The sequence below is a fragment of the Streptomyces bauhiniae genome, assembly GCF_004784475.1.
Lineage (GTDB): Bacteria > Actinomycetota > Actinomycetes > Streptomycetales > Streptomycetaceae > Streptomyces > Streptomyces seoulensis.
Map to the genome: position 1 here is coordinate 1 of NZ_SRRT01000007.1, position 56,784 is coordinate 56,784.

At 71.8% G+C, this 56,784-nt stretch carries 50 protein-coding genes and 3 pseudogenes (1 of these 53 only partly in view); 20 read left to right on the forward strand and 33 right to left on the reverse strand.

Features of this window, described 5'->3' with window-relative positions:
- Positions 1–282 (forward strand): hypothetical protein (locus E5083_RS31525; protein ID WP_208754127.1); only part of this gene is annotated, 282 nt, incomplete at its 5' end.
- Between the two features lie 142 nt (positions 283–424).
- Here E5083_RS31525 and E5083_RS22650 read toward each other — a convergent pair.
- Positions 425–1,432 carry a stage II sporulation protein M gene (locus E5083_RS22650; protein WP_135787551.1) on the reverse strand — a complete coding sequence of 336 codons (1,008 nt, stop codon included), beginning with the start codon at positions 1,430–1,432 and terminating at the stop codon, positions 425–427.
- Between the two features lie 140 nt (positions 1,433–1,572).
- On the opposite strand from E5083_RS22650, the gene E5083_RS22655 reads away from it, so the two are divergent.
- Positions 1,573–2,451, forward strand: a complete 879-nt coding sequence (locus E5083_RS22655) for an RDD family protein (protein WP_135787552.1) — start codon at positions 1,573–1,575, stop codon at positions 2,449–2,451.
- Positions 2,452–2,464: 13 nt separating this feature from the next.
- On the opposite strand, the gene E5083_RS22660 is transcribed toward E5083_RS22655, so the two are convergent.
- The 8 genes from E5083_RS22660 to E5083_RS22700 all read right to left on the reverse strand — a co-directional run bounded on the left by E5083_RS22660 (position 2,465) and on the right by E5083_RS22700 (position 10,894).
- Positions 2,465–3,079 carry a hypothetical protein gene (locus E5083_RS22660; RefSeq protein ID WP_135787553.1) on the reverse strand — a complete coding sequence of 205 codons (615 nt, stop codon included), beginning with the start codon at positions 3,077–3,079 and terminating at the stop codon, positions 2,465–2,467.
- Between the two features lie 120 nt (positions 3,080–3,199).
- Complete coding sequence (ahcY, locus tag E5083_RS22665; protein WP_135787554.1) at positions 3,200–4,657, reverse strand: adenosylhomocysteinase; 1,458 nt, start codon at positions 4,655–4,657, stop codon at positions 3,200–3,202.
- A 535-nt stretch (positions 4,658–5,192) separates the two neighbouring features.
- Positions 5,193–6,173: a cation diffusion facilitator family transporter gene (locus E5083_RS22675; protein WP_135787555.1), complete on the reverse strand. Its 981-nt coding sequence runs from the start codon at positions 6,171–6,173 to the stop codon at positions 5,193–5,195.
- A 151-nt stretch (positions 6,174–6,324) separates the two neighbouring features.
- Positions 6,325–7,473: a mannose-6-phosphate isomerase, class I gene (manA, locus tag E5083_RS22680; RefSeq protein WP_135787556.1), complete on the reverse strand. Its 1,149-nt coding sequence runs from the start codon at positions 7,471–7,473 to the stop codon at positions 6,325–6,327.
- Positions 7,474–7,524: 51 nt separating this feature from the next.
- The gene (locus E5083_RS22685) at positions 7,525–8,652 is read right to left on the reverse strand and encodes an SIS domain-containing protein (protein ID WP_135787557.1); all 1,128 of its coding nucleotides are present in this window, start codon (positions 8,650–8,652) and stop codon (positions 7,525–7,527) included.
- A 52-nt stretch (positions 8,653–8,704) separates the two neighbouring features.
- Complete coding sequence (locus E5083_RS22690; RefSeq protein WP_020940431.1) at positions 8,705–8,875, reverse strand: Trm112 family protein; 171 nt, start codon at positions 8,873–8,875, stop codon at positions 8,705–8,707.
- Between the two features lie 162 nt (positions 8,876–9,037).
- Entirely contained in the window at positions 9,038–10,399 is a 1,362-nt protein-coding gene (locus E5083_RS22695; protein ID WP_135787558.1) for a phosphomannomutase/phosphoglucomutase, read from the reverse strand.
- A gap of 72 nt (positions 10,400–10,471) precedes the next feature.
- Entirely contained in the window at positions 10,472–10,894 is a 423-nt protein-coding gene (locus E5083_RS22700; RefSeq protein ID WP_030814457.1) for a DUF3499 domain-containing protein, read from the reverse strand.
- A gap of 310 nt (positions 10,895–11,204) precedes the next feature.
- Here E5083_RS22700 and E5083_RS22705 point away from each other — a divergent pair, with 310 nt between their 5' ends.
- On the forward strand, positions 11,205–11,657 hold the full coding sequence (locus E5083_RS22705) for a metallopeptidase family protein (RefSeq protein WP_078858587.1): 453 nt from the start codon (positions 11,205–11,207) through the stop codon (positions 11,655–11,657).
- 40 nt (positions 11,658–11,697) lie between these two features.
- Here E5083_RS22705 and E5083_RS22710 read toward each other — a convergent pair whose 3' ends face one another.
- The 3 genes from E5083_RS22710 to E5083_RS22720 all read right to left on the reverse strand — a co-directional run bounded on the left by E5083_RS22710 (position 11,698) and on the right by E5083_RS22720 (position 17,289).
- Positions 11,698–13,185, reverse strand: coding sequence for a DUF5719 family protein (locus tag E5083_RS22710; RefSeq protein ID WP_135787559.1), 1,488 nt, complete (start codon positions 13,183–13,185; stop codon positions 11,698–11,700).
- A complete protein-coding gene (locus E5083_RS22715; RefSeq protein ID WP_135787560.1) occupies positions 13,182–16,823 on the reverse strand; it encodes a glycosyltransferase family 2 protein in 3,642 nt (1,213 codons plus the stop codon). The genes E5083_RS22710 and E5083_RS22715 overlap by 4 nt, the downstream gene beginning before the upstream one ends.
- A 202-nt stretch (positions 16,824–17,025) precedes the next feature.
- Positions 17,026–17,289 (reverse strand): WhiB family transcriptional regulator, encoded by a 264-nt coding sequence (locus tag E5083_RS22720; RefSeq protein WP_030377564.1) that lies wholly within the window; start codon positions 17,287–17,289, stop codon positions 17,026–17,028.
- Between the two features lie 596 nt (positions 17,290–17,885).
- Between E5083_RS22720 and E5083_RS22730 the strand changes: the two genes are divergently transcribed.
- The 4 genes from E5083_RS22730 to E5083_RS22745 all read left to right on the forward strand — a co-directional run bounded on the left by E5083_RS22730 (position 17,886) and on the right by E5083_RS22745 (position 21,789).
- On the forward strand, positions 17,886–18,392 hold the full coding sequence (locus E5083_RS22730) for a cysteine dioxygenase (RefSeq protein ID WP_135787562.1): 507 nt from the start codon (positions 17,886–17,888) through the stop codon (positions 18,390–18,392).
- A gap of 45 nt (positions 18,393–18,437) precedes the next feature.
- Complete coding sequence (cofD, locus tag E5083_RS22735; protein WP_135787563.1) at positions 18,438–19,397, forward strand: 2-phospho-L-lactate transferase; 960 nt, start codon at positions 18,438–18,440, stop codon at positions 19,395–19,397.
- Positions 19,394–20,695, forward strand: coding sequence for a coenzyme F420-0:L-glutamate ligase (locus E5083_RS22740; protein ID WP_135787564.1), 1,302 nt, complete (start codon positions 19,394–19,396; stop codon positions 20,693–20,695). Before cofD ends, E5083_RS22740 begins: the two co-directional genes overlap by 4 nt.
- Before the next feature lie 83 nt (positions 20,696–20,778).
- Positions 20,779–21,789, forward strand: a complete 1,011-nt coding sequence (locus E5083_RS22745) for a DNA-3-methyladenine glycosylase family protein (RefSeq protein WP_135787565.1) — start codon at positions 20,779–20,781, stop codon at positions 21,787–21,789.
- Positions 21,790–21,796: 7 nt separating this feature from the next.
- On the opposite strand, the gene manB is transcribed toward E5083_RS22745, so the two are convergent.
- The gene (gene manB, locus E5083_RS22750; protein ID WP_135787566.1) at positions 21,797–22,879 is read right to left on the reverse strand and encodes a mannose-1-phosphate guanylyltransferase; all 1,083 of its coding nucleotides are present in this window, start codon (positions 22,877–22,879) and stop codon (positions 21,797–21,799) included.
- 260 nt (positions 22,880–23,139) lie between these two features.
- Here manB and E5083_RS22755 point away from each other — a divergent pair, with 260 nt between their 5' ends.
- From E5083_RS22755 to E5083_RS22770, 4 genes are all read left to right on the forward strand, one after another.
- On the forward strand, positions 23,140–23,895 hold the full coding sequence (locus E5083_RS22755; protein ID WP_135787567.1) for a TIGR03089 family protein: 756 nt from the start codon (positions 23,140–23,142) through the stop codon (positions 23,893–23,895).
- Between the two features lie 102 nt (positions 23,896–23,997).
- Entirely contained in the window at positions 23,998–25,158 is a 1,161-nt protein-coding gene (locus tag E5083_RS22760) for an LCP family protein (protein ID WP_135787568.1), read from the forward strand.
- 234 nt (positions 25,159–25,392) lie between these two features.
- On the forward strand, positions 25,393–27,138 hold the full coding sequence (locus tag E5083_RS22765) for an LCP family protein (protein WP_135787569.1): 1,746 nt from the start codon (positions 25,393–25,395) through the stop codon (positions 27,136–27,138).
- 80 nt (positions 27,139–27,218) lie between these two features.
- Positions 27,219–28,838: an LCP family protein gene (locus tag E5083_RS22770; RefSeq protein WP_135787570.1), complete on the forward strand. Its 1,620-nt coding sequence runs from the start codon at positions 27,219–27,221 to the stop codon at positions 28,836–28,838.
- Between the two features lie 57 nt (positions 28,839–28,895).
- Here E5083_RS22770 and E5083_RS22775 read toward each other — a convergent pair whose 3' ends face one another.
- On the reverse strand, positions 28,896–29,924 hold the full coding sequence (locus E5083_RS22775; RefSeq protein WP_135787571.1) for a glycosyltransferase family 2 protein: 1,029 nt from the start codon (positions 29,922–29,924) through the stop codon (positions 28,896–28,898).
- Positions 29,925–30,050: 126 nt separating this feature from the next.
- Between E5083_RS22775 and E5083_RS22780 the strand changes: the two genes are divergently transcribed.
- Complete coding sequence (locus tag E5083_RS22780; RefSeq protein WP_483025178.1) at positions 30,051–31,559, forward strand: LCP family protein; 1,509 nt, start codon at positions 30,051–30,053, stop codon at positions 31,557–31,559.
- Between the two features lie 230 nt (positions 31,560–31,789).
- On the opposite strand, the pseudogene E5083_RS22785 reads toward E5083_RS22780, so the two are convergent.
- The 4 genes and pseudogenes from E5083_RS22785 to E5083_RS22795 all read right to left on the reverse strand — a co-directional run bounded on the left by E5083_RS22785 (position 31,790) and on the right by E5083_RS22795 (position 34,513).
- Positions 31,790–32,388, reverse strand: a pseudogene (locus E5083_RS22785) (Scr1 family TA system antitoxin-like transcriptional regulator).
- 38 nt (positions 32,389–32,426) lie between these two features.
- Positions 32,427–32,951 (reverse strand): annotated as a pseudogene (locus E5083_RS22790) (DUF6879 family protein).
- Positions 32,935–33,099, reverse strand: coding sequence for a hypothetical protein (locus tag E5083_RS31275; protein ID WP_167513607.1), 165 nt, complete (start codon positions 33,097–33,099; stop codon positions 32,935–32,937). Before E5083_RS31275 ends, E5083_RS22790 begins: the two are co-directional and overlap by 17 nt.
- A gap of 139 nt (positions 33,100–33,238) precedes the next feature.
- The gene (locus tag E5083_RS22795; RefSeq protein WP_208754128.1) at positions 33,239–34,513 is read right to left on the reverse strand and encodes an LCP family protein; all 1,275 of its coding nucleotides are present in this window, start codon (positions 34,511–34,513) and stop codon (positions 33,239–33,241) included.
- A 119-nt stretch (positions 34,514–34,632) separates the two neighbouring features.
- Between E5083_RS22795 and E5083_RS22800 the strand changes: the two genes are divergently transcribed.
- Entirely contained in the window at positions 34,633–35,181 is a 549-nt protein-coding gene (locus E5083_RS22800; protein ID WP_135787573.1) for an acyl-CoA thioesterase, read from the forward strand.
- Between the two features lie 101 nt (positions 35,182–35,282).
- Here E5083_RS22800 and E5083_RS22805 read toward each other — a convergent pair whose 3' ends face one another.
- Complete coding sequence (locus E5083_RS22805; RefSeq protein ID WP_135787574.1) at positions 35,283–36,443, reverse strand: acyl-CoA dehydrogenase family protein; 1,161 nt, start codon at positions 36,441–36,443, stop codon at positions 35,283–35,285.
- A 189-nt stretch (positions 36,444–36,632) separates the two neighbouring features.
- Between E5083_RS22805 and E5083_RS22810 the strand changes: the two genes are divergently transcribed.
- Entirely contained in the window at positions 36,633–37,976 is a 1,344-nt protein-coding gene (locus E5083_RS22810; RefSeq protein ID WP_135787575.1) for a UDP-glucose dehydrogenase family protein, read from the forward strand.
- Between the two features lie 109 nt (positions 37,977–38,085).
- Here the strand turns inward: E5083_RS22810 and E5083_RS22815 are convergent, their stop codons facing one another.
- Positions 38,086–38,592 carry a CGNR zinc finger domain-containing protein gene (locus E5083_RS22815; RefSeq protein WP_135787576.1) on the reverse strand — a complete coding sequence of 169 codons (507 nt, stop codon included), beginning with the start codon at positions 38,590–38,592 and terminating at the stop codon, positions 38,086–38,088.
- 82 nt (positions 38,593–38,674) lie between these two features.
- On the opposite strand from E5083_RS22815, the gene E5083_RS22820 reads away from it, so the two are divergent.
- Complete coding sequence (locus E5083_RS22820; RefSeq protein WP_135787577.1) at positions 38,675–39,034, forward strand: VOC family protein; 360 nt, start codon at positions 38,675–38,677, stop codon at positions 39,032–39,034.
- 13 nt (positions 39,035–39,047) lie between these two features.
- On the opposite strand, the pseudogene E5083_RS22825 reads toward E5083_RS22820, so the two are convergent.
- Both E5083_RS22825 and E5083_RS22830 read right to left on the reverse strand, forming a co-directional pair.
- Positions 39,048–39,170 (reverse strand): annotated as a pseudogene (locus tag E5083_RS22825) (Txe/YoeB family addiction module toxin); the annotation flags it as partial.
- Positions 39,171–39,182: 12 nt separating this feature from the next.
- Complete coding sequence (locus tag E5083_RS22830; RefSeq protein ID WP_135787578.1) at positions 39,183–39,542, reverse strand: MerR family transcriptional regulator; 360 nt, start codon at positions 39,540–39,542, stop codon at positions 39,183–39,185.
- A gap of 53 nt (positions 39,543–39,595) precedes the next feature.
- On the opposite strand from E5083_RS22830, the gene E5083_RS22835 reads away from it, so the two are divergent.
- A complete protein-coding gene (locus E5083_RS22835; RefSeq protein ID WP_135787579.1) occupies positions 39,596–40,669 on the forward strand; it encodes an alkene reductase in 1,074 nt (357 codons plus the stop codon).
- On the opposite strand, the gene E5083_RS22840 is transcribed toward E5083_RS22835, so the two are convergent.
- The 3 genes from E5083_RS22840 to E5083_RS22850 are packed head-to-tail and all read right to left on the reverse strand — an operon-like array spanning position 40,666 to position 43,508.
- Positions 40,666–41,844, reverse strand: coding sequence for a dipeptidase (locus tag E5083_RS22840; RefSeq protein ID WP_135787580.1), 1,179 nt, complete (start codon positions 41,842–41,844; stop codon positions 40,666–40,668). The genes E5083_RS22835 and E5083_RS22840 overlap by 4 nt on opposite strands.
- A gap of 6 nt (positions 41,845–41,850) precedes the next feature.
- A complete protein-coding gene (gene purE, locus E5083_RS22845) occupies positions 41,851–42,372 on the reverse strand; it encodes a 5-(carboxyamino)imidazole ribonucleotide mutase (RefSeq protein WP_135787581.1) in 522 nt (173 codons plus the stop codon).
- Positions 42,369–43,508 (reverse strand): 5-(carboxyamino)imidazole ribonucleotide synthase, encoded by a 1,140-nt coding sequence (locus tag E5083_RS22850; protein WP_135787582.1) that lies wholly within the window; start codon positions 43,506–43,508, stop codon positions 42,369–42,371. Before E5083_RS22850 ends, purE begins: the two co-directional genes overlap by 4 nt.
- Positions 43,509–43,704: 196 nt before the next feature.
- On the opposite strand from E5083_RS22850, the gene E5083_RS22855 reads away from it, so the two are divergent.
- Positions 43,705–44,190 carry a GtrA family protein gene (locus tag E5083_RS22855; RefSeq protein WP_135787583.1) on the forward strand — a complete coding sequence of 162 codons (486 nt, stop codon included), beginning with the start codon at positions 43,705–43,707 and terminating at the stop codon, positions 44,188–44,190.
- Here E5083_RS22855 and E5083_RS22860 read toward each other — a convergent pair.
- Positions 44,187–45,452, reverse strand: a complete 1,266-nt coding sequence (locus E5083_RS22860; protein ID WP_135787584.1) for an ATP-binding protein — start codon at positions 45,450–45,452, stop codon at positions 44,187–44,189. The genes E5083_RS22855 and E5083_RS22860 overlap by 4 nt on opposite strands.
- Positions 45,453–45,593: 141 nt before the next feature.
- A complete protein-coding gene (locus E5083_RS22865; protein ID WP_135787585.1) occupies positions 45,594–46,271 on the reverse strand; it encodes a response regulator transcription factor in 678 nt (225 codons plus the stop codon).
- A 495-nt stretch (positions 46,272–46,766) separates the two neighbouring features.
- On the opposite strand from E5083_RS22865, the gene E5083_RS22870 reads away from it, so the two are divergent.
- On the forward strand, positions 46,767–48,272 hold the full coding sequence (locus tag E5083_RS22870) for a peptide MFS transporter (protein WP_135787586.1): 1,506 nt from the start codon (positions 46,767–46,769) through the stop codon (positions 48,270–48,272).
- A gap of 82 nt (positions 48,273–48,354) precedes the next feature.
- On the opposite strand, the gene E5083_RS22875 is transcribed toward E5083_RS22870, so the two are convergent.
- Both E5083_RS22875 and E5083_RS22880 read right to left on the reverse strand, forming a co-directional pair.
- The gene (locus E5083_RS22875; protein WP_135787587.1) at positions 48,355–48,915 is read right to left on the reverse strand and encodes an ATP-binding protein; all 561 of its coding nucleotides are present in this window, start codon (positions 48,913–48,915) and stop codon (positions 48,355–48,357) included.
- 290 nt (positions 48,916–49,205) lie between these two features.
- On the reverse strand, positions 49,206–49,583 hold the full coding sequence (locus tag E5083_RS22880) for an STAS domain-containing protein (RefSeq protein WP_031184324.1): 378 nt from the start codon (positions 49,581–49,583) through the stop codon (positions 49,206–49,208).
- Positions 49,584–49,828: 245 nt separating this feature from the next.
- Here E5083_RS22880 and E5083_RS22885 point away from each other — a divergent pair, with 245 nt between their 5' ends.
- Entirely contained in the window at positions 49,829–50,725 is an 897-nt protein-coding gene (locus E5083_RS22885) for an RNA polymerase sigma factor SigF (protein WP_135787588.1), read from the forward strand.
- Positions 50,726–50,829: 104 nt separating this feature from the next.
- On the opposite strand, the gene hutI is transcribed toward E5083_RS22885, so the two are convergent.
- Genes hutI through hutU form a run of 4 tightly spaced genes read right to left on the reverse strand, consistent with a single transcriptional unit; the run spans position 50,830 to position 56,271 of the window.
- Positions 50,830–52,005: an imidazolonepropionase gene (gene hutI, locus E5083_RS22890; RefSeq protein ID WP_135787589.1), complete on the reverse strand. Its 1,176-nt coding sequence runs from the start codon at positions 52,003–52,005 to the stop codon at positions 50,830–50,832.
- A gap of 47 nt (positions 52,006–52,052) precedes the next feature.
- The gene (locus E5083_RS22895; protein ID WP_135787590.1) at positions 52,053–53,390 is read right to left on the reverse strand and encodes a formimidoylglutamate deiminase; all 1,338 of its coding nucleotides are present in this window, start codon (positions 53,388–53,390) and stop codon (positions 52,053–52,055) included.
- On the reverse strand, positions 53,387–54,589 hold the full coding sequence (locus E5083_RS22900; RefSeq protein ID WP_135787945.1) for an allantoate amidohydrolase: 1,203 nt from the start codon (positions 54,587–54,589) through the stop codon (positions 53,387–53,389). Before E5083_RS22900 ends, E5083_RS22895 begins: the two co-directional genes overlap by 4 nt.
- Positions 54,590–54,606: 17 nt before the next feature.
- Entirely contained in the window at positions 54,607–56,271 is a 1,665-nt protein-coding gene (hutU, locus tag E5083_RS22905) for a urocanate hydratase (RefSeq protein WP_135787591.1), read from the reverse strand.
- 161 nt (positions 56,272–56,432) lie between these two features.
- Here hutU and E5083_RS22910 point away from each other — a divergent pair, with 161 nt between their 5' ends.
- Positions 56,433–56,784, forward strand: the 5' end (the start) of a protein-coding gene (locus E5083_RS22910) for a type III PLP-dependent enzyme domain-containing protein (protein ID WP_425276749.1). Its footprint extends 1,034 nt past the window's final position; 352 of the gene's 1,386 nt are visible here — the first part of the coding sequence; it begins with the start codon at positions 56,433–56,435; the stop codon falls past the right edge of the window.

The following is a 56,784-nucleotide window of genomic DNA, read 5'->3' on the forward strand; positions in this document are numbered from 1 at the left end:
TCAACATATCTGGCGTTGACTTTTAGCACGCTGTTGAGTTCTCAAGGAACGGTCGCTTCCTTTGTACTCACCCTCTCGGGCTTTCCTCCGGGCTTCCCTTCGGTGTTTCCGACTCTATCAGATCTTTCCGATCCGATTTCCTCGGTGCTTTCCAGGTTTTCGCTTTCGCGTTTCCCTTTCCGGCGGTTCCGACTCTATCAGAAGTTTTCGGCCGGTCTTCCCGGCTTCATTTCCGATTTATCGGGGGTTGCTTCTCGGAAGTCGCATTCAGCGATGTTCTGAAGAAGCCAGATAAAGCTTAATGGTTAGCCTTGAACTTGTCCAGCTCCAGGCAACTGTTCGACTCTACCTCCCCGCTCCACCCGTGTCAACAGGTTTTGTGGGGCGATGAGGAGACTAGCAGCTCGGCAGGGTCCCGCGCACATCAGGCGGCGGTGGGGACCGTGGAGCTGCGTTCGGCCTCCTGGAGGTCGCCGGTCTCCCCGTCGCGTACCGCCCGGCCGCCGAGGACGTAGACGTAGGCGAGGAAGGCCAGCTCGGCCAGGACGCCGATGGTGATGCGGGCCCAGGTGGGCAGGCCGGACGGGGTCACGAAGCCCTCGATGGCGCCGGAGACGAACAGCACCAGGGCGAGGCCGATGGCCATCCCCACGGCGGCGCGGCCCTCTTCGGCGAGGGCGGTACGGCGGGTGCGCGGACCGGGGTCGATCACGGTCCAGCCGAGGCGCATCCCTGTGCCGGCGGCCACGAAGACCGCGGTGAGTTCCAGCAGGCCGTGCGGGAGAACAAGGCCCAGGAAGGTGTCGAGGCGCCCTGCGGAGGACATCAGGCCGAAGCCGACGCCCAGGTTCAGCATGTTCTCGAACAGAATCCAGAGGACCGGGAGGCCCAGGAAGACGCCCAGGACCAGGCAGAGCGCGGCCGCCTGGGCGTTGTTCGTCCACACCTGTGCGGCGAAGGACGCGGCGGGGTGGCTGGAGTAATAGGTCTCGTAGCCGCCGCCGGGGCGGGTCAGTTCGCGGAGGTGGCTGGGGGCCGCGATCGACGCCTGTACTTCAGGGTGGGTGCCGATCCACCAGCCGAGGAGGATCGCCACGGCTGTGGAGATGAGGGCCGTCGGCACCCACCAGTGGCGGGCGCGGTAGACGGCGGCGGGGAATCCTCGGCCCAGGAAGCGGGTCACGTCGCGCCAGGAGGCGCGGCGGGTGCCGGTGACGGCGCTGCGGGCGCGGGCCACGAGCCGGCTGAGCCGGCCGGTGAGCTGAGGGTCCGGGACGCTGGAGCGGATGAGGGAGAGGTGCGTCGCGGTGCGCTGGTAGAGGGTGACGAGTTCGTCGGCCTCCGCGCCGGTGAGGCGGCGTCGGCGGCGGATCAGGGCGTCGAGGCGGTCCCACTCGGCCCGGTGTGCGGAGACGAAGACGTCCAGGTCCATCGGGTCTGCCTGCTCCTCGACTCGTCGTGGCCAGCCGCCACCGGACAACGGGACACTGTCAGCTTGTCCTACCGGGGTGCGGTGCGCCCTCAGCTTGGCAGACTTGCGGCACAGGGGTGGGCGAGGGAAGGACGGCGGGCGTGAGTGAGCTGGTGACCGGTGAGGCGGTGGCGCTGGAGCTGCGGCCCGCGAAGCTGCCGAGCAGGGCGTTGGCCGTGCTGATCGATCTGATCGTGGCCGTGCTCGTCTACATCGTCGTGGTGATCGGGCTCGTGGCCGCCACCTCCTCCCTGGACGATGCCGCGCAGGCCGCGATGTCGGTGGCGGCCTTTCTGCTGGTGCTGGTCGGCGGGCCGATCGCGGTGGAGACGCTGAGCCATGGGCGGTCGCTGGGGAAGCTGGCGTTCGGGCTGCGGGTGGTGCGTGACGACGGTGGGCCGGTGCGGTTCCGGCACGCGCTGGTGCGCGGTGGGGTCGGGATGATCGAGATCCTGATGACGTTCGGGGTGGTGGCGTGCATCGCCTCGCTGGTCTCGGAGCGGGGGCGGCGGCTCGGGGACGTGTTCGCGGGGACGCTGGTGGTGCGGGAGCGGATTCCGGTGGGCCGGGCCGGTGTGGTGCCGCCTCCGCCGCCGGAGGTGGCGGGGCGGTTCGCGGAGCTGGATCTGTCGGCGGTGCCGGACGGGCTCTGGCTGGCCGTGCGGCAGTACCTGACGCGGATGCACCAGCTTCAGCCGCAGGTCTCCTGGTCGATGGCGTCGCGGCTGGCCGCCGATGTGGCCGCGCGGACGGGGGCAGCCGTGCCGCCGGATCTCCAGGCGCACCCGGCCGTATTTCTGGCGGCCGTGGTGCATGAGCGGCAGTCCCGGCAGGCGCGGCAGCAGGCTCGGTACGAGAGCGGTGAGGAGCGGGCGGTGGCTCCCGTTTCTCCCCCGGCCGTCGCTCCGGTGAGCGAGAAGAACGTGGAGGCGCCGGAGTCCCCCCAGCGCCGGTCGACCGGGTTCGCGCCGCCCGCCTAGCCGGCCGGGGCGGTCAGGGGAACGTCGACGGTGGGGTCTGGAGGTCCTCCAGCTCGATGCCGGGGGCCGAGAGGACCACGTCTCCGGCGATGTGCACGGAGTGCCTTTCCCCCGTGTCCAGGGCTGTGACCTGGTATTCGTCCACGAGCAGGGGGCCGTTGTCAGTGGCGTGTGCTTCTCTGTCGATCAGTGCCCAGGACTGGTCCACGGTGCGGGGGGCGAGGACCGGGTCGGTGAGGGCGACGAGGCGTACGCGGGTCGCGGACGAGGAGGGGGTGAGGCGCAGGAGACGTGCGGTGGCGACGAGGAACGCCGGGGACGTGCCGGTGAAGGCGTGGGCGGGCACATTGCCCTCCGTCGCCTCCAGTCCGGCCGGGTCGGTGCGGACCCAGGTGACGCCGTCGAGGGCGGCGCCGCGCACCTGCCAGCCGCCGGCGTGGAGTTCGAGGCGGATCGGGCGGCCGAGGTCGTCCAGGGCGAGGCCGACCGAGCCCCGGTGCGCGCCGTCGGGCGCGGTGAGTTGGGAGACGTAGCGCCAGCCGGAGGGGCCGGGGGCGCACTGGAAGTGTTCTTCTGCGAGGGGGGTGTGATCGTGCGGATCGTGGAGCGAATATCGGCCGCGCGGCATGGCAGGTCCTGGGGTCTGGCGGGCTGACGGTCCGGTCCGGGGCCGCCGGCCCGGCGCAAAGGGGCAGGCCCCCGGCACGGGGGTGCGGGGGCCTGCCTGGATGGTGCGGGGATCAGCGGCTCAGTAGCGGTAGTGGTCCGACTTGAAGGGACCGTCGACCTCGACGCCGATGTACGCGGCCTGCTCCGGGCGGAGCCGGGTGAGCTTGACGCCCAGCGAGTCCAGGTGGAGGCGGGCGACCTTCTCGTCCAGGTGCTTGGGGAGCACGTAGACGCCGGTCGGGTACTCGTCGGGCTTGGTGAACAGCTCGATCTGGGCCAGGGTCTGGTCCGCGAAGGAGTTGGACATCACGAACGAGGGGTGGCCGGTGGCGTTGCCCAGGTTCAGCAGGCGTCCCTCGGACAGGACGATGATCTTCTTGCCGTCGGGGAAGGTCCAGGTGTGGACCTGCGGCTTGACCTCGTCCTTGACGATGCCGGGGATCTGCGCGAGGCCGGCCATGTCGATCTCGTTGTCGAAGTGGCCGATGTTGCCGACGATGGCCTGGTGCTTCATCTTGGCCATGTCGGTGGCCATGATGATGTCCTTGTTGCCGGTCGTGGTGACGAAGATGTCGGCCTTGTCGACGACCTCGTCGAGCGTGGTGACCTGGTAGCCGTCCATGGCCGCCTGGAGCGCGCAGATCGGGTCGATCTCGGTGATGATCACACGGGCGCCCTGGCCGCGGAGGGACTCGGCGCAGCCCTTGCCGACGTCGCCGTAGCCGCAGACGACGGCGGTCTTGCCGCCGATGAGGACGTCGGTGGCGCGGTTGATGCCGTCGATCAGGGAGTGGCGGCAGCCGTACTTGTTGTCGAACTTCGACTTGGTGACGGCGTCGTTCACGTTGATCGCCGGAAAGAGCAGGACGCCGTCGCGCTGCATCTCGTACAGGCGGTGGACGCCGGTGGTGGTCTCCTCGGTGACACCGCGGATCTCCGAGGCGAGCTGGGTCCACTTCTGGGAGCCGTCGCTGATGGTGCGGTTGAGCAGCTCGAGGATGACGCGGTGCTCGTCGTTCTCGGCGGTGTCGGGCGAGGGGACCTTGCCGTCCTTCTCGTACTCGACGCCCTTGTGGACGAGGAGGGTGGCGTCGCCGCCGTCGTCCAGGATCATGTTCGGGCCGCCGGTGGGGCTGTTCGGCCAGGTCAGCGCCTGCTCGGTGCACCACCAGTACTCGTCCAGGGTCTCGCCCTTCCAGGCGAAGACGGGGACGCCCTGCGGGTTGTCCGGGGTGCCGTTCGGGCCGACGGCGATGGCGGCGGCCGCGTGGTCCTGGGTGGAGAAGATGTTGCAGGAGGCCCAGCGGACCTCGGCGCCGAGGGCGACGAGGGTCTCGATGAGCACGGCGGTCTGCACGGTCATGTGCAGGGAGCCGGTGACGCGGGCGCCGGCCAGGGGCTGCGCCTCGGCGTACTCCTTGCGGATCGACATCAGGCCGGGCATCTCGTGCTCGGCGAGGGTGATCTCCTTGCGGCCGAACTCGGCCAGGGAGAGGTCGGCGACCTTGAAGTCCTGTCGGTTGTCGACAGTGGTCATGGCGGGCTGCTCCTCGAAGTCGGGGCGAGGTGGGTACGGCTGGTCTGCACGGCGACGGACACAGGGGTGCCCCGAGAAGAGGACACAGGCATGCCCGCGTACGCGCAGCGCAGTCCGTCGGAGGCCCTCTCTCCCTCGGCCGGTCCGCTCCGGGACCGCCCGACCGCCATCAGCAGCGACGTCTGGCTCCGTCCCAAGCTACACCGGAGGGCGGGGCGCGCCCCAGTCCGCGTTCGGACACCGCGTGCCGTCCAGGTGACGGATGTGGCGCGAACGGGTGGGTGCGGGGCTAGGGTCTTTCGTTTGGATCAGGCCGGATCAGGGAGCGGGGTCCGGTGCCGTGGATCGCAAGGCGGAGGAGGGAGTCATGGCGGAGCCATGGCGAGTGACGACAACGCGGCGAGGCGCGGTGCCGGGGCACGCGAGCCCGGCCTGATCCAAACGAGAGGCCCTAGGTGTCCGGGTGTGCCGAGGCCCCCGGCGCGGCCGGTGGGGACCGGGGTGCGGCGGGGGCCTCGGTGCGGGGACCAGGGGGTCAGTGGTCGGTGGCCCGGGGGTTCGGGCCGCCCGGCGTGGCGAGCGGGTCGGGGCCCTTGGCGGCCTCGGCGGCGCTGTAGATGTCCGGCTCGAGGTAGATGACGCGGGCGATCGGGACGGCCTCGCGGATGCGGGCCTCGGCGCGGTTGATCGCGTTGGCGACCTCGGCGGCCGTGTCGTCGTGCTGGACGGCGATCTTGGCGGCCACCAGGAGTTCCTCGGGGCCGAGGTGGAGGGTGCGCATGTGGATGACGCCGGTGACGGTGTCGCCGTCGACGATGGCGGCCTCGATCTTCTTGACGTCCTCCAGGCCGGCGGACTCGCCGAGCAGCAGGGACTTGGTCTCGGAGGCGAGGACGAGGGCGATCAGGACGAGCAGGACACCGATGCAGACGGTGCCGATGCCGTCCCAGACGCCGTTGCCGGTGAGCAGGGCGATGCCGACGCCGCCGAGGGCGAGGACCAGGCCGATGAGGGCGCCGAAGTCCTCCAGCAGGACGACGGGCAGCTCGGGCGCCTTGGCGCGGCGGATGAACTGGGCCCAGGAGAGCTTGCCGCGCAGCTCGTTGGACTCCTTGATGGCCGTACGGAACGAGAAGCCCTCGGCGATGATCGCGAAGACGAGGACGCCGACCGGCCAGTACCAGTGCTCCACCGGGTGGGGGTGGCTGATCTTCTCGTAGCCCTCGTAGATGGCGAACATGCCGCCGAGGGAGAAGAGGACGATGGAGACGAGGAAGGCGTAGATGTACCGCTCGCGGCCGTAGCCGAAGGGGTGCTGGGGGGTCGCCTCGCGCTTGGCCTTCTTGCCGCCGATGAGCAGCAGGAACTGGTTGCCGGAGTCGGCGACCGAGTGGACGCCCTCGGCGAGCATCGACGAGGAGCCGCTGAACGCGAACGCCACGAACTTCGATGCCGCGATCGCCAGATTGGCGCCGAGTGCCGCCACGATCGCCTTGTTACCGCCTGACGCGCTCATGAGTCCGCGTTTTCCCTTCGCCCTTGTCGCCTGCTCGGCACCCCCGCACGGCTCTTGTGCCCCCACGGGTCGCTTCTTTGCACGTGCTTTGCCGGTGGGCCATTGTTGCAGTCCCACCGGCATCCGGCGCCTCAGGTATCCACAGGGGCGGTCATACGATCACAGTGGCGCGGAACAGCGTGCCCTCGCCGGACGCCTCCACCTTCTCGCCCGCCGGGACGAAGACGGACCGGCCGGGCAGCAGGCCGTGCTCGCCGACGCGGACCGAACCGGCAGTGCACAGCAGGATCTGCGGGGTCGGAAGGGTCAGGTCGCGGGTGGTCTCACCGGGGAGGACCCAGCGGGAGAGCCGGAATTCGTCGATGGGGGTCTCGTAGACCTCCTCGCCGTCCGGGGACGCCTCGGGGCGCAGGACGCCGGGGTCGCTCGCCTCGAAGCGGACCACGCGCAGCAGCTCGGGGACGTCGATGTGCTTGGGGGTCAGGCCGCAGCGCAGGACGTTGTCGGAGTTGGCCATGATCTCGACGCCGAGGCCGTCCAGGTAGGCGTGCGGGATGCCGGCGCCGAGGAACAGGGCCTCGCCGGGCTGGAGCCGGACGTGGTTGAGCAGCATGGCCGCGATCACGCCGGGGTCGCCGGGGTAGTCGCGGGCCATGTCGGCGTACGGGGTGTACGGGCCGCCGAGGCGGGCGCAGGCGGTGGTCGCCTCGGTGACGGTGCCGGCCATCTCCGCGCGGTCCGCGGTGAGGATCGCGGTGAGGACCTCGCGCAGGGCGGCGTCCTCGGGCTGGGCGCGCAGCAGGTCGACGTACGGCTTGAGGGAGTCGACGCCGAGGCCGTCGAGCAGGGCGGCCGCCTCGGCGGGGGCTCGGAAGCCGCACAGGCCGTCGAACTCGGTGAGGGCGCAGATGAGTTCGGGCTTGTGGTTGGCGTCCTTGTAGTTGCGGTCGGGGGCGTCGACGGGGACACCCCGGCGCTCCTCCTCGGCGTAGCCCTGCTGCGCCTGGGCGAGGTTCGGGTGGACCTGGAGGGAGAGGGGGGCGCCTGCGGCAAGGATCTTGAGCAGGAAGGGCAGGCGGGGCCCGAACTTCGCGACCGCCTCGGCGCCCAGTTCGCGCTCCGGGCCGGCGTCGATGACCTCGATGAGCGTGCCGCGCGGGGTGCGCGAGGGGGCGCCGGGGTGGGCGCCCATCCACATCTCGGCCTGCGGTTCGCCGGTGGGCTCGGTGCCCAGCAGCCGCGGGATGGCGGTGGTGGAGCCCCAGGCGTAGGGGCGGACGGTGTTGTCGAGGCGGTCCATGTGTCTTCTCTGTCTCCGTACGGGCGCCGCGGGCGGGTGCCCGGTGTCAGCTCAGGCGCCGGCGGCGAGCGCCAGGTAAACGGCGGCGAAATCGGTGACGGCGATCAGGTCGGCGAGGGTCTCCAGTTCGCCGCCCTCCTCCGGTTCGAGTTCGCTGATCGGGGTGTCGTGGCCGAGGGCGAGGTCGCGGGCGGCGGGGGCCGCGGTGAGGCCGCCGAGGGGGCGGTCCCGGAGCAGCACCACGCGCGCGTGCAGCGCGGGCGCCTCCTCGACGCGGTCGCGGAAGAAGTCGTCCGGGTCGGCGCGGGCGGCCAGTGGGCCGGAGAGCAGGGCCTCGTGCGCGGCGAGCGCCTCGGGGAGTTCGGCCACCAGGGCGGGGCGGCCCCCGAGTTCGGCCAGGGCGGCGGCGAAGCGACGGCCCGCCGGGCCCGCGGAGGTGCCCTCCGTCCAGACGACGGGCAGCGCGTCGGCGAGTTCCGCGGCGAGCGTCTTGGCCGCGTTGCCGTACGTGGCGATCGCGGGGCCGCAGCGCTCGGCGACGTGGTCGAGGCGGTCGGCCACCTTCTCCAGCGCGTCGGGTCCGGCGGTCAGCAGGCCGACGCGGTCCAGGAGGGCCAGCAGCGGGGTGAGCAGGGCCCAGAAGACGCCGGAGGAGGACGCGGCCACCGGCTCGCCCTGGTCGTACGGGGCGGTCGCCATCGGGATGAACATGCCGTGCGCGCCCGCGACCGCCTCCGCGAGGGGGGTGCCGGCGGGGGCCACGGCCACCACGGAGCAGCCTCTGCGGTACGCCTGTTCCGCGAGGAGGCCGAGGCTCGGTTCGGTGCCGTCGGGGGTGGCGATCAGCAGCAGGTCCACGGAGCCCGCCCAGCCGGGCAGCTCCCAGCGCAGGGCGCCGGGGGCGGGAGCGACTCCGGTGGCCTCCAGCCGGATCACCGGGCTGCCGGGTCCTGCCAGGGTGCCGAGGAGGTCGGCGGTGTGGGTGGCGGCGGCGCCGGGGCCCGCGATCAGTACGGCGCGGGGGCGGCCGTCGGGCTGCAGCGCGCCGACTCCGGCCTCCACGGCGTGCCGGGCGGCGGTACGGACCCTCGCGCCGGCCTCGGCCGCGCCGCGCAGCAGTCCTCGGCGGTCGGCCTCGGCGAGGCCCTCCGGGGTGTCCAGGAGCGATTCGTCGAGCATGGGCGGGTGCCTCCGGTCGCCGGGGTCCTACTGCGATGTGTTGCGGCGGTGCTTACGCCGGGCGGCGGGCCTCGTCGACCAGGAGGACGGGGATGCCGTCGCGGACGGGGTATGCCAGGCCGCAGTCCTGACCGGTGCAGATCAGCTCCGCGTCCTGCTCCTTGAGGGGGGCGTGGCAGGCCGGGCAGGCCAGGATCTCCAGGAGACCGGCTTCGAGCGGCATGGGGTGTCCCTTCGGGCGGAAACGGGGTGCTACGGATGTGCTGGTCAGGGTACCGTGGCGCGCCGCTGGTTCGGCGGGGTGATTCCGGCTGCGGGTCGGGGGTGGGTGCGGTTCAAGCATTTCCCACCCGCCCACCCGTCTCGGTCGGCTGAATAGAGCCCGCTACGCGCGGATGATCCCCAATACCTCGTCCCTGATCTTCGTCATCGTCGCCTCGTCCTCCGCCTCCGCGTTCAGGCGGAGGAGGGGCTCCGTGTTGGAGGGGCGGACGTTGAACCACCAGGTGGGGGTGGAGACGGTGAGGCCGTCGAGGTCGTCCAGGGTCGTGTCGGGGGCCGGGGTGTAGGCGGCGCGGAGGGCGGCCAGGCGGGACTGCTGGTCGGTGACCGTGGAGTTGATCTCGCCGGAGCCCGCGTAGCGGTCGTACTGGGCGGTGAGGGTGGACAGCGGGGTGGGGTGGGTGCCCAGGGCGGCGAGGACGTGGAGGGCGGCCAGCATGCCGGTGTCCGCGTTCCAGAAGTCCTTGAAGTAGTAGTGGGCGGAGTGCTCGCCGCCGAAGATCGCGCCGGTGCGGGCCATCTCCGCCTTGATGAAGGAGTGCCCGACGCGGGTGCGGACCGGGGTGCCGCCGTGCTCGCGGACCACCTCGGCGACCGTGCGGGAGGTGATCAGGTTGTGGATGACCGTGCCCGTACCGCCGTTGCGCGCGAGTTCGCGGGCGGCGACCAGGGCGGTGACGGCGGACGGGGAGACCGGGTCGCCGTTCTCGTCCACGACGAAGCAGCGGTCGGCGTCGCCGTCGAAGGCGAGGCCGAGGTCCGCGCCCTCCTGCACGACCCGCTTGCGCAGGTCCACGATGTTGGCCGGGTCCAGCGGGTTGGCCTCGTGGTTGGGGAAGGTGCCGTCCAGCTCGAAGTACATCGGGACGACGGTCAGCGGCAGCCCCGCGAGGACCGTCGGGACGGTGTGCCCGCCCATGCCGTTGCCCGCGTCCACGACGACCTTCAGCGGGCGGATCGCGGTCAGGTCGACCAGCGAGCGCAGGTACGCGGCGTAGTCGTCGAGGGTGTCGCGCGCGGTGAGGGTGCCCGGTGCGGCGGCGGGGGCCGGGGCGCCCGTGTCCAGCCAGCGCTCGACCAGGGCGCGGATGTCGGCGAGCCCGGTGTCCTGGCCGACCGGGGCGGCGCCCGCACGGCACATCTTGATGCCGTTGTACTGCGCCGGGTTGTGCGAGGCGGTGAACATGGCGCCGGGCAGGTCCAGCGCGCCCGAGGCGTAGTAGAGCTGGTCCGTGGAGCAGAGGCCGATCTCGGTGACGTCCACGCCCTGGTTCAGTGCCCCGCGCGCGAAGGCGCGGGAGAGGGCCGGCGAGGAGGGGCGCATGTCGTGGCCGACGACGATCGCGGTCGCGTCCGTCACCTCGGCGAAGGCGGCGCCGAAGAGTTCGGCCATGGCCTCGTCCCACTGGTCGGGAACGACTCCGCGCACGTCGTACGCCTTCACGATCTGCGACAGATCTGCCACGGCCGGCCCTCCTGAAAGTCCATTGGGGGCCCAAAACTACCCGTTGGGGTGCGCGGCTGCGGGGAGGGGCGCTCAGTTGTCGGGCGAGCGGAGGACCCGCAGGTGGCCGCGCCGGGCGACTTCCATCGGGTCGGCGGTGCGTGCGCCGCCGCCCGCTCCGGCCGCGCGCTCCTGCGGACGGGCCGCCTCGCGGACCGCGTTGGCCAGCGCCTCCAGGTCGTCGCCGCTGGGGCGGGCCGGGGCGGAGCCGTCGAGCAGCCGGACGACTTCCCAGCCGCGCGGGGCGGTGAGGCGCTCGGAGTGCTCGGCGCACAGGTCGTAGCAGTGGGGCTCGGCGTAGGTGGCGAGGGGGCCGAGGACCGCGGTCGAGTCGGCGTAGACGTACGTCAGCGTCGCAACGGCGGGTCGGCCGCAGGCGGTGCGCGAACAGCGACGTACAAGGCTCACGATGTTGGACGGTACCGCACTCTTGAGCGGGCCGCGACGACTCTCCACCAGGTCACTCCCCCGTGTCGTGGCCTGCGGGCTCCCGCGAGCTCCTTCGGGGGACGTCGGCCGGGCGCCCCGCACGGGGGTGCATCAGGTGATGATCCGGGACAAAGTCCGGCCGTAGGCGACGGTTCTCGGCCACCCGGCTCGCCGGCCGTGGCCGGAACCGTCGTGCGTGGGGCGGGAGACGAGTGAGCGAACACCGGGAGAAAAGTGCGCGAAGAGTCCGGGGAGGCGGTGCGAAGGCGTGGTCACACGGACGGCTGTCGCCCGCAGCCGGACGCCGGGCGCGGGCGAGGACTACGCTTCTGCGGTGATGGACAACCGTGTACCGCCCCGTGCCGCAGGTCCCCGACCCCGTCGCCGTGATCGTCACGGGCGGGGCATGCGGGGCCCCATCGCACCGCCGCAGGTGCCGCTGGCCGCCAGCCGCGCAGAGGTGTTCGCGGACCTCGTGCGCGACTCCGTGGAACGGCTGGAGCGGCGCTGGCAGCAGCTAGCCGAGGTGGAGTTCCTGGTGATGGAGGTGCCCCGGCTGGAGGGCACCGGCGACGGGCCGTGGAGCGACGAGGGCGTGCCGCTGGGCGGGATCATCCCCGCGCGGGACGGCCGGCGGGCGCGGGTCGTGGTCTACCGGCGGCCGATCGAGATCCGCACCAAGGGGCGCGACGAGCGCGCCGAGCTGGTGCACGAGGTGGTCGTGGAGCAGGTCGCCGAGCTGCTGGGGCTGACCCCGGAGACGGTGGACCCCCGGTACGGCGAGGAGTAGCGGGCGGCCGTCCCCCAGGGGCGGCCGCCCGGCACGCGCTCTACCGCTGGAGCACCGACAGGTCCTGCTCCGCGCGGGGCACCGCCACCAGGCCCCGGTCGCTCGGGAGGGTCTGGATCGTGAAGCCGGGGACGCCGTCGGAGGAGCCCGTGAGGGTGCGGGCGGCGTAGACCGGGCCGCCGGAGACGGGTTCCACGGTCAGCGCGTAGGTGCCCTTGCCGCCCGTGGGGGCGCTGATGTCCTGGCTGGTGCCGCGCTTGACCGTGTACGTCTTCGTCGCGGGCGTCCCGCCGTCGCTGCCCGCCGAGGCGGTGACCTTGACGGTCGCGTCGGCCGTGGGCGCGGTCAGGGACAGGGTGGTGCCCTTGGCGCTGTTGTCGGCGGCGGTGGCGCGGCGGCCGACGGGGGCGGTGGCCGGGATGTACGCCGTCTCCTGCGCGCTTCCCTTGCCGCGCACCACGCGCAGCGCGGCGACCACGGGGGCCGCCTTGTCGGTGGGCGTGAGGATCAGCGAGCCCGGCTCGCCGCGGGTGACCGGGCCGAGGTCGACGGCGCTGGTCATGCCCGCCTTGACGTGCACGGTCTCGTTGCCGGCCGGGGTGATCGAGCCGTCCGGGGAGGCCAGGCGGACCTTGAGGTCGGCGTCGTCGTCGCCCGGCGTGAAGGCGACCAGGCGGACGTCGGTGGCGTCCTTGGGGATGCCGGGCAGGACCAGGCTGCCGGCCGGGTCGGCGGCCGCGGGCAGCCAGTCGCCGCCGCCCGCGTCGTCCTGGGCCTGCACGGTGGCGCCGACCCGGCCGCTGCGCACGCCGACGTGCACGGTCAGGTCGGTCTGCTCGTCGTCGGTGAGCGTGGACAGCAGCACCGGTTCGCTGGAGTGCGGGGGCACGGTGATGCCGTCGGTCACCGTGGTCTTCACGGCGCCGGACTTGCCGTACAGCTTGATGTCGACGACGGCCGCCCCGTCGTCGGGGTTGGTGAGGTGGACGTAGTCGGTGCGGCCCTTGGCGGTGCTGGCGCCGGGGAACCAGAAGTCGGTGTCGGCGGGGGTGCAGGTGACGCCCTGGAGGCCGCGTCCGGTGCCCGCGGCGATCCGGGTGGTCTCCTGGACGGTCCAGCCGGGCGCGTACTTGCCGTCGGCGGTGCCGATCAGGGCGGGCGTGTCGCTGCCGGAGGTTTCGCCCAGGGCCGGGGTGCCCGGCGGCTTGGGGGTGAGCACCGCCTGGTCCTTCTTGCCGCCGCCCTTGGCGCCCTTGCCGTCGGCGGACTGTTCGGCGGCCGCCTCCAGCGCGGCCTTGCCGCCGTTGCCCGCGCCCCGGGTGACGGGCGTGAACGAGGTGTACGCGGTGTCGGCGATGTCGGAGAAGCTCGGCGCCGGGCACAGCAGGCCGGTGCGCTCCACGGGCCGCTCGGTGGCGCTGCCGGCCGCGCTCGTGGTGGAGGCGGCGGGCGGGTCGAAGGCGGCGAACCCGGTGACGGCGGCCAGGGCGACGGTGCAGGCGATCAGGGACAGGGTCGTGCGGTTCACTGCTGGCTCCCGTCGTGGCGCTCACTGCCGTCGCCGTAGGGCGGCTGCTGGGCGGGGTCGTAGCCCTGCGGGTGGGCCGCCGGGTCGTACGGCTGCTCCTGCTGCGCCCCGTACCCGTAGGGGTCGTAGGGCTGCTGGCCGTAGGGGTCGGGCTGGTACGCGCCCTGGTCGTACCCGGTGTGCTGGTACGGGGCCTGGTAGGGGTCGGCGGGGTAGGCCGCGTACTCGGGGTCGGCGTAGGTGTTGGTGCCGGTGTCCCAGTCGGCGTAGGGCTGCTGGTGCGGGATGACCGGCTGCTCCTGCTGTCCGTACGGCGGGGCTTCCGGTTCCCCTTCGGCGGCCTCCGCGGCCTCCTCCGTCTCCTCGGCCTCGGCCTGGGCGCGCAGGCGGCGGGCGCGGCGGCCCTCGCCCTCCATGGCCTGGGCCGGGACCGGCTCTTCCTCGGGGAGGTCGTCGTCGACGTCGCGGCGGCGGCCGGGCAGGGCGAGGACGACCAGGAGGACGGCGAGCGCGCCCTGGACCCACAGCCAGACGGTGTGGGTGAACGGGGCGTCGTAGGTGACGTCCAGCCTGCCGCCGCCCGCCGGGAGTTCGAAGCCCTGGGCCCAGCCGTCGACGGTCTTCGGGGTGAGGGGCTTGCCGTCCAGGGTGGCGGTCCAGCCGTCGGAGACGGCGTCGGCCAGGCGCAGCACCCGGCCGCCCGAGCCGCCCGGCACGGTGGTGTGGATCTCCACGGGGCCCGCGGCGACGGCCTGCGGGGTGCCGGAGCCGCCCGCGCCGATCAGGGTGGCGCGGGAGACCTCGCGGTCGACGCGCCACAGGGCGTTGCCGTTCTGCTGGCTGAGCCGGTTCAGGCCGGGCGTGGCGTCCAGGACGCGGGTGATCTGGCGCGGGGTGCCCTGGTGGACGAGGACGTAGCGAACGGCGAAGCCGCCGAGCTGGCCGGTCTGGTCGGCGCCGGAGCCCGCGACCAGGTTGGCGACGACCTTGTCCAGGCCGGTGTCGGGGCCGTCGGCCGCGGCGATCTCGCCGTCGCCCATGCGGGCGCCGGAGCCCCGGACCAGGGTGTAGCGGACCCGCGCGGTGGAGTCGCTGTCGAGGACCAGGGTGCGGGCCTGGTCGCGGGTGCCGGCGTCCTCGGCGACGAATGCGGGCACCTGGGCGGGGTCGCGGCGCTCCAGGGGGCCGTCGGCGCCCCTGATCATCCAGCCGGCGGCGGCGACCAGCGGGCCCACGGCGCAGGCCAGCGCGATCAGCGCGGCGACCGGCTGGCGCCAGCCGAAGCTCTGCTCGGCCACCCGCGCGCGTGCCCCGTCGGCGCCGAGCGCGGCGGCGGCCAGCAGGGCGATGCCGTAGACCAGGGTCGCCGGGCCGGCCCAGGCGGAACGGTTGGCCAGCACCGCGAGCAGCAGCCCGGTCAGCGCGACGGCCCACGCGGCGCGGATACCCAACTGGCGCTCGGAGCGCAGCAGGGCGGCCAGCGCGGCCAGCACGATGCCGATGAAGAGCAGGCCGGTCAGGGTGCCGGGCCCGCCGGGGCTGGTGCCCAGCAGGTCGGAGGCGGAGGCCGCCGAGGCACCGAAGTCCAGCCCGGCCTCGGTGAAGAAGCCGGTCGGCGGCAGGGTCAGCGACCAGGGCGCGAGGACCAGCAGCGGGGTGCCGAGCTGGGCCAGGAAGCGCAGGAGATGCGCGACCGGGTCGGAGCGGCGCAGCACGAGCACGCCGACGCCGAGCACCAGCGCCGCGGGCCAGACCACGGGCGTGAACGCGGTGGTGATGGTCAGCAGCAGCGCGTACGCCCAGGTGGCGCGCCAACTGCCCCGCCCGCCGGACGGGTTCGCGAGGCCGCTGGCGGCGACGCCCGCGCGGGCGATCAGCGGCAGCAGCACGGCGAGTACGGCGGTGCCGATGCGGCCCTGGGCCAGCGCGCCGGTGGTGGCGGGCAGGAAGGCGTACGCGACGGCCGTCCAGGCGCGCAGCAGGCGGGAGCTGACGAGGGGCCGGGAGGCGAAGTAGGCGGTGAAGCCGGCCAGCGGCACCGAGCAGACCAGCAGCACGGTGACCGCGAGCCCGGTGGAGCCGAGGAAGAGCGAGGCGAGCGTCGCCACCACCGCGAGGTAGGGCGGCGCGGAGGTGGTGCTGCCGGCGCCGACCGGGTGCCAGGCGTCGGCGAAGCCGGACCACAGGTCGCTCGCGCCGGGCGGGACGGGCAGCAGCGCGCCTCCCGCGAGGGCACCGCCGCCCAGCAGGGCGCGGCAGGCGGCCAGGGAGATCAGCAGCAGGGCGAGGAAGAGCACCGGGCCGGGTTTGCGGGCGATGCGCTTGAGCCGGGCGAACTGCTCGATCTCCAGGAAGTCGGCGTCGTCACCGCCGGGTCCGGACTCGACCGCGCTGCCGTGGCGGCCGGCGGAGGTGTCGACGTCGGAGTTGCTGGAGAAGTTGGCGGCGACCTGCTCGGCCGTGGCGCGGATGGTGGCGCCGGGCGGCGGGAAGAGTTGCCGCAGTTCGTCCTTGTCGATCTGGGAGGGGCCCCGGCTGCGGCGGGCGGCGAGGACGCGCTCGGGGCGCAGCAGCACGCCCAGCAGGCCGCGGATCTCGTCGAGCGCCTGGCCGGGCACCTTGCCGACCAGGTAGGCGAGGGTGCGCAGCAGGGTGCCGACGACCAGCCGGAGCAGCACCCAGGGCAGCGCGGCCGTGCGGGTGTTGGCGAGCAGGGTGTGGACGGCACCGGCCTTGTCGACCTTGTGCGGGGAGGCGGTGGTACGGCCCGCGCAGTCGACGGTGCGGCGCTCGCGGGAGGCGGCCTCCGCATGCCGGACGACGGCGTCGGGGGCGATGAGGACGCGGTAGCCCTCGGTGTGGGCGCGCCAGCACAGGTCGACGTCGTCGCGCATCAGGGGCAGCCGGCGGTCGAACCCGCCGAGCCGCTCGAAGACGTCACGGCGGATCAGCATGCCCGCGGTGGAGACGGAGAGCACGGTGCGGACGTGGTCGTGCTGGCCCTGGTCCTGTTCACGGCGGTCCAGACCGGTCCAGCGGCGGCCGGAGTTGGCGATGGAGACGCCGACCTCCAGCAGTTGCCTGCGGTCGTACCAGCCGCGGAGCTTGGGGCCGACCACGGCCACGTCGTCGCGGCCCAGTTCGAGTTCGTTGTCCACGACCCGGAGCAGTTGGGCGAGCGCGTCGGGCTCGGGGGCGCAGTCGTCGTGCAGCAGCCAGAGCCACTGGACCGGCTCGCCGTACGGCAGTTCGGGCAGGTCGTAGGCGTCGTCGCGCCAGGTGCGCGTGGCCGGGTCCCAACTGGCCGGGCGCCTGAGGTAGGGCAGGTCGTCCGGGGTGAGGACGGGGGCGAGGCGGGTGGCCTCCTCCACGGCCTGGCCGAAGCCGGTGCGCCGGGCCAGGTGGACGACGGCCTCGTCCCCCAGGGTCTCGGCGACCAGTTGGGCGGAGTCGTCCGCGCTGCCGGTGTCGGCCGCCACCGCGTACTGCACGGGGCGCTCCTGACTCAGCAGCCCGGCGAGCGCGTCGGGCAGCCAGCGGGCGCCGTCATGGGTGACGAGGACGGCCGTCACCACATGGCGCGGGAACTCAGGCGTGGCAGCGTCGTGTTGGGCTGCCGGATGGCTGTGCACGGACATCGAGGTACGGGCCCCGGTTCGATGGACTGCGGTGGACGCCTGTGCCCCTCAAGGACAGCGGGGCGTCTCGGACGAGCGCCCACACTATCGGTCGGTCATGACGACGGCCCGCCGCCTGTGGACAACCCACGTGCGACGGGCCGTTCGCCCTGTATGTGCGTGTGCCCGGCGGCCGTTCGCCGGCCGGCGGCGCGGACGCCGGTCAGACGGCGGCCTTCTTCAGCCGGCGGCGCTCCCGCTCGGACAGGCCGCCCCAGATGCCGAAGCGCTCGTCGTTGGCGAGGGCGTACTCGAGGCACTCGGAGCGGACCTCGCAGGCGAGACAGACCTTCTTGGCCTCTCTCGTGGAGCCGCCCTTCTCGGGGAAGAAGGACTCGGGATCGGTCTGGGCGCACAGAGCGCGCTCCTGCCAGCCGAGTTCCTCGTCCGCGTCGTCGACCAGCAGTTGCTCCACCAGCTCGGTCATGTGCGCCCCTCGTCTGTTCTTCACGTCCCCGTGCCTGGCCGGTCCCGGCCGAACGACACGAGTGAAATTACAAGTGTGCTGCTCCGAGCGAGTCAAGCCGAGATCTGCTATTGAGCCCGTTATTCACTCTGCGGAACCAAGGCCCTGCGTTAAGTGTTCAAATCGTCCTAAACCTTGACACACGGCTGAGGACGCCGAGGGGCGCCGCCCGGATGTGCGCCATGTGTCCCGAGGACCGGGTGCACAAACCTTTCACCTGAGAGATGCACCGGATGAGGTGAACGATGTCCCTCGAACCGGGCCCCGAGTTGACACCGCAGGTATGAACCGCTGTCCTAGGGGGCATGCTCGCCGACTTCGCACCCACGACGACCCGCACCGCCGGGTCCCTCGGTGCTGCCGGCCTGCGCCTTAGCTGTTGTTGCTGTCCCTGCTGTTGAGCCGACCGCGCTCCAGCGGACCCCGGGCCCACTCCGGCCCCGCGTGTCCCGCCGTTCCCGCACCCCTTCGGGGACACCCGCCCGTACGCCCGTGATCCGGGCCGGGGCCCAGCGACACCCAGCCACCACCTCTCCGCCGAGGAACCCCACACCCCCATGAACAGCGACAACGACCTCCAGATCGCCGGTGACCTCCTCGAAGTCCCCCACCTGCTGCAGCCGCCCCGCGAGCACCCGGTGACCGTCGCCGAGTTCGCCGGACTGGCCCGCGCGGTCGCCGCCGACCGCGACCGGTGGGCGCACCTGGTCCGCTACGACGCCACCACCCGCTGGTACCACCGGCTGCGCACCGGCCCCGGCTACGAGGTGTGGCTGCTGTCCTGGGTGCCCGGCCAGGGCAGCGGACCGCACGACCACGGCCGCTCCTCCGGCATCCTCACCGTGCTGGAGGGCACCCTGACCGAGCGCACCGACCGGGGCACCCGCACCCTCACCGCCGGCGCCCAGCGGGTCTTCGCGCCCGGCTATGTCCACGACGTGGTCAACGACGCGCTGGAGCCCGCGGTCAGCCTGCACATCTACTACCCCGGCCTCACCGAGATGCCCATGCACACTGCCCCGCTCTGCGAGTCCCGTACGGAGCCGAGCACGGCCGGGGTGTGATCACCGGCCGCACGGACTGTCGGCGGCTGCTGACACACTGATCCCATGCGCATTGTGGTTCTGGCAGGCGGCATCGGCGGTGCCCGGTTCCTGCGCGGTCTGAAGCAGGCCGCCCCGGACGCGGACATCACGGTCATCGGCAACACCGGCGACGACATCCATCTCTTCGGGCTGAAGGTCTGTCCCGACCTCGACACCGTGATGTACACGCTCGGCGGCGGCATCAACGAGGAGCAGGGCTGGGGGCGGGCGGACGAGACCTTCCACCTCAAGGAGGAGCTCGCGGCCTACGGCGCCGGGCCGGGCTGGTTCGGGCTCGGCGACCGGGACTTCGCCACCCACATCGTGCGGACCCAGATGCTGGGCGCCGGGTATCCGCTGAGCGCGGTCACCGAGGCGCTGTGCGACCGCTGGAAGCCGGGCGTGCGGCTGATCCCGATGACCGACGACCGGGTGGAGACCCATGTCGCCGTCGACCTGGACGGCGAGCGCAAGGCGGTCCACTTCCAGGAGTACTGGGTGCGGCTGCGCGCCTCGGTGCCCGCAGAGGCGGTCGTGCCGGTCGGCGCCGAGCAGGCCAAGCCCGCGCCCGGTGTGCTGGAGGCCATCGCGGAGGCCGACGTCATCCTCTTCCCGCCGTCCAACCCGGTGGTGTCCGTGGGCACCATCCTCGCGGTGCCCGGCATCCGGGAGGCCATCGCGGAGGCGGGTGTCCCGGTGGTCGGGCTCTCCCCCATCGTCGGTGACGCGCCGGTGCGCGGGATGGCCGACAAGGTGCTCGCCGCCGTCGGCGTGGAGTCCACCGCCGCCGCGGTCGCCGCGCACTACGGCTCCGGGCTGCTGGACGGCTGGCTCGTCGACACCGTGGACGCCGGTTCGGTCGGGACCGTGGAGGCGGCCGGCATCCGCTGCCGTGCCGTACCGCTGATGATGAGCGACCTGGACGCGACCGCCGCGATGGCGCGCGAGGCGCTGGAGCTGGCGGGGGAGGTGCGGACCGCGTGAGTGGTTACCGGGTCTGGGCGCCCTCCGGTCTGCCCGAGGTGGCGCCGGGCGCCGACCTGGCCAAGCTGATCGCCGCGGCCGAGCCGGGGCTCGCCGACGGGGACGTGCTGCTCGTCACCTCCAAGATCGTGTCGAAGGCCGAGGGACGGATCGTGCGGGCCGCCGACCGGGAGGCCGCGATCGACGCGGAGACGGTGCGCGTGGTGGCCCGGCGCGGACCGCTGCGCATCGTGGAGAACCGGCAGGGCCTGGTCATGGCCGCCGCCGGGGTCGACGCGTCCAACACCGCCGAGGGCACTGTGCTGCTGCTGCCCGAGGACCCGGACGCCTCCGCGCGGGGCATCCGCGAGGGCCTTCGGGAGGCGCTCGGCGTCACCGTGGGCGTGATCGTCACCGACACCTTCGGCCGCCCCTGGCGTGCCGGGCTCACCGACGTGGCGATCGGCGCGGCCGGGGTGCGGGTCCTGGACGACCTGCGCGGTGGCACCGACGCGCACGGCAACCCGCTCTCCGCGACCGTCGTCGCCACCGCCGACGAACTCGCCTCGGCGGGCGACCTGATCAAGGGCAAGGCGTCGGGCCTGCCGGTGGCGGTCGTCCGCGGCCTGCCCCACGTGGTCACCGACGCGGCCGACCAGGGCGAGGGCGCGCGGGCGATGGTGCGCTCCGCGCGGGACGACATGTTCCGGCTCGGCACCTCCGAGGCGGTACGGGAGGCGCTGACCCTGCGCCGTACCGTACGGGCCTTCACCGACGAGCCGGTCGACCCCGGCTCGGTGCACCGGGCGGTGGCCGCCGCCGTGACCGCGCCCGCCCCGCACCACACCACGCCGTGGCGGTTCGTGCTGCTGGAGTCGGCCGAGTCCCGGCTCGCGCTGCTCGACGCGATGCGGGACGCCTGGATCGCCGACCTGCGCCGGGACGGCAAGAGCGAGGAGTCCATCGCCAAGCGGGTCCGGCGCGGTGACGTCCTGCGCAACGCGCCGTACCTGGCCGTGCCCTGCCTGGTCATGGACGGCTCGCACACCTACGGCGACGCGCGGCGGGACGCGGCCGAGCGGGAGATGTTCGTGGTCGCCACGGGCGCGGGTGTGCAGAACTTCCTGGTCGCGCTGGCCGGGGAGCGGCTGGGCTCGGCCTGGGTGTCGTCCACGATGTTCTGCCGGGACGTGGTCCGCGAGGTGCTGGACCTGCCCGCCGGCTGGGACCCGATGGGCGCGGTGGCGATCGGTCACCCGGCCCAGGAGCCCCCGGCCCGTCCTGCGCGGGAGGCGGGGGCCTTCATCGAGGTGCGGTGAGGCGCGCGGAGAGGCCCTAGTCTCGTAGGGCACCAGTCTCGTAGGGCACCCCCGCCCCATCCGCACCCCTAGGACCTCTCCCCGTGGCAGGACGTTTCGCCCCCCGGCTCCCGTCGCACGCGACCGTGCGCGACGCGGTTCCGGCACCCGTGCTGCCCCGGCAGGCGGCCGGGCCCCGGACGCGGACGTGGGTGCCCGAGGGGCCGTACGACCTCGGTCTGGTGCTGGGAGTGCTGCGGCGCGGGGGCGGTGACCCCACGTTCCGCGCGACCCGCGACGGCTCGGTGTGGCGGGCCACCCGTACCCCCGCCGGGCCGGGCACGCTGCGCGTGTACGCGTACGGCGGCGAGGTGCGCGGGGAGGCATGGGGGCCCGGCGCCGAGTGGCTGCTGGACCGGCTGCCCGAGCTGCTGGGCGCCGCCGACGACCCCGGCGCCTTCGAGCCCCGGCACCGGCTGGTCGCCCTGGCCCGGCACCGGCGTCCCGGACTGCGGCTGACCCGGACCGGGCTGGTGCTGGAGTCGCTGATCCCCTCGGTGCTGGAGCAGAAGGTCACCGCCGACGAGGCGTACCGGGCGTGGCGGCGGCTGGTGAGCTGGTTCGGGGAGCCCGCGCCGGGCCCCGCCGGGACGGGCGAGCGCCCGATGTGGGTGATGCCCGCGCCCCGGACCTGGGCGCTGATCCCGTCCTGGGAGTGGCACCGGGCGGGCGTGGACGACAAGCGGGCCTCCACCATCCTGCGGGCCGTCCGGCTGGCCGCGCGGCTGGAGCAGACCGCGGGGATGACCCCGGCCGAGGCGCGGGCCCGCCTGGAGGTCGTCCCCGGCGTCGGTCCGTGGACGTCGGCCGAGGTGGTGCAGCGCAGCCATGGCGCGCCGGACGCGGTGACCACGGGCGACCTGCACCTGCCCCGCATCGTCGGCTGGGCGCTGGCCGGGAACCGGGACGCGGACGACGCGGAGATGCTGCGCCTGCTGGAGCCGTACGCCCCGGGGGGCCAGCGTCACCGGGCCGCCCGCTACGTCCTGCTCAGCGGCAACACCCCGCCGCGCCGGCACCCGAAGATGCGGAAGACCGACATCGGCAGGTGGTGAGCCGGGCCTACTGGTCCGAGGAGAACCTGACCGCCCCGGCCGGGATGCGCGCGTCGCACCACACCCGGACGCCGTCCCGCAGCTCGTTGTCGGCCCCGACCACGGCGCCGTCCCCGACCACCGCACCCGTGAGGACGGACCGTTCGCCCACGCGGGCCCGGCTGCCGATGAGGGAGTCGGTGACGACCGCGCCCGGCTCGATGACCGCGCCCGGCAGGATCGTGGAGCCGCACACCCGCGCCCCCTCGGCGACGAACGCGCCCTCGCCCACCACCGTGCCCCCGGTCAGCTTGGCGTCGGACGCCACCCTGGCCGTCGGCAGGATCAGCCGGTCCCCGCGCCGGCCGGGCACGGCGGGTGAGGGGGCGCGGCCCATGACGAGGTCGGCGGAGCCCCGGACGAAGGCGGCCGGGGTGCCGAGGTCCAGCCAGTAGGTGGAGTCGACCATGCCCTGGAGGTGGGCCCCGGCGGCCAGCAGACCGGGGAAGGTCTCGCGCTCCACGGAGACCGGGCGCCCGGCGGGGATGGTGTCGATGACGGAGCGGCTGAAGACGTAGGCGCCCGCGTTGATCTGGTCGGTGACGATCTCCTCGGGCGTCTGCGGCTTCTCCAGGAAGGCCAGCACGCGGCCGGTGTCGTCGGTGGGGACCAGTCCGTAGGCGCGGGGGTCGGTGACCTTGGTCAGGTGCAGGGAGACGTCGGCGCCGGTGGACTCGTGGGTGTCGACCAGGGCCCGGATGTCGAGGCCGGTGAGGATGTCGCCGTTGAAGATCAGGACGGGCTCGTCGGGGCCGGAGCGCAGCCGTTCGGCGACGTTGCGGATGGCGCCGCCGGTGCCCAGCGGCTCCTTCTCGGTGACGTACTCCAGGTGGAGCCCGAGGGCGGAGCCGTCGCCGAAGTGGGGTTCGAAGACCTCGGCGAGGTAGCTGGTGGCGAGGACGATGTGGTCCACGCCGGCGGCTCTCGCTCTCGCCAACTGGTGCGTGAGGAACGGCACCCCGGCCGCCGGGACCATGGGCTTGGGCGTGTGCACCGTGAGCGGCCGCAGCCGCGTGCCCTTGCCGCCGACCAGGAGGATCGCTTCTGTCACCTGTCGTCTCCGCTTCCTGCCGGGACCGGCGGAACGTCTCGTTTTCGGCCGGCCAGTGTAGGCAGACGGCACGGTGCCGGCCCTCGATGGCCGCGCGGTGTCGAGGGGATCAGCGGGCGCCGTCCCCCGGCCGTACGCGTCCGCACGGGCGAGTGGGCGCCGGACACCGGGCGCGGGCACGGGTGCTGAGCCGCCGTCGGGCGCGGGCCTGGGTGCTGAGCCGCCGTCGGGCGCGGCCCCGCCCGCGTACCCTTGCGCGGATGAACGCCACCGATCGCACCCCAGCCGGCCTGCTGCGTTCCGCGCTCGCCGCGGACGCCGGACGCCCCCTGGTGACCTTCTACGACGACGCCACGGGCGAACGCGTCGAGCTGTCCGTCGCCACCTTCGCCAACTGGGTGGCCAAGACCGCCAACCTGCTCCAGGGCGAGCTGTCCGTGGCCCCCGGCGACCGGGTCGCGCTGCTGCTGCCCGCGCACTGGCAGACCGCCGTGTGGCTCCTTGCGTGCTCGTCGGTGGGCGCGGTGGCCGACGTCTCCGGGGACCCGGCCGCGGCCGACGTGGTGGTCAGCGGGCCGGACACCCTCGATGAGGCGCGGGCCTGCCGGGGCGAGCGGGTCGCGCTGGCGCTGCGTCCGCTGGGCGGGCGGTTCCCGCAGGTGCCGGAGGGCTTCATGGACTACGCGGCCGAAGTGCCGGGCCAGGGTGACCGGTTCGCCCCCTTCGCGCCGGTGGACCCGGAGGAGCCCGCGCTGATCGTGGCCGGGGCCGAGTTCAGCGCGGCCGAGGTGGTGGAGCGGGCGCTCGCCGACGCGCCGGACCTGGACCTGACCGGGCCGGGCTCCCGGCTGCTGTCGGGGCTGCCGTACGACACCTGGGCCGGACTGAGCGCGGGGCTGTACGCGCCGCTGGCCGCCGGGGGCTCGGTGGTGCTGTGCCGCAACCTCGACAAGCTGCCCGCCGACGCGCTGGCGCAGCGCATCGACGCCGAGCGGGTGACGGCCTCCCGGCACTGAGACCGCCCGTTCGGCCCAGCAAAGGGCGGCTCGGGGCCGTCCGCGCGGCCATGGTCGTAGGAGCAGGGCGTACGTCCGACGACCGCGAGGGGTGGTGCCGCCGTGCCCGACTCCGCAACTCCCGGCGCCTCGGCCACCGGGGACGGGCTCGCGCGGCGGCGCCGGCGGCGGTGGCTGAGGGGCGGCGGGCTCGGCGCGGCCGTACTGCTCCTCGCGGCGGGCGGGGCCGGCTGGGTGCTGTACGCCCGGCTCAGCGACAACATCACCCCCGACGAGGCGGCCGCGCGCGAGCTGGCCCGCTACGACGAGGAGCGGCCCACCGCGCTGGTGTCGGGCGCCCAGAACATCCTGCTGATCGGCACCGACACCCGCGCCGGGAGCGACAACGGGAAGTACGGGCGGGACTCGGGCACGGAGCGCTCGGACACCACGATCCTGCTCCACCTGGCGGCCGACCGGCGCAGCGCCACCGCAGTCTCGCTCCCCCGCGACCTGATGGTGCGCGTCCCGGCCTGCCCGCGCGCCGGCGGCGGGCAGAGCGACCCGTCGTTCGCCATGTTCAACACCGCCTTCCAGGTCGGCGGTTCGGCCTGCACCATCCGTACCGTCGAGGAGCTGACCGGTATCCGGGTCGACCACCACATGGTCGTCGACTTCAGCGGGTTCCAGCAGATGGTGGACGCCGTCGACGGGGTGCCGGTGTGCGTGCGGGAGCCGATCGACGACAAGGCGGCCAAGCTGAAGCTGCCCGCCGGCCGGATCACCCTCGACGGCGAGCAGGCGCTCGGTTACGTACGCGCTCGCAAGACGCTCGGGGACGGCAGCGACACCGACCGGATGGACCGCCAGCAGCGTTTCCTCGGCGCGCTGGTGGAGAAGGTACGGAGCGACGGCGTCCTGCTGAACCCGGTGAAGCTGTATCCGGTGCTGGACGCGGCGACCTCGGCGCTCACCACCGATCCCGAACTGGCCAGTCTGCGCGGCTTGTACCGGTTGGTCCGGGGAGTGCGCGACATCCCCACCGAACATGTGCGGTTCCTCACCGCTCCGCGCGAGGCGTATGTATACGACTCCGACCGTGACCAACTGGTGCAGCCCGAGGCCGGGGAACTCTTCGCCCGGCTGCGCGCGGACCGGCCCGTCGAAGTTGCGGACACTTCACCGGATACCGGCGGTAAATCACCCGGCGACAACGCGGGAAACTCCCCTTCGGACACCCCCACCTACCGGGGCAGCACGGCCGCCGCGCACACGTGTGAGTAATCCCCACACCAAATCGGCGAACTTTTGTTCAGAGGAATGAGCGGGATTGCCCAGTTCTAAGAACGTGGAATTCGTCACCGGCGTCGCTCGACCCTGAACAGGGCGGATAGTGTGAGCGATCCGGTGCACCCCGGCCCGTGAGGTCCGTCCTCCGACCGCGCACCGTTTCACCGAGACCCGAGCGCCTACGAGGGGGAAGGCGCCGCGTGGCCCCGACGGAGGATTCGGACAACCGTGGACGCGCAAAGCCGTGGGCGGGCGGAGAACATCGACCCCGCAGACCAGTGGGTACTCAATCCGAACACCGGCGAATACGAACTGCGACTGAGCAATTCCGCACCGCAGTCACCGGTTCCCGGACCGCGGGCTTCCCGGCGCGGCCGTCCCGCTGATCCCGAGGCCGGGCGCGGCCGGGGCGGCGCGGCGGTACGGGAGGCTCCGGAGCGCGGCGCCGAGGTGCCGCAGCCGCGCCGCCGCAGGGGGGCCGAGCCGGAGCCGCCGCCGGGGCGGCGCAACCGGCGCCCGGTGAAGAAGAAGTCGAAGACCAAGAAGATCCTGGCCTGGACCGGCGGCGGTCTGGCGCTGGTGCTGGTCGCCACCGGCTCGGCGGGCTACCTCTACCTCAAGCATCTCGAGGGCAACGTCTCCGCGACCGACGTCGGCAGCGCGGCGAAGCAGGGCTTCAGCAAGGACGACGCCTTCAACATCCTGATCATCGGCACCGACAAGCGCACCGGCGCCGGCAACGAGGGCTACGGCGACAAGAACAGCGTCGGCCACGCGGACACCAACATCCTGCTGCACGTCGCCAAGGACCGGACCAACGCGACGGCGCTGAGCATCCCCCGCGACATGATCGTGGACGTGCCGGACTGCGAGACCGTCCAGCCCGACGGCAGCAAGAAGGTCATCCCCGGCTCCAGCCAGGTCCGCTTCAACACCAGCCTCGGCCAGGAGGGCCGGGACGCGGGCTGCACGATGCGTACGGTGAAGGCGGTCACGGGCATCACGCCGGACCACTTCATGATGGTCGACTTCAACGCGGTCAAGACCCTGACCTCGGCGGTCGGCGGCGTCAAGGTCTGCCTGAAGCACGCGGTGAACGACAAGGACTCCCACCTGGAGCTGCCGGCCGGCGAGTCCAAGATCGAGGGCGAGCAGGCGCTGGCGTTCGTCCGTACCCGGCACGCCTGGGGCAACCAGGGCGACCTGGACCGGATCAAGGTGCAGCAGCAGTTCATGGGGTCGCTGATGCGGGACATGTCCTCCAGCGACACCCTGACCAACCCCCGCAAGCTGCTGGACCTCGCGGAGGCGGCGACCAACGCGCTCACCGTCGACCAGGGCATCAAGTCCGTGGGCACGCTCAAGGACATCGCGCTGGAGATGAAGAAGGTGCCGCCGAAGAACATCACCTTCCTCACGGTGCCGGTGATCGACAACCCGGCGGAGAAGGTGCACGCGACGGTCGTGGTCAACCAGACCGCGGGCCCGGAGATCTTCGACGCCATCAACAACGACGTCTCCTTCACCGACGTCAAGAAGAAGGAGAAGGCCGCCAAGGACGCCCAGGCCGCCCGGCTCAAGGGCAGCAGGTCGGCGCCGTCCGATGTGCGGGTGCGCGTGATGAACGGCGGCGCGGCCGACGGCAGCGCGCAGGAGACCCTGAACTGGATGCAGACGGAGAAGAGCATCCTGAAGTCGGAGAACGCGGGCAACGCCCCGGCGGAGCTGAGCAAGACGACGCTGGAGTACGCCCCGGACCAGGCACCGCAGGCGCGCGAACTGGCCGCCCTCATGGGCCTGCCGGGCTCGGCGCTGAAGCCGGGCAAGAGCGTGGAGAACGCGCAGGGCCTGCCCGCGATGAGCCTGACCCTGGGCAAGGACTTCAAGGGCGCGGGCGTCTCGCTCACAGCCCCGGCGAAGGCACCGGACGTGAGTAACAAGTCCACTGCTGACAAGGTGGAGTGCGCCTCTTAGGTAACCCATCGGGCCCGTCGTGCGTCTAACTCGGCGCGGGACGGGCCCGTTTGCTGCGTGTGTGGTGGAAGGACGGGGAGTTGTCGCAAAGTCGGGTTCGGGGGAGGGGTTCGGTGGCGCAGGACACCAGAGAGCGCGCGCCGAGGGCCGGGGGCCCGCGTGACGGAGGCGCCGGCGGCCGGCGCCGTGACGGGAAGCAGGGCGGCGGGCGGCGCGCGCTGCGCTGGTCGGCGAGTGTGCTGGCGCTGCTGATACTCGGCACGGCCGGCGCCGGTTACCTGTACTACGAGCACCTCAACGGCAACATCCAGGCGGGCGCGCGCAGCGGCAGCGACGACTCCAGGGCCCAGCGCACCCGGCCCAACGCGGACGGCCAGACCCCGCTGAACATCCTGCTGATCGGCTCCGACAGCCGCGCCTCGGCGGAGAACGTCAAGCTCGGCGGCAGCAAGGACAACCGCAGCAACCCGCCCCTCGGTGACGTGCAGATGCTGATCCACGTCTCCGCGGACCGCAAGAGCGCCGCCATGGTGAGCATCCCCCGCGACACCCGCGTGGACATCCCCGAGTGCAAGGACGCCAAGACCGGACGGGTCTACCCGGCGACCAACGACATCATCAACACCACCCTCGCCCGGGGCGGCGCCGGCTGCACGCTGGCGACCTGGGAGAACCTCACCGGGGTCTACATCGACCACTGGATGACGATCGACTTCGCGGGTGTGGTGCGGATGGCGGACGCGATCGGCGGCGTCGGGGTCTGCGTCAACCAGAACGTCTGGGACCGCTCCACGGCCGCCCAGCGCGGCGGCTCCGGCCTGAAGCTGACCGCCGGCACGCACAAGGTGCAGGGCGAGCAGGCCCTGCAGTGGCTGCGCACCCGGCACGCCTGGGGCAGCGACGTGATGCGCGCCCGCGCCCAGCACATGTACCTGAACTCGATGATCCGCACCCTCAAGGGCCAGAACGTCTTCACCGACAGCGGCAGGCTGATGAACCTCGCGGAGGCGGCCACCAAGTCCCTGACCGTGTCCGACGAGATCAGCAGCGTCAAGAAGCTGTACGACCTCGGCATGGAGCTGAAGGCGGTGCCGGCCAACCGGATCACCTCGGTGACGATGCCGAACATCGAGGACCCGCAGAACATCTCCCACGTGCTGCCCGACCAGGCCGGCGCCGACAAGCTGTGGCAGATGCTCCGCGAGGACGTCTCCCTCGACAAGAACGGCAAGCCGGCCAAGAAGACGGTCGCGGACGCCGAGCCCGTCAAGGCGCCCTCCGCCGCTCCGGAGCGGCTCGGGGTGCAGGTGCAGAACGGCACCCGCAGCGACACCCTCGCCCCGGTCAGCGGCCGCGCCCGCGCGGTGGCGAGCGCCCTGGGCGCCAAGGGGTACGGCCAGGCGCAGGCGGACACCTCGGCGGCGCCGTCCGCCGACGAGACGGTGGTGCGCTACCCGAGCGCCGACCTGGAGGGCGACGCCCAGGCGGTGGCCAAGGCGCTGGGCATCCCGGCGAAGCAGGTGGAACGTTCCACCGATGTCTCCGGCGTGACCGTCGTGGTCGGCTCGGACTGGCGCACCGGCGACACGTACCCGAAGAAGGCCGCCCCGAAGGCCGGCGACCTCCCCAGCGGCACGGACGCCATCAACGGCTCGGACGACAAGTCCTGCATGGACGTGTACAAGCCCTACCGCTGGTAGGCGGTCGACGCGAAAAGGGCCCCTCCCGGCTGCGGGAGGGGCCCTTTCACGTGGTCACTACCGGGGTTCGAGCACCGCCGGGCGGCGGGACGCGATGACGCGCTTCGCCAGGGACTTGGGGCTGGTCAGGAAGCCGAAGCCCCAGGACATGTGCATGGTGGCGAGGGCGACCGGGATCTGGAGGCGGGCCTTGAGGGGGAGGCCCTTGCCGGCCGGTATCGAGCCCGCCGCGATGGCCGCCAGGTAGCCGGCGGGGACGACGAAGCCCCAGGGGGTGACGGCCACGCCGACCACCACGCCCGCCGCGATCGCGCACACGGCGGCCGGCGGGGCGAGGTAGCGGAGGTTGATGGACCCCTCGTGGTAGCGGGCGACGACGTGCCGCCAGCGGCCGTAGTCCTTGTACTGCTTGGCCAGCGCCTTGATGCTCGGGCGGGGCCGGTAGGAGACCCGCAGCTCGGGCGAGAACCAGATCAGGCCGCCCGCCTCGCGGATGCGGAAGTTCAGCTCCCAGTCCTGGGCGCGGATGAACTCCTCGTTGTAGCCGCCCTGTTGCTCCAGCGCCTCGCGGCGGAACACCCCGAGGTAGACCGTCTCGGCGGGGGCGGCCGCGCCACCGGTGTGGAAGGCGGCGTTGCCGACACCGATCTTGGAGGTCATCGCGGCGGCGACCGCGTGCTCCCAGTCGTTCTCGCCCTCGGCGTGCATGATGCCGCCGACGTTCTGCGCGCCGGTCTCCTCAAGGAGCCGTACGGCGGTGGCGATGTAGTTCGGCGAGAGGATGCCGTGGCCGTCCACGCGGACGACGACCGGGTGCCGGGACGCCTTGATCGCGGCGTTCAGCGCGGCGGGGGTGCGGCCGGTGGGGTTGGGGACCGTGACCACGCGGGGGTCCTCGGCCACCAGCTCGGCCGCGATCTCGTCCGTACGGTCCGCGGAGGGACCGAGGGCGATCACGACCTCCATGTCGCCGGCGTACTCCTGCGCGAGGATCGCCTGGACGGCGCCGCGCAGATGCCGTTCCTCGTTGAGCACGGGCATGATCACGGACACGGCGGGGTGCCGCACATCGGGCTTGGCGTTCATAGGGGGCTCACGTTACCGCGAATGGGGGACACCGTTGCGCGCCGCCGCGGCCGCGACGCGGGCTGGAGATCGTATCGACCTACGGTGATCACATTCCCACGTACGGCCGCATCCCGGAGGTGTCCCTTGCCCAGACCGCCTCGGCCCCCAGCCCCCTCCGTCCGGGGTGCGGGGAGCGCTCCCAGGCCGCCGCGCCGGCCCCGGCCGTCCGGACGGGTGCGACGGGGGCCCCTCGCCCGCAGGCGGCGGCCGCGCTGGGCGGTGCGGGCGGTGACCGCGCTGTCGGTCGCGGTGCTCGCCTCGGCCGGGATCGGCCACGCGGTGGTCACCGGCCTGGACTCCGGCATCGCCCGCGTGGACGCCTTCAAGGACATGAAGAACCGGCCCCGCGCGGGCCACGGCATGAACGTGCTGCTGGTCGGCACCGACGGCCGGGACAAGATCACCGAGGCGGAGCGGCGCGCGTACAAGCTGGGTGGCGCGCCCTGCCACTGCACCGACACGGTGATGATCGTGCACATCTCGGAGGACCGGGAGCGGGCCAGTGTGGTGAGCCTGCCGCGCGACTCGTACACCGAGGTGCCCGAGCACGTCGACCAGACCACCGGTGAGCGGCACCACGCGCACCCGATGAAGCTGAACGCGGCGTACGCGGAGGGCGGGCCGCAGCTCACCGTGCGCACGGTGGAGGCGATGACGCATGTGAAGGTCGACCACTATCTGGAGGTCGACTTCGCCAGCTTCATGAAGACGGTGGACGTGCTCGGCGGGGTGAAGATCTGCACCCCGACCCCGCTGAAGGACTCCTACACCGGGCTCGACCTCGCGCCCGGCCCGCACACCCTGGGCGGTGGACAGGCCCTGCAGTACGTCCGCGCCCGGCATGTGGACGGGGCGAGCGACCTGGGCCGGATGCAGCGCCAGCAGCGGTTCATGGCGGCGCTGATCGAGCGGGCCACGTCCTCGGGGGTGCTGTTCAACCCGATGCGGTTCCGGGACGTGACGCGGGCGGTGCTCGGCTCGGTGCGGGCGGACAACGGGTTCGGCACCGACGAGCTGCTCGACCTCGGCCGGGCCATGCGGAACTTCTCGCCGTCGTCCTCGGAGTTCACCACCGTGCCCATCGGGCAGATGGGGTACGCCGTGAAGGGCATCGGCTCCACGCTGAAGTGGGACCCGGTCAAGTCCGAGCGGCTCTTCACCAACCTGCGCGACGACAAGCCGCTCGGCGCGCACCCGGCGACGAAGGCCCCGGCGGCCACGACCGTCGAGGTCGACCCGCACTCCGTCCGGGTCCGGGTGGAGAACGGCACCGGTACGGCGGGGCTCGGCCGCAAGGTCGACGCGGCCCTCGCCGCGACCGGCTTCGCCACGACCCGCCAGCCGGTGACCGCCGCGCATCCCGTCGCCCGCACGGTCATCTCCTACGACCCCCGCTGGGACCGCTCCGCCCGCTCCCTCGCCACCGCCCTCCCCGGCAGCGAACTCCACCCCACCCCCGGCCTCGGCCCCATCCTCCGCGTAACAGCCGGCACCGACTGGAAATCCGTCCACCCGGTAAAGGGCCCCCAGATCGCGACCCCGGACGCGCCGGTGGTGAGGGGGGACGAGGTGGTGTGCTCGGGCGAGGCGTAGCGCTGCGCGGCTTGGACGGGATGCGGGCCCTGGCAGGGACGACGGTCGGGGCCTGCTGCCTCGTCACGGGCGCGGGGCGGCCGTCGCCTCAGCGGCCTGATTTCTTACCCTGGCCCACGCACCGTCGACACTCGCACGGGGGCCACCCTGAAGTGGCCAGGGGCGTCGGGATCGGCACTTCTCTAGTTGCTCTCCATGGCGCCATCTTTAACGAGTTGGCCGGGGCGGCCCTAGCCCGTTTCCTGTTCCCGCAAGAAATCGTCGCGAATGCCCTCGACGAGGCCCCGCATTTTGTCTCCGGACAATGCGACCCGTGCGAATCCATCGAATTTTTCAATGTACAGTCTCACGTCCCGAGGGTCCGTCACCACCACCTCGGCGTGCACAATCTCCACTGTCACCATTCGGTCATCGCGGATGACGAACGCGTGATTCGCGATGTCGCGCTGCCGCACCTGTAGCGGGAAACAATGCGATCGAGCTGGGCTGCCATCATCTGCGGTGGGACGATCTGCCATCGGAGGACAGGTTCTGTGATGACGAACCGCAGTGACTTGGCGTTGTCGTACAGGACCCCTTGGCGCTCAAGCCTTCCGTTGATCGTGCGGTTGAGGGTTTCTTCGCCAAGGTCATGACGTTCCAGGGCCTTGGCGGCCTGTTGCCCCGTGTGCATTCCGACGCGTCTCAGCAGGCGCCAGGCGGTTGCCTCCGTGACCGACGCTCGTGCGGCCTCGGTGTACTGCGCCTTGACTTCATCCGAGACGCCGATCGCGGTCGGGGACATCAGGGCGCTGCGAGCTACGGCTTTGGCTTCCTTCCCGGCAGCCATTCGAAGTGCCTTCAATGCGGCCGCGAGCTGTGCTCTGTTCACGTTCCGTACTTGACCCACCATGCAGCGAAAGGCTCTGCGTGCGCGAGCGCCATGTCGCGATACCGCGTGAACTCTGCTGTTCTTTCCGGCCGCAGCACCTCTGATCCGATGTACTGACCGGTCGCCTCGTAATGCATAGCGGCCGCAGTGGCGGAGTCGAACAGCCAGAAATCCGGAACGTTCTCCAACGGGTTCGGCTTCCCGGTGATGTCGAGTATGAAGAACTCTTCGCCCCCGGTCATGTTCTTCCGGTATCCCCACCCGAGTTCGAATCTAAGATAGTCCGAGAGTGGGCGCGACAGAACGTGCACCCGGCAAATCCGCTTCCCCTGCTCGGTGTGCGAGAGGAGTTATTCGATCCAGGCCGCGTTGTAATGGGGCGGTTGCGGCTCGCCGGCCAGGAACGCATGATAGGCGTCCACGTTTCCGGACTTGCTGTAGTCGTCTAGGGTCTCCAGTCGGAACGCCTCGTGCTGGAACGTGTCGAAGAGGTCGCCGAGAGTCCTAGATGAGGTTGTCACGGATGGCCTTCTGGATCAGTTCCACCGGAATCTCAAGCCCGTGATCGGTCGGAGTCTCACCCTGCACAAGGAAGGTGCCGCGATCCGTGACGTAGATCGTCGGGCACTCGGTGACATCGCATGTGCTCACCAGCTTGGTGACCTTCACCCGAGCCCAGTGCGCAGAGGTCAAGCGATCGCGGTTGACGGAACGGGAAACTACGTCGCCTGCCGGGTACGTGCGGCAAACGGATGGAAGGCGCCACCCCGTGTCCGGGGAAGCGCCTTCACTGTTCCGGCCAGAAGCGTCAGTTGCCCGAGACCGTGACCTTCTCGTCGTTCTTCAGCTCGTCCACCAGCGTCTTCACCTTCGCCTTGTCCCAGACGAGGTTGCCGCCGACGGAGCCGGAGACGGGCATGTTCAGGGAGGTGCCGTCGCCGCCGTTGACGCCCTTCATCGCCCAGAACATCGAGGCCAGGTCGAACAGGCCCATGTCCTTGTCGACGCTGAGGGAGTCCAGGCCCGCGCCCATCGTCGGATAGAACTTGAAGGGGTTCAGCACGGTCGACGGGGTCGCCACCTGGTGGGCCAGCGCCGCGAGGAACTTCTGCTGGTTCTTGGTCCGCTCCAGGTCGGAGGCGGCGAAGGCGTGCCGGGTACGGACGAAGGCGAGGGCCTGCTCGCCGTTGAGGGTCTGCTCGCCCGCCTGGAAGTCGGCGCCGGAGTACTTGTCCTTGAACCCCTTGTCGATCTTGATGTCGACGCCGCCGACCGCGTCCACGATGTTGGCGAAGCCGGCGAAGCCGATCTCGACGTAGTGGTCGATGCGCAGCCCGGTGTTGTACTCCACGGTCCGGGTCAGCAGGGTCGGGCCGTCCTCGGCGTAGGTCGCGTTCAGCTTCGCGTGCCGGCCGGTGGCGGGGTAGACCTTGCCCGAGGTGGAGCCCTTGTAGGAGGGGACGACCACGTCGGAGTCGCGGGGCAGGGATATCAGGGTGTCGCCGTTGGAACCCACGTGCAGGATCATCACCGAGTCCGTGCGCTGGCCCTCGGCGGACCCCGTGTGGAGTCTCTTCTTGTCCTCGCTCGACATGCCCTTGCGGCTGTCGGAGCCGACGATCAGGTAGTTGGTGCCCTCGCCCTCGGAGGGGCGGTCGATCACCTGGGACAGGTCGACGTCCCGGTTGAGCTTGGAGTCGGCCCAGAAGTAGGTGGCCACCGAGGTGACGACCAGCACGGCGGCCAGGGTGATCGCACCCACCTTGATCCGGCGGCCCCAGTTGGGCGCGGGACGGGGTGCGCGGGTACCGGCCGGGGCGCCGGGGCCACCCGGGCCGCCACCGCCGTACACCTGGCCGGTGTTGTAGCCGCTGTCGTAGCCGTCATGGCCCTGGCCGTCGACGTACGACGGCTGCCTGGGCACACCGCCGCCGTACTGCGGCGCGGGTGCGCCGGGCGGCGGCGCGGCCGGGCGGCGTACCTGCCGCATCACGCGCGGGCCTTCCGGCTGCGCACCGGCGCTGCCGCGTCCGTAGCGGGGGCCGCGCTCGTCGTCGGACCATCCCTCGGGCCAGTCATTCATGCGCCCCAGTGTGCAGGGTGCCGACCGATGCCTTACAAGGGTTGTCGGAAAATCGGAGCGCCTCTGTTGCGAACCCGACATAAATTCCGCGAAAGCCGCTTCGGCATAAGGTGGGGGACATGACAGACCTGGCGCCCGCCGCTTCTCCGGAGATTCCGGGCAAGCCCACTTCCGCTTCCCGCACCACCCTCAGCCACATCATGACCCACAACGACACCAACCTGCTGGGTACGGTGCACGGCGGTGTGATCATGAAGCTCGTCGACGACGCCGCGGGCGCCGTGGCGGGCCGCCACTCCGGCGGGCCCGCCGTCACCGCGTCCATGGACGAGATGGTCTTCCTGGAGCCGGTGCGCGTCGGCGACCTGGTGCACGTCAAGGCCCAGGTCAACTGGACCGGCCGCACCTCCATGGAGATCGGCGTACGGGTCCTCGCCGAGCGCTGGAACGAGTCCGCGCCCGCCACCCAGGTCGGCTCCGCCTACCTCGTCTTCACCGGCGTCGACGCCGACGGCAAGCCCCGCCAGGTCCCCCCGGTCCTCCCCGAGACCGAACGCGACCGCCGCCGCCACCAGGAAGCCCAGATCCGCCGCACCCACCGCCTCGCCCGCCGCCGCGCCATCCGCGAACTCCGCGAACGCCGGGCGGCGGAGGGCATCACGGACTGAACGCCCGCGCCGAGCCTCGTCGCTTCAGCCAACCGCGCGAACGGCTCCCGGCGAGATGCCGGGAGCCGTTCGCGTTTCGCAGGGCCGAAGGGGCGTACCCGCTACTTCGGCAGGTTCCTGGCCATCACGATCCGCTGGACCTGGTTCGTGCCCTCGTAGATCTGGGTGATCTTGGCGTCGCGCATCATGCGCTCGACCGGGTAGTCGCGGGTGTAGCCGTAGCCGCCGAGGAGCTGGACGGCGTCGGTGGTGACCTCCATGGCGACGTCCGAGGCGAAGCACTTGGCGGCGGCGCCCTGGAAGGTGAGGTCGGCGTCGACGCGCTCGGAGGCGGCCGCGGCCTGGTAGGTCAGGGCGCGGGCGGCGGCGATCTTCATCGCCATGTCGGCCAGCATGAACTGGATGCCCTGGAAGTCCGCGATCGGCTTGCCGAACTGCTTGCGCTCCTGGACGTAGCCCTTGGCGTAGTCGAGGGCGCCCTGGGCGACACCGAGAGCCTGCGCGGCGATGGTGATGCGGGTGTGGTCCAGCGTCTTCATCGCGGTGGCGAAGCCGGTGCCCTCCTCGCCGATCATGCGGTCGGCGGGGATGCGGACGTTGTCGAAGTAGACCTCGCGGGTCGGGGAGCCCTTGATGCCGAGCTTCTTCTCCGGGGCGCCGAAGGAGACACCCTCGTCCGACTTCTCCACCACGAAGGCGGAGATGCCCTTGGAGCGCTTGGTGGGGTCGGTCACGGCCATCACCGTGTAGTACTCGGAGACGCCCGCGTTGGTGATCCAGCGCTTGACGCCGTTGAGCACCCAGAAGTCGCCGTCGCGCACGGCCTTGGTCTTCATGCCGGCCGCGTCCGAGCCCGCCTCCGGCTCGGAGAGGCAGTACGAGAACATGCCGTCGCCCTTGGCCAGCGGGCCCAGGTACTTCTTCTTCAGCTCGGTGGAGCCGGAGAGGATCACCGGGAGGGAGCCGAGCTTGTTCACGGCCGGGATCAGCGAGGACGACACGCAGGCGCGGGCCACCTCCTCGATCACGATGACCGTGGCCAGCGCGTCGGCGCCGGCGCCGCCGAACTCCTCGGGGACGTGGACCGCGTGCAGGTCGTTCGCGACCAGCGCGTCCAGCGCCTCCTGCGGGAAGCGGGCCTCCTCGTCCACCGCGGCGGCGAACGGCGCGATCTTCGCCTCGACCAGCGAGCGGACGGCGTCCCGGAGCATGTCGTGCTCCTCGGACGGGCGGTACAGGTCGAAGTCAGCCAATCCGGCCACGGTCTCTCACGCTCCAAAGACGCTGTGATACTGACGCTAATTACCGTTAAGTAACTGAAAGTTTAGAGCGCCGCCCCCGGCCCGCATAGGTGAGCTTGGCGACAGCGGCGGATTTCCCCCGGACGAGACACCCCGTGGGGCACGGATATGCTCGGGGCCGCATCATCGACGTACCCGCCTGGAGCACCCATGAGCCTCAAGATCACCGTGATCGGCACCGGCTATCTCGGCGCCACCCACGCCGCGGCCATGGCCGAACTCGGCTTCGAGGTGCTGGGGCTCGACGTGGTCCCCGAGAAGATCGCGATGCTGGAGCGGGGCGAGACCCCGATGTACGAGCCCGGCCTGGACGAGCTGCTGCGCGCGCATGTCGCGGGCATCGAGGGCTCCACCGGCCGGCTCCGCTTCACCACCGACTTCGCCGAGGCCGCGGACTTCGGCGACGTCCACTTCGTCTGCGTCAACACCCCGCAGAAGCACGGCGAGTACGCCTGCGACATGAGCTACGTGGACTCCGCGATCGCCTCCCTCGCCCCGCACCTGCGCCGCCCGGCGCTGGTGGTCGGCAAGTCGACGGTGCCGGTGGGCTCGGCCGACCGGCTCGCCGCCTACCTCGCGGAGCACGCGCCCGCCGGGGCCGACGCCGAGCTGGCCTGGAACCCCGAGTTCCTGCGCGAGGGGTTCGCCGTCCAGGACACCCTGCACCCGGACCGGATCGTGGTCGGTGTGCGCGGGGAGCGGGCGGAGAAGCTGCTGCGCGAGGTGTACGCGACCCCGCTGGGCGAGGGCACGCCGTTCGTGGTGACCGACTTCCCGACCGCCGAGCTGGTGAAGACGGCCGCGAACTCCTTCCTCGCCACGAAGATCTCCTTCATCAACGCGATGGCCGAGGTGTGCGAGGCCGCCGACGGTGACGTGGTGAAGCTGGCCGAGGCCATCGGGCACGACGAGCGGATCGGAAGGAAGTTCCTGCGCGCCGGGATCGGCTTCGGCGGCGGCTGCCTGCCCAAGGACATCCGGGCCTTCATGGCGCGCGCCGGTGAGCTGGGCGCGGACCAGGCGCTCACGTTCCTGCGCGAGATCGACTCCATCAACATGCGCCGGCGCGGCCAGATGGTGGAGATGGCACGGGAGGCGCTCGGCGGGGGCTCGTTCCTCGGCAAGCGGGTCGCGGTGCTCGGGGCCACTTTCAAGCCCGACTCCGACGACGTCCGGGACTCCCCCGCGCTGAACGTGGCCGGCCAGATACACCTCCAGGGCGGCCAGGTCACGGTGTACGACCCGAAGGGCATGGACAACGCCCGCAAGCTGTTCCCGACGCTGGGCTACGCCGAGTCGGCGCGCGAGGCGGTACGGGGCGCGGACGTCGTACTGCACCTGACCGAGTGGCGGGAGTTCCGCGAGCTGGACCCGGCGGAGCTGGGCGGGGTCGCGGCGTCGCGGGTCGTGCTGGACGGGCGGAACGCGCTGGACCCGGTGCCGTGGCGCGAGGCGGGCTGGACGTTCCGGGCGATGGGCCGCCCGACCGCGTAACCCTTCTTCGTGTACGACGCCGGTTCGGCCGAGGCTCAGTCGGCCGAACCGGCGTCTGTGCGCATTGTGCACCACCGGGGCGGGCGGCGGCCGCACAACCCCCCGGCTCTTACCTGTCCTTGGCCCGGTAGCGGCGCATCTTGGCGCGCGCCCCGCACACCTGCATCGAGCACCAGCGGCTCCGGCCCGCGGGGCTGCGGTCGTAGTACGCCCAGTGGCAGGTCGGCGCCTCGCATGCCTTGAGCCGCTGCCAGGTGCCCTCGACCAGGGCGCCGGCGACGGCGGCGGCGATACGGGAGAGCAGCGGGGCGGAGTCGGCGGGGGCGAGGGCGGCGGAGCCGTCGGTGTCGTCCACCGTGACCAACAACGGGGCGTGGGCGAGGAGTTCGCCGAGCGGGGTGACCGTGGCGTGCGGCGGGTGACCGGCGTGCGCGAGGAGCGCGGCGCGCAGCGACTCGCGCAGGGCGCGGGCGGTGTCCAGCTCGCCGTCCGCGATCCCGAGGTTCGCGCGACCCTCCTCGGTGTCGAGCGCGTCGCGGCCGCTCTCGATGTCCAGGGTGTTCACCAGGGACTCGACCAGGGCGAGCCCGCCCGGTGCGGCCGATCTCTCACTCATGCTTGCGACGTTACCCCTCATGCGGGACCATGAGGTAACCGTTACCGGTAACCGAGCTTTACTAGTAATCGAGGAGGAAGTCATGGCTCTCGCCGAGCTGGGCGCGATCGTCCTGGACTGTCCCGACCCCCAGGCACTGGCCGGTTTCTACGCCGAGATCCTGGGCGGCACGGTGGAGGGAGACGCCGACTGGATCGACCTGCGCACCCCCGCCGGCCAGACCGTCGCCTTCCAGCGCGCCCCCGGCCACGTCCCCCCGGCCTGGCCCTCCCCCGACGCCTCCCAGCAGTTCCACCTCGACCTCACGGTCCCCGACCTGGACGAAGCCGAAAAACACATCCTCACCCTGGGCGCCAAGCCCCTGGACACCGACGCCCCCACCCGCACCTGGCGCGTCTACGCCGACCCGGCGGGCCACCCGTTCTGCCTCTGCGCCTGCTGAACCCTCCGGAGGGTCAGCCGTAGTGGTACCGGGCCTTGAGGATCTTCACTTCCTTGTCGTCGGCCCGGTACACCAGCCGGTGCTCGTCGTCGATCCGACGGGACCAGTAGCCGGACAGGTCGGCCTTGAGTGGCTCACCGCAAAAACCTCACTCGCCCCCCGCCGCCTCGATGACCTCGTCCAGGGTGTCTCTGGTGCGGTGGAGGTCGGTGATGAGGCGGTCTATGCGGGTGCGTTCTTCGGTGAGGTCGGCGAGGAGGCGGGGGGTGGCCCGGGCGGAGGGGCCGCCGTCCTGGTCGCGCATGCAGGGGAGGAGGTGGCGGATGCGGTCGCTGTGGAGGCCGGCCGCGTACAGCTCCTGGATGCGGACCACGCGGTCGACGGCGGCCTCCGGGAACTCCCGGTGGCCGCCCGCCGTGCGCTCGGCCGCGAGCAGGCCCCGGCTCTCGTAATAGCGCAGCGACCGCTCGCTCACGCCGGTGCGCCGGGCCAGTTCACCGATCCGCATGTGCGCCCCCAGGGCTTGAACCTGACATCAATGTCAGCTTCTACCGTACGGCCATGACGGACTTCCTGGCCCCGGCCCGGCTCGGCCAACTCACCCTCCCCCACCACCTGTTGATGGCCCCCCTCACCCGCAACCGCGCGGAGCCGGACGGCACCCCGACCCCGCTCATGGCGGACTACTACGCCCAGCGCGCCTCCGCCGGGCTCATCATCGGCGAGGCCGCGACCCCGAACGCGGTCGGCCAGACGTACCCGGACATCGCCGCGCTGCACACCGACCGGCACACCGACGGCTGGCGCAAGGTCACCGAGGCGGTACGGGCAGCCGGCGGGCACATGTTCCTCCAGCTCCAGCACGGCGGCCGGGTCAGCCACCCGGCGACGACGGGGCTGACCCCCGTGGCACCCTCGGCCGTCGCGCTGCCGGAGACGATCTTCACGCGGCAGGGGCATCTGCCCGCCCCGGTGCCCCGCGCGATGACACCCGACGACATCCGCGCCACCGTCGCCGACTTCGCCTCCGCCGCCCGGCGGGCGATCGACGCCGGGTTCGAGGGCGTGGAGGTGCACTCGGCCAACGGACACCTGCTGCACCAGTTCCTCGCCGGGAACACCAACCGCCGCACCGACGCCTACGGCGGCCCGCCCGAACACCGGGTGCGCTTCACCGTGGAGGTGACGGAGGCGGTGGCCGACGCGATCGGCGCCGGGCGGACGGGCGTACGGATCTCACCGGGCGGCACGGTGAACGGCATCCAGGAGGACGACACCACCGCCCTGTACCCGGCCCTCGTGCACCGTCTGCGCGGCCTGGGCCTCGCCTATCTGCACGTGGTCCGCGCCGACCCCGGCGACGAGCTGTACCGGCGGCTGCGCGAGGACTGGCCCGGCACCCTGATCGGCAACCCGGTGCTGACGGACCTGACCACGGAGGCGGTGGCGCGGGCGGCGCGGGAGATGCTGGCCTCCGGCGCGGACCTGGTCGCCCTCGGCCGCCCCTACATCGCCAACCCGGACCTGGTGGCCCGGCTGCGGAAGGGCGCGGCCCTCAACCCGCTCCGCGAGCGGTACCTGATGTACGTGGGCGGGGCCGACGGCTACACCGACTACCCCGCCCTCGACGGCTAGCCGTCCAGCGACTCGATCGTCGCGTGCGACGCCGGGCGGGCGGCGCGCTGCTCGCGGGCGACGTCCTCCGCCGCGCCGAGGACGCGGACCGCGTTCTGCCAGGTCAGCTTGGCGAGGTCCGGCTTGGACCAGCCGCGCTCCAGCAGTTCCGCGATCAGGTTCGGGTAGCCGGAGACGTCGTTCAGACCGTCCGGGGTGAAGGCGGTGCCGTCGTAGTCGCCGCCGATGCCGAGGTGGTCGATGCCGGCGACCTCGCGCATGTGGTCGAGGTGGTCGGCGACCGTGGAGACGATGGCAACGGGGCGCGGGTGGCGCTCCTCGAACTCCCGGTGGACCTTCATGCCCGCCTCGCTGGTGTCGAGGTGGTGCAGGCCGTGCGCGCGCATGTTGTCGTCGGCGGCGGCCGTCCAGTCCACGGCGGCCTGGAGGACGAACTTCGGCACGAAGGTCACCATCGCCATGCCGCCGTTGGCCGGCAGCCGCTCCAGCACGTCGTCCGGGATGTTGCGGGGGTGGTCGCAGACGGCACGCGAGGAGGAGTGCGAGAAGATCACCGGCGCCGAGGTGGCGTCCAGCGCGTCCCGCATCGTCGTCGCCGCGACGTGGGAGAGGTCGACCAGCATGCCGAGCCGGTTCATCTCGCGGACGACCTCACGGCCGAACGCGGTCAGACCGCCGGCCTTCGGCTCGTCGGTCGCGGAGTCCGCCCAGTCCACGTTGTCATTGTGGGTGAGCGTCATGTACCGCACGCCCAGCGCGTACAACCCCCGCAGCGTACCCAGGGAGTTGGCGATGGAGTGGCCGCCCTCGGCCCCCATCAGCGAGGCGATCCGGCCGGAGGCACGGGCCGCCTCCATGTCCGCCGCCGTCAGCGCGGGCGCCAGCTCGGCCGGGTACCGCTCGATCAGCCGCGTCACACAGTCGATCTGCTCCAGCGTGGCCGGCACCGCGTCGGGCAGGTCCGACCGCACGTACACGGACCAGTACTGCGCCCCCACGCCGCCTTCGCGCAGCCGCGGCAGGTCGGTGTGCAGGTGCGCGCCCTGGTCCCCGGCGATGTCCCGCGCGCCCAGGTCGTAGGCGACCTGCTCCCGCAGCGCCCACGGCAGGTCGTTGTGCCCGTCGACGACGGGAAACTCCCGCAGCAGCGCGCGGGCCTCGTCCAGCGAAGTCATCCGGGCCTACTTTCCGAATCCGAAGCCGGCCGAACCCTCGACCTTGGCGCGCAGGCGCTTGCCCTTCTCCGTGGCCTGGTCGTTCAGCTCCTGCTGGAAGTCGCGCATGCGCTGGAGGAGATCCTCGTCGTGCGCGGCGAGCATGCGGGCGGCCAGCAGACCGGCGTTGCGCGCGCCGCCGACGGAGACGGTGGCGACCGGCACACCGGCCGGCATCTGGACGATGGAGAGCAGCGAGTCCATGCCGTCGAGGTACTTCAGCGGCACCGGCACCCCGATGACCGGCAGCGGCGTCACCGAGGCGAGCATGCCGGGCAGGTGGGCCGCGCCGCCCGCGCCCGCGATGATGGCCTTCAGCCCCCGGTCGGCGGCCCGCTCCCCGTACGCGACCATCTCGCGCGGCATCCGGTGCGCGGAGACGACGTCCACCTCGTAGGGGATCTCGAACTCGTCGAGGGCCTTGGCGGCGGCCTCCATGACGGGCCAGTCGGAGTCCGACCCCATGACGATGCCAACAACGGGGCTCATTCGGTGATCGTGCCTCTCAGGTAGCCGGCTGCGTGACGGGCGCGCTCCAGCACGTCGTCCAGATCGTCGCCGTAGGTGTTGACGTGCCCCACCTTGCGGCCGGGTTTGACGTCCTTGCCATACATGTGGATCTTGAGCTGCGGGTCGCGGGCCATGCAGTGGAGGTACGCGGAGTACATGTCCGGGTAGTCGCCGCCGAGCACGTTGACCATGACCGTCCAGGGCGCGCGCGGGCGCGGGTCGCCGAGGGGGAGGTCGAGGACCGCGCGGACGTGGTTGGCGAACTGCGAGGTGATCGCGCCGTCCATCGACCAGTGGCCGGAATTGTGCGGCCGCATCGCCAGCTCGTTGACGAGGACCCGGCCGTCGCGGGTCTCGAACAGCTCCACCGCGAGGTGCCCGACGACACCCAGCTCCTTGGCGATGTTCAGCGCCATCTGTTCCGCGTGCAGCGCGAGGGACTCGTCCAGCTCGGGCGCGGGCGCGATCACGGTGTCGCAGACCCCGGCGACCTGCCGGGACTCCACCACCGGGTAGGCGACGGCCTGGCCGTGCGGGGAGCGGACGACGTTGGCGGCCAGCTCGCGGACGTAGTCGACCTTCTCCTCGGCCAGCACCGGCACGCCCGCCCGGAAGGGCTCGGCGGCCTCGGCCTCGGAGTCGACGACCCACACGCCCTTGCCGTCGTAGCCGCCGCGCACCGTCTTGAGGACGACGGGGAAACCCTCGCCCTCGGCGGCGAACGCGGCCACGTCGGCCGGGTCGCGCACGATGCGGTGGCGCGGGCAGGGCACGCCGATCTCCGTGAGCTTCGCGCGCATCACGCCCTTGTCCTGGGCGTGCACGAGCGCGTCGGGCCCCGGCCGGACGGGGATGCCGTCCGCCTCCAGGGCCTTGAGGTGCTCGGTCGGCACGTGCTCGTGATCGAAGGTGATCACGTCACAGCCGCGCGCGAACTCACGCAGCGTGTCGAGGTCGCGATAGTCGCCGATGACGACTTCGCTCACGACCTGCGCCGCGGAATCCTGGGGAGTGTCACTGAGGAGCTTGAACCTGATGCCCAACGGGATGCCCGCCTCGTGCGTCATACGCGCGAGCTGCCCCCCGCCGACCATGCCGACTACCGGGAACGTCACCCCCCTAGCGTATCGGCCGTACGGACCGGCCCGGACGGCCGCCGTCCCGGCCCGCCGGGCGCGCATCTCTTACCCGGCCCTTGCCCGCCTCTTGCCGACCCGTTTCCCCGCCGGGGCCCGGCGCGCGGGCATGGGAGGGATCGCGTGGATAGCATGGCCGGGCCGAGAAGAACCTATGGACGGGAGCTGCACAGCCATGGAACGTCGTTCCTCGGGGCTGCAACGGCTCGCCCGTGAGGTGGCCAAGTTCGGTGCGGTCGGAGGAGCCGGGGTCCTGGTCAACCTCGGTGTGTTCAACCTGGTCCGGCACGTGTCCGACCTGCCCGTGGTCCGGGCCAGCATCATCGCCACCATCGTGGCCATCGTCTTCAACTACCTGGGCTTCCGCTACTGGACGTACCGGGACCGCGACCGGGGCGGCCGCCCGCGCGAGCTGATGCTGTTCCTGGTGTTCAGCGTGATCGGCCTGGTCATCGAGAACGGGGTGCTGTATCTCGCCACCTACGGGTTCGGCTGGGACACCCCGCTGCAGAGCAACGTCTTCAAGTTCGTCGGCATCGGCGTGGCCACGCTGTTCCGCTTCTGGTCGTACCGCACCTGGGTGTTCCGCGCGCTGCCCGGCGAGGGCGGCAAGGAGCCGGTGGCCCGGCACGAGCCGGACAGCTCCGAGCGGGTCCGCTAGCGGACCGTCGCCTCCTCGCCCTTGTGCGCGGGGGCGGTGCGGGACAGGAACAGGCCGAACACCGGCGGGTGCGTCTGGAGCAGCTCCAGGCGGCCGCCGTCGGCCTCGGCGAGGTCGCGGGCGACGGCGAGGCCGATACCGGTGGAGTTGCGGCCGCTGATGGTCCGCTCGAAGATCCGGGCGCCGAGGTCGGCGGGGACGCCGGCGCCCTCGTCGGTGACCTCGATCACGGCCTGGTTGCCGGTGACGCGGGTGCGCAGGGCGACCGTGCCGCCGCCGTGCATCAGCGAGTTCTCGATCAGCGCGGCCAGCACCTGCGCGACCGCGCCGGGCGTGCCGACCGCCGTCAGGTGCCGCTTGCCCGAGCTGACGATGGCCCGGCCCGCGCTGCGGTAGGCGGGGCGCCACTCGGCGAGCTGCTGCTGGATGACCTCGTCGAGGTCGAAGGTGACGGCGGAGCCGGTACGGGGGTCGCGCGAGTTGGTCAGCAGCCGCTCCACCACGTCGGTCAGCCGCTCCACCTGCGCCAGCGCGATGGTCGCCTCCTCCTTCACCGTGTCCGGGTCGTCGGTGAGGGTGATCTCCTCCAGCCGCATGGACAGCGCGGTCAGCGGCGTACGGAGCTGGTGCGAGGCGTCGGCCGCGAGGCGCCGTTCGGCGGTCAGCATGCGGCCGATCCGCTCGGCCGAGGAGTCCAGCACATCGGCGACCCGGTCCAGCTCGGGGACCCCGTACCGCTTGTGCCGGGGGCGGGGGTCGCCGGAGCCGAGGCGTTCGGCAGTCTCGGCGAGGTCGGTGAGCGGGGAGGCGAGCCGGTTGGCCTGGCGTACGGCGAGCAGCACGGCGGCGATGACGGCGAGCAGGGCGACCAGGCCGATGATCAGCAGGGTGCGGCCGACCTCGCGGGTCACGGCGGAGCGGGGCTCCTGCACGGTGACCGTCTCGCCCTCCTCGCCGTGCTGCGTGGAGTGGATGACGTCACCCTCGGGCTTGCTGCCGATCTCGATCGGCGCCCGGCCGGGCATCCGGATCACCGCGTACTGGGTCTTGCTGACCGGGTTGCGCAGCACGTCGGCGTTGACGTTCTCGGCGGCGAGGATGCGGCTGTCCACGATGCTGGCCAGCCGGACCGCCTCGGACTCCACCCGCTCCTGCGCGCTGTTGCTGATCGTCCGCGTCTCCACGATCACCAGCGAGACCCCGAACACGGCGATCACCACCAGCACGACGGCAAGCGTGGACTGAATAAGACGACGACGCACGGGGTCCCTCCGGGAAGACTGAGAGCCCTAGTGTCCCCCGGCCCAGGGCAGCGCCCTAAAGGGGCGCGGGGAACTGCGCGACCAGCCACGACGCAGGGTCAGCCGCCGAAGCCGCAGCAGCCCCCGCCCGGCAGGCGAACCTCAGCTCTTCTCGAACCGGAAGCCCACACCCCGCACCGTGGCGATGTACCGGGGATTCGCCGCGTCATCCCCGAGCTTCTTGCGGAGCCACGAGATGTGCATGTCCAGCGTCTTCGTGGAAGACCACCACGTCGTGTCCCACACCTCCCGCATGAGCTGGTCACGCGTGACGACCCGCCCCGCGTCCCGGACCAGCACCCGCAGCAGGTCGAACTCCTTGGCCGTGAGCTGGAGTTCCTCCTCGCCCATCCACGCCCGGTGCGACTCGACGTCGATCCGCACCCCGTGGGTGGCCGGCGGCTGCTGGGGCTCGGCCGAGCCGCGCCGCAGCAGGGCCCGGACGCGGGCCAGCAGCTCGGCGAGCCGGAAGGGCTTGGTGACGTAGTCGTCGGCGCCCGCGTCGAGCCCCACGACGGTGTCCACCTCGTCGGCGCGCGCGGTCAGGATGAGGATCGGCACGGCGTGGCCGTCGGCACGCAGCCGGCGGGCGACCTCCAGGCCGTCCATGCCGGGCAGCCCCAGGTCCAGCACGACGAGATCGACCCCGCCCTGCAGTCCGGCGTCGAGCGCGCTGGGGCCGTCCTCGCGCACCTCGACCTCGTAACCTTCCCGGCGCAGGGCGCGGGCCAGCGGCTCCGAGATGGACGCGTCGTCCTCGGCGAGCAGTACACGGGTCATGAGCTGATGGTAGACCGCCCGCGCGTGAGGCCGGGGCGTGGTCGGCAGCACTGCTCTTACCTTTGTACCCTGCTGGTACAAACCAGCGACGGTGCGATGCGATCGTGGAAGACACCTTGGAAACAGGTCGCGCGGTTCCCCTGATCCCTGTGATCCGTGTCTCAAGTCCTTCCATATCCGGCAGTGTCCTGCCGTATGGTGACCTGAACGCCTGTAGCACACCGGGGGCCTTTTGGCGGGCACATGACGCCGAGGGTCTCCCTTTCTGTGCGGGCTGACTCCGCTCAGCCTTGAAAGGAATGACCTCTGGCCGGGCCCCGTACGCAGTGACGCGTCGGAGCGTGGATCCCGGTGGTCGCCGTCCTCCGCCTTCGATGTTCTCGATGCGGGAACCCCCGGGGCGTGGGGGCGGACGCCCGACCCTGCCGGTGCCGGCCGCACCCCCCACCGGGCGCGCAGCGCTCCATCGCGCGTCCCGACCAGCAAGGAACGACCATGGCGTCCAGCCTGACGAAGGACTCGGTCCGCCCGGAGACCCCGGGCACCGAGAAGACCTTCTTCGGCCACCCCCGCGGCTTGGCCACTCTGTTCATGACCGAGATGTGGGAGCGGTTCTCCTACTACGGCATGAGGGCCCTGCTCCCGCTGTACCTGGTCGCTCCGGGCGGCCTGCACCTGAGCGCCGGCACCGCGACGGCGATCTACTCGGTGTACCTGTCGCTCGTGTACCTGCTCGCCCTGCCCGGCGGCTGGGTCGCGGACCGCCTGCTCGGTCCCCGCAAGACGGTGGCCGTCTCCGGTCTCATCATCATGCTCGGCCACCTGTGCCTGGCGCTGCCCGTCGCCGCGAGCTTCTACGTCGGCCTGGTACTGGTCGCGATCGGCTCGGGTCTGCTGAAGGCCAACATCTCCACGATGGTCGGCCACCTCTACAAGGGCGTGGACGACCCGCGCCGTGACGGTGGCTTCACCCTCTTCTACATCGGCATCAACCTGGGCGCCTTCATCGCTCCGCTGGCCATCGGCACGGTGGGCGAGAACGTGAACTGGCACCTCGGCTTCGCGCTGGCCGCGCTCGGCATGGCGCTGGGCCTGGTGCAGTACCTGCTGGGCGGCCGTCACCTCGCCGCGCAGAGCAACGAGGTCCCGACCCCGCTGTCCGCCGAGGAGAAGAAGGCCACGCTGCGCAAGGGCCTGATCTGGCTCGCCGTCGCCGCGGTCTTCTACGCCCTGGTGGGCGGCACCGGCCACTTCACGCTGAACTGGGCGCTGATCCCGCTCACGGTCATCGGTCTGATCGTGCCGATCCTGGTGATCGCCCGGATCTACCGCGACAAGGACCTGGAGCCCGCCGAGCGCTCGAAGGTCTCCGCGTACATCTGGTTCTTCGTCGCCGCCGCCGTGTTCTGGATGATCTACGACCAGGGTGGTTCCACCCTGTCGCTGTTCGCCGACAGCTCGGCCAAGAACACCATCGCGGGCTGGGGCTTCCCCGTCTCCTGGTACCAGTCGGTCAACCCGGTCATGATCATGGCGCTGGCCCCGGTCTTCGCCTGGCTGTGGCTGTGGCTGAACCGCCGCGGCAAGGAGCCGAGCACGATCGTGAAGTTCGGCTCCGGTCTGGTCCTGGTCGGCGCGTCCTTCTTCCTCTTCCTCGCTCCGCTGTCGATCGCCGAGGGCGGTCACAAGGCCGCGGCGATGTGGCTGGTGGCGATCTACTTCGTGCAGACCGTCGGTGAGCTGGCGCTGTCGCCGGTGGGCCTGTCGGTGACCACGAAGATGGCGCCGAAGAAGTACGCCTCGCAGATGATGGGCGTCTGGTTCCTCGCGGTCACCGCGGGCGACTCGATCACCGCCCTGCTGTCGAACCCGGCCGTGGGCGGGGTGAACCTCGACAGGATGGGCTTCGTCGCCCTGGAGGCGATCCTGGCCGTGGTCGCCGGTGTCGCGGTCTGGATGTACCGCAAGAAGGTCAAGGCTCTGATGGGCAGCGTCAACTGACCTGACGCCGCTCCGCCGGACATATGAAGGGCCCCGCATCGAGGATGCGGGGCCCTTCGCCGTTCTCGCTCGTGCCGGGCGCTCAGGCGGGGGCGGCCAGTTCCGCCCAGACCGTCTTGCCGGAGTCGTCGGGGGTGCGTACGACGCCCCAGTCGAGGCTCAGGCGCTGGACGATGAACATGCCGTGGCCGCCGGGGCGGCCGGCCTGGTGCGGGGTGCGGGGGGCGGGCTGGCCGGCGCCGCGGTCGGTGACCTCGAGACGGATCACCTTGCGGTCGCAGGACAGGAACAGCTCGTCCGGTCCGTCGGCGTGCAGGCAGGCGTTGGTGACCAGCTCCGAGACGACGAGGAGCACGTCCTCGGCGGCGGCCCGCTGCTCGGCGCCCGAGGCGGGCAGCCAGCCCCACTCGTAGAGCGCCTGGCGGGTGAAGTCACGGGCGAGCGGGACCACCCCGCTCTCTCCGTCCAGGCTGAGCCTGCGGACCTGCCGTCCCCTGGCCTCCGGCGCGGCCTCGGAGGGCGCGACGGGCAGGGCGGCGCTCAAGGCCGCCCCGGACGCCGTCGCGTCTTCTTCGGGCATGCCGGAAGCGCCGCTCGGCTCCGGGCCACCGTCGCCCGGCGAGTAGGGCCGGGTGGTGCTCATCAGCGCTTCACCTCACCGATCCACCAGTACACGATTCAAAAGTCCGACTCCGTTCGGTCCCGGACGGCCGGTTCACCGTCCGCCCGGTGTCCGCGTGCTGCCTCCGTCACCTTCGGCGTCCGCCCCTCGCCTCATACGTCGCGCCGGACCCCTTCCCCGGTTCCCGGAGCGGGTTCGGCGGCGGGGCTGCCGAAAGGTTTCAGATGTCTCCTGCCCGACTGATCCCCCGGAACACCCCCTCTTTCACCCGACGCTCGTGAGCGGCGGCCGGAGGGGGCGTACGGGAGGAGTCAGCCGGTCTCGCCCGCGAGGGCGGCTTCTACGGAGTCGTGGACGGTGAAGACCGCCTCGGCTCCCGTGATCTCGAACACGCGCGCGACTACGGGCAGCATGCCCGCGAGGTGCACGCCACCGCCGGCGGCGTCCGCCTTGAGGCGGGCCCCCAGCAGCACGTTCAGTCCTGTGGAGTCGCAGAACTCCAGCCGTGAGCAGTCCACGACGAGTCGTGAAAAGCCCTTCTCGAGGAGGTCGTCGAGCGGCTCGCGCAGTAGATCGGCGGTGTGGTGATCGAGTTCACCCGCCGGCGTCACTACGGCGCTGGAACCCTCTTCCCGCACCTCCACCAGAAGCCGGCCCGACTGTGCGCTGCCGACCGTCCCGTGGTCCATGCCGTCTCTCTCCCGAGGTCTTGGCTGCTGATGCCCTCGAACATTACGCCTTCCAGCCACACTTCGACACCCGAACAACCCCCCAGAAACGGGCATATCGCCGCAAATGACACTTGCGACCAGCTCACCGAAGCAGGTAGGGCTAGTACGACACACATCCCTACACGCCGGCTTCGGAGGCGCCGCACACCGCAGTGCACGTATCGGCTTCGGCAGCCATATGCCGAGAACGATGGAGGACACCCATGTCAGCCCGGCTCGACGGATCGCCTACCCACAAAGCGACGTCGACACCCCCACCGGAAACGCTGGATCACACCATCGACCCTCTCGACCCCCTGGCGGGGCTCCCCGAGATCCCGCCCTTCGACGAGGTCGGCCCGGTGGACGCGCGAGCCCTGTCCAAGACGCTCTTCGAGCGCCTGGAGTCGCTGGAGGAGGGCACGTACGAATACTCGTACGTCCGCAACACCCTCGTCGAACTGAATCTGGCGCTGGTCAAGTTCGCCGCCTCGCGGTTCCGTTCCCGCAGCGAGCCGATGGAGGACATCGTCCAGGTCGGCACGGTCGGCCTGATCAAGGCGATCGACCGCTTCGAGATGTCGCGCGGGGTCGAGTTCCCGACCTTCGCCATGCCGACCATCATCGGCGAGATCAAGCGCTTCTTCCGTGACACCTCGTGGTCCGTGCGCGTCCCGCGCCGCCTGCAGGAGCTGCGGCTCGACCTGGCCAAGGCCGGGGACGAGCTGGCCCAGCGGCTGGACCGCGCCCCCACCGTCGCGGAACTGGCCGAGCGCCTCGGGCTCTCCCACGAGGAGGTCGTCGAGGGCATGGCCGCCTCGAACGCCTACACCGCCTCCTCCCTGGACGCGCAGCCCGCCGAGGACGACACCGAGGGCGCCCTCGCGGACCGCATCGGGTACGAGGACCACGGGCTCGAAGGCATCGAGTACGTCGAGTCGTTGAAGCCCCTCATCGCCGAACTGGCGCCCCGCGACCGGAAGATCCTCTCCCTGCGCTTCGTGGCGGGCCTGACCCAGTCCGAGATCGGCGAGGAGCTGGGCATCTCCCAGATGCACGTCTCCCGGCTGCTGTCCCGGACGCTGACGCGGCTGCGCAAGGGACTGACGCTGGACGAGTGAGGGTGGGCGCCGCCGGAGGGCGGACCTTTCCCGTACGCGTGAGGCGGCCCGGCTGACGATGCCGGGCCGCCTCTTCTGTGTTTTCCCTGGTGTCAGAGTGTGTTTCAGGCCACCCTGATTCCCGCGCGCCACACCCCTTCGACCAGCGGTACGCCGGGGCGGTAGGCCAGGTGGACATGGCTCGGGGCGTCCAGCAGGACGAGGTCGGCCCGGCTGCCGGAGGTGAGGCGCCCCACATCGGTCCGGCGCAGCGCGGCCGCTCCGCCCGCCGTGGCGGCCCACACGGCCTCGTCCGGGGTCATCCCCATGTCCCGCACCGCCAGCGCCACGCAGAACGGCACGGACGAGGTGTACGACGAGCCGGGGTTGCAGTCCGTGGAGAGCGCCACCGTGGCCCCCGCGTCCAGCAGCCGGCGCGCGTCCGGCCACTCGGCGCGGGTGGAGAACTCGGCGCCGGGCAGCAGCGTGGCGACCGTGTTGCCGCTGGCCAGGGCGTCCACGTCGGCGTCCGTGAGGTGGGTGCAGTGGTCGGCGCTGGCCGCGTCCAGCTCGACGGCCAACTGGACGCCGGGGCCGTACGAGAGCTGGTTGGCGTGAATGCGCGGGTGCAGGCCCTTGGCGCGGCCGGCGGTGAGGATCGCGCGGGCCTGGTCGCCGTCGAAGGCGCCCTTCTCGCAGAACACGTCGATCCAACGGGCGTGCGGGGCGCAGGCGTCCAGCATCTCCCCGGTCACCAGGGCGACGTACGCGGCCGGGTCCTCGGCCAGTTCGGGGGCGACGATGTGGGCGCCGAGGTAGGTCACCTCGGCGGTGTGGGCGGCCGCGAGGCGCAGGGCGCGGGACTCGTCCTCGACCGTGAGGCCGTAGCCGGACTTGGTCTCCATCGTGGTGGTGCCCTGGCGCAGCGCCTCGGCCAGGTGGCGGGCGAGGTTGGCCTCCAGCTCCGCGTCGGAGGCGGCGCGGGTGGCGGCGACCGTGGTGCGGATGCCGCCGGCGCTGTAGGCGCGGCCGGACATGCGGGCGTTGAACTCGGCGGTGCGGTCCCCGGCGAAGACCAGGTGCGAGTGGGAGTCCACGAAGCCCGGCAGGACCGCCTTTCCCCCGGCGTCGAGGCGATTGTCAGTGGCGGGTGCTTTGCTTGACTCACCGGCCCACACGACGCGTTCGCCGTCGATGACCAGGGCCGCGTCCTGGATGAGTCCGAGAGGGGAATTGTCACCGAGGGAGGGGTCGTTGGTGACCAGCGTGGCGATGTTGGTGATGGCGGTGCTGCTGCTCATGGTGTGCTCGGTGTCCTCAGGGGTGCCGGTGGGGGGTCCGGTGGGGGTCAGTCGCGCAGGGCGCCGATCGCGTCGGCGAGGGCTGCGGGCACATCGGGCACAAGCGCATGCGCCCCGTCCCGTACGACCTGGCGGCCGCCCACGACCGTGTGCCGGACGTCCGCCGCGCTCGCCGCGAATACAGCGGTCTCGGCGCCGAGCCGGGGCGGCGGTCCGGCCGTCCTGACCGAGTCGAGGGCGATGGTCGTGAAGTCGGCCAGGCGTCCCGGCTCGATGGCGCCCGCCTCCTGCCAGCCGAGTGCCGCGTGGCCGTCCTCGGTGGCGGCGCGCAGCAGCGCGGCCGCGGTCCAGTGACCGCGGGTGCGGGTGCGCAGCCGCTCGTCCAGCTCCATCGCGCGCGCCTCTTCGAGCAGGTCGATGACGGCGTGGCTGTCGGAGCCGAGGGAGAGCGGGGAGCCCGCGCTCTGCAGGGCGACGGCGGGTCCGATGCCGTCGGCCAGGTCGCGTTCGGTGGTGGGGCACATGCAGGTGCCGGTGCCCGAGCCGCCGAGCAGGGCGATGTCCTCGCCGGTCAGATGGGTGTTGTGCACACCGGTGGTGCGCGGTCCGAGCACGCCGTGGTCGGCGAGCAGCCGGGCCGGGGTGACGCCGTGCGCGGCGAGGCAGGCGTCGTTCTCGGCGGTCTGCTCGGAGAGGTGGACGTGCAGCGGGGCCCGCCGCTCCTCGGCCCAGCCCGCGACGGTCGCCAACTGGGCGGCGGGCACGGCCCGTACGGAGTGGACGGCCGCGCCGATCCGCGCGTGATCCTGTTCCTTGAGAACTGAACAGCGTTCGGCCCAGGCGTCCGCCGTGCCGTCGGAGAAGCGGAGCTGATGGTGATTGGGGGGCTCGCCGAAGCCCGCCGAGAGATACGCGGTGTCCAGGAGGGTGATGCGGATGCCGGCCTCGGCGGCGGCCGCGATCAGGGCCTCGCCCATGGCGTTGGGATCGGCGTAGGGCGTGCCGCCGGGGGCGTGGTGGAGGTAGTGGAACTCCCCCACGCAGGTGATCCCGGCGAGCGCCATCTCGGCGTACACCGCGCGGGCGAGGGCGTGGTAGGTGTCCGGGGTCAGCCGGTCGGCGACGGAGTACATCACCTCGCGCCAGGTCCAGAAGGTCCCGGAGCCGACCTGGACCGTGCCGCGCAGGGCCCGGTGGAAGGCGTGGCTGTGCGCGTTGGCGAGGCCGGGCAGGGTGAGACCGCGCAGGATCTCGGCGCCGGGCGGCGGGGCGGGCGTGCCGGTGCGGACGGCGGTGACACGGCCGTCCGCGACCTCGACGAGCACCCCCGGCTCGGCGTTGGTGCCGAGCCAGGCGTGCTCCAACCAGTAGGTTCCCTGGGTCACCTGCGGGTCAGTCCTTCCAGTACGTCGGCGAGGGCGCGCACCCCGGCCACGCAGTCGTCCTCGGTCGCGGACTCGGCCGGGGAGTGCGAGACACCGGTGGGGTTGCGCACGAACAGCATGGCGGTCGGGACGCTCCCGGAGAGAATCCCGGCGTCGTGCCCGGCGCCGGTGCCCAGCACAGGCACCGTCAGCCCGGTGTCCCGGCCCAGCAGGCGGCCGAGTTCGTCGCGCAGGGCGTGGTCGAACTCCACGACCGGGGTGAAGGACTCGCGGGTCACGTCCAGGTCGATGCCGTGGGCGTCCGCGTACTCCCGCGCAGCCCGCGTGATGCCGTCGAGGACCGCGTCCAGCGCCTCCTGGCCGGGGGCGCGGGAGTCCAGCCAGCCGCGCACCAGGGAGGGGATGGCGTTGACGCCGTTGGGCTCCACGGAGATTTTGCCGAAGGTGGCCACGGCTCCGGCGAGTTCGGCCTCGCGGCGGGCGGCCAGCACGGTCTCGGCGTACGTCGGCATCGGGTCGCGCCGGTCCGCGAGCCGGGTGGTGCCGGCGTGGTTGGCCTCGCCCCGGAAGTCGAACCGCCAGCGCCCGTGCGGCCAGATGGAGCTGGCGATGCCGACCTGGTCGCCGGACAGGTCCAGCGCACGGCCCTGTTCGACATGCAATTCGACGAACGCGCCGATACGGGCGAGGCGTTCGGGGTCGGCACCGATGGCATCCGGGTCGTAACCGGCGGCCGCCATCGCCTTGGGCAGGGTGACCCCGTCCCCGTCGGTCAGCAGACGCGCCTGCTCGACAGTGAGCTGCCCGGCGGCCAGCCGCGACCCCACACAGGCCAGCCCGAACCGGGCCCCTTCCTCGTCCCCAAAGTTGACGATGCCGAGGGGGCGGTTCAACGGGGCCTTGCGTGACCGGAGTTCATCAAGCGCCGCAAAGGCGGAGACGACACCCAGAGGCCCGTCGAAGGCCCCACCATCGGGCACGGAGTCAAGATGCGACCCAGTGACAACGGCATCCCCTTCGGCAGGGTCCCCGAGCCAGGCCCACTGATTCCCGTTCCGATCGACCTCGTAGGTAAGCCCCCGCCCTTCGGCCTGCTCCTTGAACCAGTCCCGGCACTCGGCATCGGCGGAGGTCCAGGCGTAACGCCGGTACCCCTTGGAGTCCGGGTGCCGCCCGATGGGCAGCAACTCGGCCCACATCTCGTGGAAGGAGGAGGTCACTCCCCCTCACCCTCACGCATGGGCACCCGCACATCCCGCTCCTCCGCAACGGACTCCGCGATGTCGTACCCCGCATCCACATGCCGGATGACACCCATACCGGGGTCATTGGTAAGAACGCGCCGAATCTTCTCCCCCGCCAGCTTCGTGCCGTCGGCAACACTCACCTGCCCCGCGTGAATGGACCGCCCCATCCCCACACCACCCCCATGGTGGATGGACACCCAGGAAGCCCCAGAAGCCACATTGACCATGGCGTTCAATAGCGGCCAGTCGGCAATCGCATCGGACCCGTCCAACATCGCCTCGGTCTCCCGGTAAGGAGAAGCCACGGACCCACAGTCCAGGTGATCCCGCCCGATGGCCAGCGGAGCGGCAAGCTCACCGCTCGCCACCATGTCGTTGAACCGCTCCCCCGCCTTGTCCCGCTCCCCGTACCCGAGCCAGCAGATGCGCGCCGGAAGACCCTGGAAGTGCACCCGCTCACCGGCCATCTTGATCCAGCGCGCGAGGGACTCGTTCTCGGGGAACAGCTCCAGCAGCGCACGGTCCGTCTTGGCGATGTCCGCCGGGTCGCCGGAGAGCGCGGCCCAGCGGAAGGGGCCCTTGCCCTCGCAGAAGAGGGGCCGGATGTAGGCGGGGACGAAGCCGGGGAAGGCGAACGCGCGGTCGTAGCCCGCGAGCTGGGCCTCGCCGCGGATGGAGTTGCCGTAGTCGAAGACCTCGGCGCCCGCGTCCATGAAGCCGACCATCGCCTCGACGTGCCGGGCCATGGACTCGCGGGCGCGGGTGGTGAACCCGGCCGGGTCCTTCGCCGCGGCGTCGGCCATGTCCTCGAAGTCGACGCCGACCGGGAGGTAGGCCAGCGGGTCGTGCGCGGAGGTCTGGTCGGTGACGATGTCGATGGGGGCGCTCATGGCGAGGAGCTGCGGGACCAGCTCGGCCGCGTTGCCGAGGACGCCGATGGAGAGCGGGCGGCGGGCGTCGCGGGCCTCGGTGGCGAGCTGGAGGGCGTGCTCCAGGCTGTCGGCCCGCACATCGAGGTACTTGTGCTCGATGCGGCGCTCGATGGCGCGCGGGTCGACGTCGATGCAGATGGCCACGCCGTCGTTCATGGTGACGGCGAGCGGCTGGGCGCCGCCCATGCCGCCGAGCCCGGCGGTCAGCGTGATGGTACCGGCCAGGGTGCCGCCGAACTTCTTCGCGGCGACGGCGGCGAAGGTCTCGTAGGTGCCCTGGAGGATGCCCTGGGTGCCGATGTAGATCCAGGAACCGGCGGTCATCTGGCCGTACATGGTGAGGCCGAGGGCCTCCAGGCGGCGGAACTCCTCCCAGTTGGCCCAGTCGCCGACCAGGTTGGAGTTGGCGATGAGGACGCGCGGCGCCCACTCGTGGGTCTGCATGACGCCGACCGGGCGGCCGGACTGGACGAGCATCGTCTCGTCCTGCTTGAGCGTCTTCAGCGTGCGCACCATGGCGTCGAAGGAGCGCCAGTCACGGGCGGCCTTGCCGGTGCCGCCGTAGACGACGAGCTTGTCGGGGTGCTCGGCGACCTCGGGGTCGAGGTTGTTCTGGAGCATCCGGAGGGCGGCTTCCTGCTGCCAGCCCAGGGCGCTCAGTTCCGTGCCGCGCGGTGCTCGTACGGGGCGGGGTCCCGACATCGTGTGCTCCTCCTGTTGCTGTCTCTATTCACATAGTCCAGTCGTGAATAGAGCTAGTCAATAGGTACCGGGTGCCCTCGCCCGCGCGTCGGGAATGTTTGGCTGGAACCGTGAACGGGGGCGAGCGAGAGGAACGAGGGCACACCGTGGCACAGGAGACCGTGGCTCAGGACGGCACCGAGGAGCGGGAGCGGGAGGCAGCCGCGCGTGTCGCCCGGCGGGACGCCGCCGTGCGGGGCGCGGTGACCGGCGGTCTGCTCGGCCCGGACGCGCCGCTGGTCGCGCTGCTGGACGTGGCCGGCATCCGCGAGTCGGCAGCGGCCCTGCGCGCGGCGTTCGACGCGGTGGTGGCGCCGGGCACCCCGGTGCTGCATGCCTTCGCGGTGAAGGCGGCCCCGCTGGTGCCCGTACTGAGCCTGCTGCACGCGGCGGGCCTGGGCGCCGAGGCGGCGAGCCCCGGCGAGCTGGCCCTCGTCCGCGCGGCCGGGGTGCCCGCCTCGCGGACCGTGCTCG

Bases quoted from the DNA above. Each gene is read 5' to 3' on its own strand.
- E5083_RS22650 (WP_135787551.1), bottom strand. From the start codon at position 1,432: ATGGACCTGGACGTCTTCGTCTCCGCACACCGGGCCGAGTGGGACCGC.
- E5083_RS22660 (WP_135787553.1), bottom strand. From the start codon at position 3,079: ATGCCGCGCGGCCGATATTCGCTCCACGATCCGCACGATCACACCCCC.
- ahcY (WP_135787554.1), bottom strand. From the start codon at position 4,657: ATGACCACTGTCGACAACCGACAGGACTTCAAGGTCGCCGACCTCTCC.
- E5083_RS22675 (WP_135787555.1), bottom strand. From the start codon at position 6,173: ATGAGCGCGTCAGGCGGTAACAAGGCGATCGTGGCGGCACTCGGCGCC.
- manA (WP_135787556.1), bottom strand. From the start codon at position 7,473: ATGGACCGCCTCGACAACACCGTCCGCCCCTACGCCTGGGGCTCCACC.
- E5083_RS22685 (WP_135787557.1), bottom strand. From the start codon at position 8,652: ATGCTCGACGAATCGCTCCTGGACACCCCGGAGGGCCTCGCCGAGGCC.
- E5083_RS22690 (WP_020940431.1), bottom strand. From the start codon at position 8,875: ATGCCGCTCGAAGCCGGTCTCCTGGAGATCCTGGCCTGCCCGGCCTGC.
- E5083_RS22705 (WP_078858587.1), top strand. From the start codon at position 11,205: ATGGACAACCGTGTACCGCCCCGTGCCGCAGGTCCCCGACCCCGTCGC.
- E5083_RS22715 (WP_135787560.1), bottom strand. From the start codon at position 16,823: ATGTCCGTGCACAGCCATCCGGCAGCCCAACACGACGCTGCCACGCCT.
- E5083_RS22720 (WP_030377564.1), bottom strand. From the start codon at position 17,289: ATGACCGAGCTGGTGGAGCAACTGCTGGTCGACGACGCGGACGAGGAA.
- E5083_RS22730 (WP_135787562.1), top strand. From the start codon at position 17,886: ATGAACAGCGACAACGACCTCCAGATCGCCGGTGACCTCCTCGAAGTC.
- cofD (WP_135787563.1), top strand. From the start codon at position 18,438: ATGCGCATTGTGGTTCTGGCAGGCGGCATCGGCGGTGCCCGGTTCCTG.
- E5083_RS22755 (WP_135787567.1), top strand. From the start codon at position 23,140: ATGAACGCCACCGATCGCACCCCAGCCGGCCTGCTGCGTTCCGCGCTC.
- E5083_RS22775 (WP_135787571.1), bottom strand. From the start codon at position 29,924: ATGAACGCCAAGCCCGATGTGCGGCACCCCGCCGTGTCCGTGATCATG.
- E5083_RS22795 (WP_208754128.1), bottom strand. From the start codon at position 34,513: ATGAATGACTGGCCCGAGGGATGGTCCGACGACGAGCGCGGCCCCCGC.
- E5083_RS22800 (WP_135787573.1), top strand. From the start codon at position 34,633: ATGACAGACCTGGCGCCCGCCGCTTCTCCGGAGATTCCGGGCAAGCCC.
- E5083_RS22810 (WP_135787575.1), top strand. From the start codon at position 36,633: ATGAGCCTCAAGATCACCGTGATCGGCACCGGCTATCTCGGCGCCACC.
- E5083_RS22815 (WP_135787576.1), bottom strand. From the start codon at position 38,592: ATGAGTGAGAGATCGGCCGCACCGGGCGGGCTCGCCCTGGTCGAGTCC.
- E5083_RS22820 (WP_135787577.1), top strand. From the start codon at position 38,675: ATGGCTCTCGCCGAGCTGGGCGCGATCGTCCTGGACTGTCCCGACCCC.
- E5083_RS22830 (WP_135787578.1), bottom strand. From the start codon at position 39,542: ATGCGGATCGGTGAACTGGCCCGGCGCACCGGCGTGAGCGAGCGGTCG.
- E5083_RS22835 (WP_135787579.1), top strand. From the start codon at position 39,596: ATGACGGACTTCCTGGCCCCGGCCCGGCTCGGCCAACTCACCCTCCCC.
- E5083_RS22840 (WP_135787580.1), bottom strand. From the start codon at position 41,844: ATGACTTCGCTGGACGAGGCCCGCGCGCTGCTGCGGGAGTTTCCCGTC.
- purE (WP_135787581.1), bottom strand. From the start codon at position 42,372: ATGAGCCCCGTTGTTGGCATCGTCATGGGGTCGGACTCCGACTGGCCC.
- E5083_RS22855 (WP_135787583.1), top strand. From the start codon at position 43,705: ATGGAACGTCGTTCCTCGGGGCTGCAACGGCTCGCCCGTGAGGTGGCC.
- E5083_RS22865 (WP_135787585.1), bottom strand. From the start codon at position 46,271: ATGACCCGTGTACTGCTCGCCGAGGACGACGCGTCCATCTCGGAGCCG.
- E5083_RS22870 (WP_135787586.1), top strand. From the start codon at position 46,767: ATGGCGTCCAGCCTGACGAAGGACTCGGTCCGCCCGGAGACCCCGGGC.
- E5083_RS22875 (WP_135787587.1), bottom strand. From the start codon at position 48,915: ATGAGCACCACCCGGCCCTACTCGCCGGGCGACGGTGGCCCGGAGCCG.
- E5083_RS22880 (WP_031184324.1), bottom strand. From the start codon at position 49,583: ATGGACCACGGGACGGTCGGCAGCGCACAGTCGGGCCGGCTTCTGGTG.
- E5083_RS22885 (WP_135787588.1), top strand. From the start codon at position 49,829: ATGTCAGCCCGGCTCGACGGATCGCCTACCCACAAAGCGACGTCGACA.
- hutI (WP_135787589.1), bottom strand. From the start codon at position 52,005: ATGAGCAGCAGCACCGCCATCACCAACATCGCCACGCTGGTCACCAAC.
- E5083_RS22900 (WP_135787945.1), bottom strand. From the start codon at position 54,589: ATGTGGGCCGAGTTGCTGCCCATCGGGCGGCACCCGGACTCCAAGGGG.
- hutU (WP_135787591.1), bottom strand. From the start codon at position 56,271: ATGTCGGGACCCCGCCCCGTACGAGCACCGCGCGGCACGGAACTGAGC.